The sequence below is a fragment of the Halopseudomonas sp. 4NH20-0008 genome, assembly GCF_057548395.1.
In genome coordinates this window covers 397,388-453,014 of the sequence record NZ_BAAJMD010000001.1, presented here as the reverse complement: position 1 = coordinate 453,014, position 55,627 = coordinate 397,388, and the positions used below count along the sequence as shown (strand labels likewise).

At 58.7% G+C, this 55,627-nt stretch carries 54 protein-coding genes and 1 pseudogene (2 of these 55 cut by a window edge); 14 read left to right on the top strand and 41 right to left on the bottom strand.

Annotated elements, in window-relative coordinates:
• Positions 1-247, top strand: the final stretch of a protein-coding gene (gene folK, locus AC27HQ_RS02055; RefSeq protein WP_487154151.1) for a 2-amino-4-hydroxy-6-hydroxymethyldihydropteridine diphosphokinase. 302 nt of this gene lie to the left of the window's left edge; 247 of the gene's 549 nt are visible here — the last part of the coding sequence; its start codon lies off the left edge, out of view; the stop codon is at positions 245-247.
• 105 nt (positions 248-352) lie between these two features.
• Here the strand turns inward: folK and AC27HQ_RS02050 are convergent, their stop codons facing one another.
• The 11 genes from AC27HQ_RS02050 to AC27HQ_RS02000 form a co-directional block, all read right to left on the bottom strand.
• Entirely contained in the window at positions 353-1,606 is a 1,254-nt protein-coding gene (locus AC27HQ_RS02050) for a multifunctional CCA addition/repair protein (protein ID WP_487154150.1), read from the bottom strand.
• Between the two features lie 120 nt (positions 1,607-1,726).
• Positions 1,727-3,280: a SpoVR family protein gene (locus tag AC27HQ_RS02045; RefSeq protein WP_487154149.1), complete on the bottom strand. Its 1,554-nt coding sequence runs from the start codon at positions 3,278-3,280 to the stop codon at positions 1,727-1,729.
• On the bottom strand, positions 3,277-4,548 hold the full coding sequence (locus tag AC27HQ_RS02040) for a YeaH/YhbH family protein (protein WP_487154148.1): 1,272 nt from the start codon (positions 4,546-4,548) through the stop codon (positions 3,277-3,279). Before AC27HQ_RS02040 ends, AC27HQ_RS02045 begins: the two co-directional genes overlap by 4 nt.
• 138 nt (positions 4,549-4,686) lie before the next feature.
• Positions 4,687-6,609, bottom strand: a complete 1,923-nt coding sequence (locus AC27HQ_RS02035) for a PrkA family serine protein kinase (protein WP_487154147.1) — start codon at positions 6,607-6,609, stop codon at positions 4,687-4,689.
• A gap of 317 nt (positions 6,610-6,926) precedes the next feature.
• Positions 6,927-7,250, bottom strand: a complete 324-nt coding sequence (glpE, locus tag AC27HQ_RS02030) for a thiosulfate sulfurtransferase GlpE (RefSeq protein ID WP_487154146.1) — start codon at positions 7,248-7,250, stop codon at positions 6,927-6,929.
• The gene (locus tag AC27HQ_RS02025) at positions 7,247-8,065 is read right to left on the bottom strand and encodes a symmetrical bis(5'-nucleosyl)-tetraphosphatase (RefSeq protein ID WP_487154145.1); all 819 of its coding nucleotides are present in this window, start codon (positions 8,063-8,065) and stop codon (positions 7,247-7,249) included. The genes glpE and AC27HQ_RS02025 overlap by 4 nt, the downstream gene beginning before the upstream one ends.
• An 11-nt stretch (positions 8,066-8,076) precedes the next feature.
• The gene (gene apaG, locus AC27HQ_RS02020) at positions 8,077-8,460 is read right to left on the bottom strand and encodes a Co2+/Mg2+ efflux protein ApaG (RefSeq protein WP_487154144.1); all 384 of its coding nucleotides are present in this window, start codon (positions 8,458-8,460) and stop codon (positions 8,077-8,079) included.
• A gap of 3 nt (positions 8,461-8,463) precedes the next feature.
• On the bottom strand, positions 8,464-9,279 hold the full coding sequence (rsmA, locus tag AC27HQ_RS02015; protein ID WP_487154143.1) for a 16S rRNA (adenine(1518)-N(6)/adenine(1519)-N(6))-dimethyltransferase RsmA: 816 nt from the start codon (positions 9,277-9,279) through the stop codon (positions 8,464-8,466).
• Entirely contained in the window at positions 9,276-10,268 is a 993-nt protein-coding gene (pdxA, locus tag AC27HQ_RS02010; RefSeq protein ID WP_487154142.1) for a 4-hydroxythreonine-4-phosphate dehydrogenase PdxA, read from the bottom strand. The genes rsmA and pdxA overlap by 4 nt, the downstream gene beginning before the upstream one ends.
• Positions 10,268-11,554 (bottom strand): peptidylprolyl isomerase, encoded by a 1,287-nt coding sequence (locus AC27HQ_RS02005; protein ID WP_487154141.1) that lies wholly within the window; start codon positions 11,552-11,554, stop codon positions 10,268-10,270. The genes pdxA and AC27HQ_RS02005 overlap by 1 nt, the downstream gene beginning before the upstream one ends.
• Positions 11,544-14,177, bottom strand: coding sequence for an LPS-assembly protein LptD (locus tag AC27HQ_RS02000; RefSeq protein ID WP_487154140.1), 2,634 nt, complete (start codon positions 14,175-14,177; stop codon positions 11,544-11,546). Before AC27HQ_RS02000 ends, AC27HQ_RS02005 begins: the two co-directional genes overlap by 11 nt.
• A 138-nt stretch (positions 14,178-14,315) precedes the next feature.
• On the opposite strand from AC27HQ_RS02000, the gene AC27HQ_RS01995 reads away from it, so the two are divergent.
• Genes AC27HQ_RS01995 through djlA form a run of 3 tightly spaced genes read left to right on the top strand, consistent with a single transcriptional unit; the run spans position 14,316 to position 16,807 of the window.
• Positions 14,316-15,341 (top strand): aminoglycoside phosphotransferase family protein, encoded by a 1,026-nt coding sequence (locus tag AC27HQ_RS01995; protein ID WP_487154139.1) that lies wholly within the window; start codon positions 14,316-14,318, stop codon positions 15,339-15,341.
• Complete coding sequence (murU, locus tag AC27HQ_RS01990; RefSeq protein WP_487154138.1) at positions 15,338-16,006, top strand: N-acetylmuramate alpha-1-phosphate uridylyltransferase MurU; 669 nt, start codon at positions 15,338-15,340, stop codon at positions 16,004-16,006. The genes AC27HQ_RS01995 and murU overlap by 4 nt, the downstream gene beginning before the upstream one ends.
• Positions 16,007-16,009: 3 nt before the next feature.
• Positions 16,010-16,807, top strand: a complete 798-nt coding sequence (djlA, locus tag AC27HQ_RS01985; protein ID WP_487154137.1) for a co-chaperone DjlA — start codon at positions 16,010-16,012, stop codon at positions 16,805-16,807.
• On the opposite strand, the gene AC27HQ_RS01980 is transcribed toward djlA, so the two are convergent.
• Positions 16,792-17,658 (bottom strand): DUF3530 family protein, encoded by an 867-nt coding sequence (locus AC27HQ_RS01980; RefSeq protein ID WP_487154136.1) that lies wholly within the window; start codon positions 17,656-17,658, stop codon positions 16,792-16,794. The two genes, djlA and AC27HQ_RS01980, sit on opposite strands and share 16 nt — an antisense overlap.
• A 100-nt stretch (positions 17,659-17,758) precedes the next feature.
• On the opposite strand from AC27HQ_RS01980, the gene rpe reads away from it, so the two are divergent.
• From rpe to trpE, 3 genes are all read left to right on the top strand, one after another.
• The gene (rpe, locus tag AC27HQ_RS01975) at positions 17,759-18,433 is read left to right on the top strand and encodes a ribulose-phosphate 3-epimerase (RefSeq protein WP_487154135.1); all 675 of its coding nucleotides are present in this window, start codon (positions 17,759-17,761) and stop codon (positions 18,431-18,433) included.
• Positions 18,434-18,435: 2 nt separating this feature from the next.
• Positions 18,436-19,116: a phosphoglycolate phosphatase gene (locus tag AC27HQ_RS01970; protein ID WP_487154134.1), complete on the top strand. Its 681-nt coding sequence runs from the start codon at positions 18,436-18,438 to the stop codon at positions 19,114-19,116.
• Positions 19,117-19,293: 177 nt separating this feature from the next.
• Positions 19,294-20,772 carry an anthranilate synthase component I gene (gene trpE, locus AC27HQ_RS01965; RefSeq protein ID WP_487154133.1) on the top strand — a complete coding sequence of 493 codons (1,479 nt, stop codon included), beginning with the start codon at positions 19,294-19,296 and terminating at the stop codon, positions 20,770-20,772.
• Positions 20,773-20,830: 58 nt separating this feature from the next.
• Here the strand turns inward: trpE and AC27HQ_RS01960 are convergent, their stop codons facing one another.
• From AC27HQ_RS01960 to AC27HQ_RS01950, 3 genes are all read right to left on the bottom strand, one after another.
• Complete coding sequence (locus AC27HQ_RS01960; protein ID WP_487154132.1) at positions 20,831-21,061, bottom strand: DUF2789 domain-containing protein; 231 nt, start codon at positions 21,059-21,061, stop codon at positions 20,831-20,833.
• 169 nt (positions 21,062-21,230) lie between these two features.
• Complete coding sequence (arsB, locus tag AC27HQ_RS01955) at positions 21,231-22,319, bottom strand: ACR3 family arsenite efflux transporter (protein ID WP_487154131.1); 1,089 nt, start codon at positions 22,317-22,319, stop codon at positions 21,231-21,233.
• Between the two features lie 168 nt (positions 22,320-22,487).
• Positions 22,488-22,835, bottom strand: coding sequence for an ArsR/SmtB family transcription factor (locus tag AC27HQ_RS01950; RefSeq protein WP_487154130.1), 348 nt, complete (start codon positions 22,833-22,835; stop codon positions 22,488-22,490).
• A gap of 372 nt (positions 22,836-23,207) precedes the next feature.
• On the opposite strand from AC27HQ_RS01950, the gene AC27HQ_RS01945 reads away from it, so the two are divergent.
• The 3 genes from AC27HQ_RS01945 to trpC are packed head-to-tail and all read left to right on the top strand — an operon-like array spanning position 23,208 to position 25,677.
• On the top strand, positions 23,208-23,810 hold the full coding sequence (locus tag AC27HQ_RS01945) for an anthranilate synthase component II (RefSeq protein ID WP_487154129.1): 603 nt from the start codon (positions 23,208-23,210) through the stop codon (positions 23,808-23,810).
• A gap of 29 nt (positions 23,811-23,839) precedes the next feature.
• The gene (trpD, locus tag AC27HQ_RS01940; protein WP_487154128.1) at positions 23,840-24,886 is read left to right on the top strand and encodes an anthranilate phosphoribosyltransferase; all 1,047 of its coding nucleotides are present in this window, start codon (positions 23,840-23,842) and stop codon (positions 24,884-24,886) included.
• Entirely contained in the window at positions 24,883-25,677 is a 795-nt protein-coding gene (gene trpC / locus AC27HQ_RS01935; protein WP_487154127.1) for an indole-3-glycerol phosphate synthase TrpC, read from the top strand. The genes trpD and trpC overlap by 4 nt, the downstream gene beginning before the upstream one ends.
• Positions 25,678-25,711: 34 nt before the next feature.
• Here the strand turns inward: trpC and AC27HQ_RS01930 are convergent, their stop codons facing one another.
• The 10 genes from AC27HQ_RS01930 to AC27HQ_RS01885 all read right to left on the bottom strand — a co-directional run bounded on the left by AC27HQ_RS01930 (position 25,712) and on the right by AC27HQ_RS01885 (position 36,623).
• Positions 25,712-26,164 (bottom strand): RDD family protein, encoded by a 453-nt coding sequence (locus AC27HQ_RS01930; RefSeq protein ID WP_487154126.1) that lies wholly within the window; start codon positions 26,162-26,164, stop codon positions 25,712-25,714.
• 159 nt (positions 26,165-26,323) lie between these two features.
• A complete protein-coding gene (locus AC27HQ_RS01925) occupies positions 26,324-26,599 on the bottom strand; it encodes a hypothetical protein (protein ID WP_487154125.1) in 276 nt (91 codons plus the stop codon).
• A complete protein-coding gene (locus AC27HQ_RS01920; RefSeq protein WP_487154124.1) occupies positions 26,596-26,985 on the bottom strand; it encodes a phosphopantetheine adenylyltransferase in 390 nt (129 codons plus the stop codon). The genes AC27HQ_RS01925 and AC27HQ_RS01920 overlap by 4 nt, the downstream gene beginning before the upstream one ends.
• A gap of 79 nt (positions 26,986-27,064) precedes the next feature.
• On the bottom strand, positions 27,065-27,508 hold the full coding sequence (locus AC27HQ_RS01915) for a hypothetical protein (RefSeq protein WP_487154123.1): 444 nt from the start codon (positions 27,506-27,508) through the stop codon (positions 27,065-27,067).
• A gap of 194 nt (positions 27,509-27,702) precedes the next feature.
• Entirely contained in the window at positions 27,703-28,482 is a 780-nt protein-coding gene (locus AC27HQ_RS01910; protein WP_487154122.1) for a DUF4394 domain-containing protein, read from the bottom strand.
• A gap of 130 nt (positions 28,483-28,612) precedes the next feature.
• Positions 28,613-29,332, bottom strand: coding sequence for an anti-sigma factor (locus AC27HQ_RS01905; protein WP_487154121.1), 720 nt, complete (start codon positions 29,330-29,332; stop codon positions 28,613-28,615).
• Positions 29,329-29,877, bottom strand: coding sequence for a sigma-70 family RNA polymerase sigma factor (locus AC27HQ_RS01900; RefSeq protein WP_487154120.1), 549 nt, complete (start codon positions 29,875-29,877; stop codon positions 29,329-29,331). The genes AC27HQ_RS01905 and AC27HQ_RS01900 overlap by 4 nt, the downstream gene beginning before the upstream one ends.
• 200 nt (positions 29,878-30,077) lie before the next feature.
• A complete protein-coding gene (locus AC27HQ_RS01895; RefSeq protein WP_487154119.1) occupies positions 30,078-31,007 on the bottom strand; it encodes a mechanosensitive ion channel family protein in 930 nt (309 codons plus the stop codon).
• A 115-nt stretch (positions 31,008-31,122) separates the two neighbouring features.
• Entirely contained in the window at positions 31,123-31,596 is a 474-nt protein-coding gene (locus AC27HQ_RS01890) for a DUF3592 domain-containing protein (RefSeq protein ID WP_487154118.1), read from the bottom strand.
• 74 nt (positions 31,597-31,670) lie between these two features.
• Positions 31,671-36,623 (bottom strand): beta strand repeat-containing protein, encoded by a 4,953-nt coding sequence (locus tag AC27HQ_RS01885; protein ID WP_487154117.1) that lies wholly within the window; start codon positions 36,621-36,623, stop codon positions 31,671-31,673.
• A gap of 334 nt (positions 36,624-36,957) precedes the next feature.
• Between AC27HQ_RS01885 and AC27HQ_RS01880 the strand changes: the two genes are divergently transcribed.
• Positions 36,958-38,202, top strand: coding sequence for a ubiquitin-like protein (locus AC27HQ_RS01880; RefSeq protein WP_487154116.1), 1,245 nt, complete (start codon positions 36,958-36,960; stop codon positions 38,200-38,202).
• Between the two features lie 59 nt (positions 38,203-38,261).
• On the opposite strand, the gene AC27HQ_RS01875 is transcribed toward AC27HQ_RS01880, so the two are convergent.
• The 8 genes from AC27HQ_RS01875 to AC27HQ_RS01840 all read right to left on the bottom strand — a co-directional run bounded on the left by AC27HQ_RS01875 (position 38,262) and on the right by AC27HQ_RS01840 (position 44,567).
• Positions 38,262-38,957 carry a hypothetical protein gene (locus AC27HQ_RS01875; RefSeq protein ID WP_487154115.1) on the bottom strand — a complete coding sequence of 232 codons (696 nt, stop codon included), beginning with the start codon at positions 38,955-38,957 and terminating at the stop codon, positions 38,262-38,264.
• 172 nt (positions 38,958-39,129) lie between these two features.
• Positions 39,130-39,534: a GFA family protein gene (locus AC27HQ_RS01870; protein WP_487154114.1), complete on the bottom strand. Its 405-nt coding sequence runs from the start codon at positions 39,532-39,534 to the stop codon at positions 39,130-39,132.
• Between the two features lie 171 nt (positions 39,535-39,705).
• Entirely contained in the window at positions 39,706-40,089 is a 384-nt protein-coding gene (locus AC27HQ_RS01865; RefSeq protein WP_487154113.1) for a DUF4345 family protein, read from the bottom strand.
• Positions 40,090-40,185: 96 nt separating this feature from the next.
• A complete protein-coding gene (locus AC27HQ_RS01860) occupies positions 40,186-40,527 on the bottom strand; it encodes a DUF1493 family protein (protein WP_487154112.1) in 342 nt (113 codons plus the stop codon).
• Entirely contained in the window at positions 40,517-41,044 is a 528-nt protein-coding gene (locus AC27HQ_RS01855) for a DUF6998 domain-containing protein (RefSeq protein WP_487154111.1), read from the bottom strand. Before AC27HQ_RS01855 ends, AC27HQ_RS01860 begins: the two co-directional genes overlap by 11 nt.
• Positions 41,045-41,114: 70 nt before the next feature.
• Positions 41,115-41,867, bottom strand: coding sequence for an endonuclease/exonuclease/phosphatase family protein (locus AC27HQ_RS01850; RefSeq protein ID WP_487154110.1), 753 nt, complete (start codon positions 41,865-41,867; stop codon positions 41,115-41,117).
• A 531-nt stretch (positions 41,868-42,398) separates the two neighbouring features.
• Positions 42,399-43,325: an alpha/beta hydrolase family protein gene (locus AC27HQ_RS01845; RefSeq protein WP_487154109.1), complete on the bottom strand. Its 927-nt coding sequence runs from the start codon at positions 43,323-43,325 to the stop codon at positions 42,399-42,401.
• A 348-nt stretch (positions 43,326-43,673) separates the two neighbouring features.
• On the bottom strand, positions 43,674-44,567 hold the full coding sequence (locus AC27HQ_RS01840; protein WP_487154108.1) for a LysR family transcriptional regulator: 894 nt from the start codon (positions 44,565-44,567) through the stop codon (positions 43,674-43,676).
• 260 nt (positions 44,568-44,827) lie between these two features.
• On the opposite strand from AC27HQ_RS01840, the gene AC27HQ_RS01835 reads away from it, so the two are divergent.
• Positions 44,828-46,012: an acyl-CoA dehydrogenase gene (locus AC27HQ_RS01835; RefSeq protein WP_487154107.1), complete on the top strand. Its 1,185-nt coding sequence runs from the start codon at positions 44,828-44,830 to the stop codon at positions 46,010-46,012.
• A gap of 199 nt (positions 46,013-46,211) precedes the next feature.
• A complete protein-coding gene (locus AC27HQ_RS01830; RefSeq protein WP_487154106.1) occupies positions 46,212-47,390 on the top strand; it encodes a CaiB/BaiF CoA transferase family protein in 1,179 nt (392 codons plus the stop codon).
• A 3-nt stretch (positions 47,391-47,393) separates the two neighbouring features.
• Here AC27HQ_RS01830 and AC27HQ_RS01825 read toward each other — a convergent pair whose 3' ends face one another.
• From AC27HQ_RS01825 to ahcY, 8 genes and pseudogenes are all read right to left on the bottom strand, one after another.
• Positions 47,394-47,993: a DUF3617 domain-containing protein gene (locus AC27HQ_RS01825; RefSeq protein WP_487154105.1), complete on the bottom strand. Its 600-nt coding sequence runs from the start codon at positions 47,991-47,993 to the stop codon at positions 47,394-47,396.
• Between the two features lie 481 nt (positions 47,994-48,474).
• Positions 48,475-49,615 (bottom strand): annotated as a pseudogene (locus tag AC27HQ_RS01820) (DEAD/DEAH box helicase); the annotation flags it as partial.
• Between the two features lie 162 nt (positions 49,616-49,777).
• Positions 49,778-50,443 carry a lysophospholipid acyltransferase family protein gene (locus AC27HQ_RS01815; RefSeq protein WP_487154104.1) on the bottom strand — a complete coding sequence of 222 codons (666 nt, stop codon included), beginning with the start codon at positions 50,441-50,443 and terminating at the stop codon, positions 49,778-49,780.
• Between the two features lie 15 nt (positions 50,444-50,458).
• A complete protein-coding gene (locus AC27HQ_RS01810) occupies positions 50,459-51,421 on the bottom strand; it encodes a phosphatidate cytidylyltransferase (RefSeq protein WP_487154103.1) in 963 nt (320 codons plus the stop codon).
• 2 nt (positions 51,422-51,423) lie between these two features.
• Positions 51,424-52,086 (bottom strand): CDP-alcohol phosphatidyltransferase family protein, encoded by a 663-nt coding sequence (locus AC27HQ_RS01805; RefSeq protein WP_487154102.1) that lies wholly within the window; start codon positions 52,084-52,086, stop codon positions 51,424-51,426.
• A gap of 7 nt (positions 52,087-52,093) precedes the next feature.
• Positions 52,094-52,498 (bottom strand): hypothetical protein, encoded by a 405-nt coding sequence (locus AC27HQ_RS01800; RefSeq protein WP_487154101.1) that lies wholly within the window; start codon positions 52,496-52,498, stop codon positions 52,094-52,096.
• 160 nt (positions 52,499-52,658) lie between these two features.
• Positions 52,659-53,501, bottom strand: a complete 843-nt coding sequence (metF, locus tag AC27HQ_RS01795; RefSeq protein WP_487154100.1) for a methylenetetrahydrofolate reductase [NAD(P)H] — start codon at positions 53,499-53,501, stop codon at positions 52,659-52,661.
• A gap of 262 nt (positions 53,502-53,763) precedes the next feature.
• Positions 53,764-55,173, bottom strand: coding sequence for an adenosylhomocysteinase (gene ahcY, locus AC27HQ_RS01790; protein ID WP_487154099.1), 1,410 nt, complete (start codon positions 55,171-55,173; stop codon positions 53,764-53,766).
• 353 nt (positions 55,174-55,526) lie between these two features.
• Between ahcY and AC27HQ_RS01785 the strand changes: the two genes are divergently transcribed.
• On the top strand, positions 55,527-55,627 hold the beginning of the coding sequence (locus AC27HQ_RS01785) for a c-type cytochrome (RefSeq protein WP_487154098.1). Its footprint extends 364 nt past the window's final position; only the first 101 of its 465 coding nucleotides appear in the window; its start codon is at positions 55,527-55,529; the stop codon falls past the right edge of the window.

Below are 55,627 nucleotides of genomic sequence, written 5' to 3'. Positions count from 1 at the left end.
GGGTGTGCATGGGGGGCAGACGCTGCCGCGACCGGAAGTGCGCCGCAATGCCTTCGTTCTCTGGCCGCTGGCCCTGCTGGCGCCGCATGCCTGGTTACCCGGCAGTGGTCGCACGCATGCCGAGCTGTGGGCTGAATGGCAGGGCGATCAGGCGTTGTGGCCGGTGGCCTTTGATTGGCGTGGCCAGGTATTGACCCCGGCTGAGTTGATTGAGGCGCATGCCTTGCGGTCCAGATCGGGCTGCTAAGCGTTGCTTGTGCCCCCCCTGTTCGCGGTCAGGCGACCGCTCCTACCGAGTCGAGTCAGGGCCGGGGCTATATGTGGGAGCAGTCGCCTGACCGCGAAGGGGGTTCTAGCTCTGGGCCTGGCTAAACCCTGTTTTGAAGTCAGCAAGCGCCTTTTTCCGTTCCTGCTCCAAGGCCTTGCCCAATTCTGCACCTTCCAGCCCCCGCGCCAGTAATGCCTCGACATTCACACTGCGTGCCGCCTGTGCGGCGGCGCGCAGGTAATCGGCCTGCGGATAGGGTTCGTTCTCCAGGCCCGTGCGGCCGCGGGCATCCGCCTCGCAGGCACCGAGAAACTGCTCGAAGCGCTCGGGTCGGCGGTAGATATCAAAGGTTTTGAACAGCTTGAGCAGGGTTTCCGGCTTCAGCTCCCGTGCGCGGTGACAATGGGTATGGTATTCGCAGGTCAGCAGCGCCAGTTCCTGGCAGTCGCGGGGTACCTTGCAGCGTGCATTCACCACTTTTACCGCCCGCAGGCCGCTGTGCTCATGGCCGTGATGCTTGGGCCAGAGAGTTGGATCGGTCAGACCCTTGCCCAGATCATGCAGCAGGCAAGCCCAGCGCGCCGCCAGTGGCAATTGCAGGCGTGCGGCGGCTTCCAGGACCAGCAGCAGGTGTTCGCCGGTATCGACTTCCGGGTGATGGGCGATGGGTTGCGGCACGCCGAAGAGCTTGTCGACTTCGGGCAACAGTGCCTTGAGTGCGCCACAGTCGCGTAGCACACGGATAAAGACGTCGGGATTGGGCTCCATCAGGGCGCGGCTGATTTCCTTCCAGGTGCGTTCCGGGGTCAGCGCCGCCAGTTCGCCTGATTCGGCCAGCTCACTCATCAGTTGCAGGGTTTCAGCGGCCACGCGAAAGCCCATGCGCTTGTAGCGCGCGGCATAACGGGCCACCCGCAATACCCGTAGCGGGTCCTCGACAAAGGCCGGGGAGACATGCCGCAGCAGACGTGCCGCCAGGTCGCGCTGGCCACCGTAGGGGTCAATCAGCGTGCTATTGCTGTCCATGGCCATGGCATTGACGGTCAGGTCGCGGCGGATCAGGTCCTGTTCCAGGGTGACGTCCGGGCTGGTATGGAAGACAAAGCCGCCGTAGCCGCGACCGCTTTTGCGCTCGGTGCGCGCCAGCGCGTATTCCTCGCCGGTCTTCGGATGCAGAAACACCGGGAAGTCTTGGCCGACCGGCTTGAAACCGGCGCTCAGCATGTCTTCGGGGGTTGCGCCCACCACCACCCAGTCATAGTCGCTGAAGGGATGGCCAAGCAGTTGGTCACGAACGGCGCCGCCGACCAGGTAGGTTGCATAAGTGGGTGACGTCAAGCCTGATGCCTCGATCTGCTGTGAGCTTCAAGCTTCAAGCTTCAAGCCCCAAACTTCAAGCCCCAGGTTCACATGTGAGGGGTTAGCTTGCCGCTTGAAGCTTGCTACTTGCCGCTGCTTCTAGATCGGCGGAATGTTCAGATCAAACTTGGGCATCCGGTCCAGGCTGTTGTCGGTCTTGGGCGGCAGGTGCAGGGACTCGATGACCTTGTCCCCGTCCAGGCTGTCCAGATGAATGTCGAAACCCCAGAGACGGTGCAGGTGCTTGAGCATGTCATTGGTCGAGTCACCCAGGGGTTTGCCGTCATGCCGCTGGTGACGCAGGGTCAGGGAGCGGTCACCACGCCGGTCAACCTTCCAGACCTGAATGTTCGGCTCGCGGTTGCCGAGGTTGTATTGGGCGGCCAGATGCTGGCGCACCGCGCGGTAGCCACTGTCATCATGGATAGCGGCTACTTCCAGGTGATCGTCCTGCTCGTCGTCGACAATGGCAAACAGCTTCAAATCACGAATCACCTTGGGCGACAGGTACTGGAGGATGAAGCTTTCATCCTTGAAAGTGCGCATGGCGAACTTGATGGATTCCAGCCAGTCTGTACCGGCAATCTCCGGGAACCAGCGGCGGTCCTCCTCGGTAGGGTGTTCGCACATGCGGCGGATGTCGGTCATCATCGCAAAGCCCAGGGCGTAGGGGTTGATGCCGCTGTACCACTGGCTGTCGAAGGGTGGCTGGTAGATCACACTGGAATGCGATTGCAGAAACTCGAGCATGAAGCCATCGGTTACCTTGCCCTCATCGTACAAATGGTTGAGCAGGGTGTAGTGCCAGAAAGTCGCCCAGCCCTCGTTCATGACCTGGGTCTGGCGTTGCGGGTAAAAGTACTGCGCTACCTTGCGCACGATGCGCACCACTTCGCGTTGCCAGGGCTCCAGCAACGGCGCGTTTTTCTCGATGAAGTACAGCAGGTTTTCCTGTGGTTCGCTGGGGTAGCGCTCCTCCTCGGCCTGTTTGTCCCTTTGGCTGGCCGAAACCGGGATGGTCCGCCACAGATCGTTGACCTGACGCTGCAGGTGCTCCTCGCGTTCTTCCTGACGCAGGCGTTCTTCTTCTGCCGAGATCGGGTAGGGGCGTTTGTATCGGTCAACGCCGTAGTTCATCAGGGCATGGCAGGAGTCGAGAATATCTTCCACGGCATCAATACCGTGACGCTCCTCGCACTGACTGATGTACTGCTTGGCAAACACCAGATAGTCAATGATGGCGCTGGCGTCGGTCCAGCTGCGGAACAGGTAGTTACCCTTGAAGAAGGAGTTGTGACCATAGCAGGCATGGGCGATCACCAGCGCCTGCATGGTCATGGTGTTTTCTTCCATCAGATAGGCAATGCACGGATCGGAGTTGATCACGATCTCGTAGGCCAGGCCCATCTGCCCTCGCTTGTAGTGCTTCTCGGTGTGCAGGAAGTGTTTGCCATAGGACCAGTGGTGATAACCCAGTGGCATGCCCACCGAGGCATAGGCATCCATCATCTGTTCGGCGGTGATTACCTCGATCTGGTTCGGATAGGTATCCAGTCCATAGACCTCATGGGCAATGCGCCCCAGTTCACGGTCGTATTCCTGGATCAACTCGAAAGTCCATTCCGAGCCGGTGGAAATGGGTTGGCGTTTCATGTGGCCATCCTCTTCTGGAACAGCTTGCGAAAGACCGGGTAAATATCACCGGCATCGACGATCTGCTGTTGGGCAAAACTGTCGCTGAATTGCTCGGCTACCTGCTCATATTCGTACCAGAGGGCCTGGTGGTCTCGCGGGGTGATTTCTACGTAGCAGTAATACTGCATGGCCGGCATGATCTGTCTGGCCAGCAGATCGCGGCAGATCGGTGAGTCATCATTCCAGTTGTCGCCGTCCGAGGCCTGGGCGCAGTAGATATTCCACTCATTCGGTGAGTAGCGTTCTTCGACAATCTGCTGCATCAGTCGCAGTGCGCTGGAGACGATGGTGCCGCCAGTCTCCCGGGAGTAGAAGAACTCTTCTTCATCGACTTCCTTGGCGCTGGTGTGGTGACGGATAAACACCACTTCAATGCGCTCGTAATTGCGCTGCAGGAACAGGTACAGCAGGATGTAGAAGCGCTTTGCCAGATCTTTGGTGGCCTGGGTCATGGAGCCGGACACATCCATCAGGCAGAACATCACAGCCTGGGAGCTCGGCGTCGGCTGTTTTGTGATCAGGTTGTAGCGCAGGTCAAAGGTATCGAGAAAAGGAATTCGGTCTATACGTTTGCGCAGTTGGGCAATTTCGTCCTCAAGGGCCTGTTGATCCAGCAGATTATCCGGTTGCTCCCTGAGCAGCAGCGCCAACTCCGCTTCGGCTTCGCGCAAGCGGGCTCGACTGCAACCGCTCAGGGCAATACGCCGGGCATGGGCGGCGCGCATGGAGCGCACAATATTGATCCGCGACGGATTGCCCTGCTGGCTGATACCGGCACGCACTGGTTTGAAGGTGTCAGTCCCGGTCAGGTGGCGCTTGACCAGATTCGGCAGGGCCAGATCCTCGAACATGAAGTCGAGGAATTCATCCTGGGTAATCTGAAACACAAATTCGTCTTCGCCGTCACCGCTATCACCTGCCTGACTGCCGCCCTGGCCACCGCCACCACCGTCGGGCCGGGCTATGCGGTCACCGCTGCTGAAGTCGCGATTGCCAGGGTGTACGCCGGTCCGGCGACCACCCTGGCCATGGTGAAAAATAGGTTCATCAATATCGCGGCCGGGAATACTGATCTGCTCGCCGCCACTGATGTCGGTGATGGAGCGCCGTCCAACGGCGTCCTCGACGGCTTTCTTGATATGCGACTTGTAACGACGGAGAAAGCGTTGACGGTTGACCGTGCTCTTGTTCCTGCCGTTCAAACGACGGTCGATCACATGGCTCATGGCCCCTCCGGGGCCAGCTGTAAGCTGTAAGCTGAAAGCTTTAAGCTGGCTGTGCTGAATTCAAACGCTGATACCGGCGCTACTCGGTGTGTTCTTCTTGCCGCTTGAAGCTTGCGGCTGCTCAATAGCGGCAAGCCGCTATTGAGCCTTGCGCACGCGCAGATACCATTCCGACAAGAGCCTGACCTGTTTCTCGGTATAGCCTCGCTCGATCATGCGACTGACGAAGTCGCCGTGTTTCTTCTGGTCCTCCTTGCTGGCCTTGGCATTGAAGCTGATGACCGGCAGCAGATCTTCGGTGTTGGAGAACATCTTCTTCTCGATCACCATGCGCAGCTTTTCATAGGACAGCCAGCTTGGGTTCTTGCCGTTGTTCTGCGCGCGTGCACGCAGCATGAAGTTGACGATCTCGTTGCGGAAATCCTTGGGATTGCTGATGCCCGCCGGTTTCTCGATTTTTTCCAGTTCCTCGTTCAGGGCCACGCGGTTGAGGATTTCTCCGGTGTCCGGGTCACGGTATTCCTGATCCTGAATCCAGAAATCCGCATACATGACATAGCGATCGAAAATGTTCTGCCCATACTCGCTGTAGGACTCCAGGTACGCGGTCTGGATTTCCTTGCCGATGAAGTCGACATAGCGTGGCGCCAGATATTCCTTGATAAAACGCAGGTAGCGCTCGCTGGTATCGGCCGGGAACTGCTCCTGCTCAATCTGCTGCTCAAGTACATAGAGCAGGTGCACCGGGTTGGCCGCCACCTCAGTGTTGTCGTAGTTGAAGACCTTGGACAGAATCTTGAAGGCAAAGCGCGTCGACAGGCCATTCATGCCTTCATCAACGCCAGCGCTGTCACGGTATTCCTGAATCGACTTGGCCTTGGGGTCGGTATCCTTGAGGTTCTCGCCGTCATAGATACGCATTTTCGAGTAGAGATTCGAGTTGTCCGGCTCCTTCAGGCGTGACAATGTGGTGAACTGGGCCAGCATCTTCAGCGTATCCGGAGCGCAGTGGGCGTTGGCCAGGGAACTGCTGGTCAGGAGTTTCTGATAGATCTGGATTTCATCACTGACGCGCAGGCAATAGGGCACCTTGACGATGTAGATGCGGTCAATGAAGGCTTCGTTGTTCTTGTTGTTGCGGAAGGTGTGCCACTCGGACTCGTTGGAGTGTGCCAGGATCACGCCGTTGAACGGTATGGCCCCCAGCCCCTCGGTGCTGTTGTAGTTGCCCTCCTGGGTGGCGGTCAGCAGCGGGTGCAGTACCTTGATCGGTGCCTTGAACATCTCGACAAATTCCATCAGCCCCTGGTTGGCGCGGCACAGGGCACCGGAATAGCTGTAGGCGTCCGGATCGTTCTGCGGAAACTCCTCGAGCTTGCGAATATCGACCTTGCCGACCAGCGCAGAAATATCCTGGTTGTTCTCGTCACCCGGCTCAGTCTTGGCGATTGCTGTCTGCTGCAGGATCGAGGGGTAGAGCTTGACCACCCTGAACTGGCTGATGTCGCCGTTGAACTCATGCAGGCGTTTGACCGCCCAGGGCGACATGATGCTGTTGATATAGCGCCGGGGGATACCGTAGTCCTCTTCGAGAATCGCACCGTCTTCTTCCGGGCTGAACAACCCCAGTGGTGACTCGAACACCGGTGAATCCTTGATCGCGTAGAAAGGCACCTGCTGCATCAGTGACTTGAGTTTTTCTGCCAGTGAGGACTTGCCGCCGCCGACCGGGCCGAGCAGATAGAGAATCTGTTTGCGTTCCTCCAACCCCTGGGCGGCATGCCGGAAGAAGGAGACGATATGCTCGATGGCATCCTCCATGCCGTGAAAGTCGGCAAAGGCCGGGTAGCGTTTGATCATCTTGTTGGAGAAGATCCGCGACAGGCGCGGGTTCATCGAGGTATCGATCAATTCGGGTTCGCCAATGGCCTTGAGCAGGCGTTCGGCGGCAGTGGCATAGGTCAGCGGATCGGCTTTGCAGAGGTCAAGGTATTCCTGCAGGCTGTACTCCTCCTGCCGGGTGGTTTCGAAACGGTTCTGAAAATGACTGAATATGCTCATGACTCGACCTCGCTTGCAGGGGTGAGGTCTGGCGCTTCCACATGCTCCAGGCTGGCAAAGGGTGATGGCATTTCCTGATGCAGAATCCCCCAAGACCACAAACAGCGGGCATGGTCGGGGAGTCTGTCGAATCGTCCGGACGGGCGCTCTGTTCCCCGTTCGGGATTCGGCAGGCTCCCCTGTTATAGGAAGACGGCAGACCGGCATTCACATTTATGATTGCCTCATCAACAGAATAGTTCTTTTGCGCGCGGACGAAAGCGGGATTTACATAAAAATTACATTGCCGGATGTGAGCTTGTCCGCTTTGCTGCGCCTCAGCCCAACACGTTCAGGCGTTGCGGATGATACTGCCGCCAGAGTTCAAATCCGCCGTCCAGGCTGTAGACCTCGGCAAAGCCGAGGCTGGCGAGGTAGGCCGCCGCAGGCTGACTGGAGTTGCCGTGGTAGCAACAGACGATCAGTGGCGTTTGCTTGTCGGCCTGGGCAACAAAGTCCGCCAGGCTGGCATTGTCGAGGTGAACGGCGCGGGTGATATGCCCCCTGGCAAAGCTGTCTGGATCGCGGATATCGACCAGTGCCGCACCGTTGTCGAGCAGCCCTGCGGCGGACTGCGGGTCAATATGTCGGAATTCGCTCATGCCATGTCTCCACAGTTGCACTGGATGCGCTCGCCGCTGTCCAGATCCATCAAGGTCATGCTGGCGCCCCAGACACAACCGCTGTCCAGCGCATGTACGCCGGGTATGTTGGTCGTGCCGCCCAGCGCCGCCCAATGACCAAACAGGATCTGTGTCTGCGGGTCGCGGCGCGGGAAGCTGAACCAGGGCGCATAGCCCTTGGGCGCGCTGCCTAGCCCTTCCTTGGATTTTAGATCAAGACTGCCGTCGGCTTTACAGAAGCGCATGCGGGTCAGGTAATTGGTGATCACACGCAGGCGGTCTGTGCCTTCCAATGACGGTTTCCAGCGAACCGGATCGTTGCCATACATCTCATCCAGAAACCACGGCAAGCGCTCGTCACAGCGCAGCACGCTTTCGACTTCCGCTGCGCGCTTGAGGGTCTGTGTCACCGTCCAGATCGGCGGTACCCCGGCGTGGGTCATGAGCATGCCGCGGCTTGCGTCCCAGTGTGCCAATGGGCGCTGACGCAGGTTGCCCAGCAAGCGTTGGCAATCGCTGGCCTTGAGAATCGGCAGCAGGGTATCGGATTTACGCAGGCGGGTCGCGTCCCGTGCGGCGGCAAGCAGGTGCAGATCATGGTTGCCGAGCACGGCAATACAGGCATTACCCAGGCTATCTAAAAAACGCAGGGTTTCCAGCGAGTCGGGACCGCGGTTGACCATGTCGCCGACTGACCAGAGCTGGTCGCGGGACGGGTTGAAGTCGACCTCTGCGAGCAGGCACTTGAGCGGTGCCAGGCAGCCTTGAATATCACCAACGGCATAGGTGGTCATCGGCTCATCGCTTAGTTCAGGGCGTTGGGCATGGCCAGTCGAAAACGCTGGATCTGCGCGTTGAAGCGGCTGCTGTCAGCCGCCAGCATGCCGTAATGCCCCTCCATGCTGCCGACCGGGGTATCGAGCAGACAGCCACTGCTGTAGGTATATTCAGCGCCCGGCTGAATCAGCGGTTGTTCACCGACCACACCGTCGCCGACCACTTCGCGAACCTTACCGTTACCGTCGGTGATCAGCCAGCGCCGGTCGATCAACTGAACAGCCTGGTTGCCATGGTTACGGATATGCACCGTGTAGGCAAAGGCAAAGCGTTGTGCGTCCGGGTCAGACTGTTCGCGCAGATAGCGCGTGATGACACCGACTTCGACAACATTGATGCTCTGGTTTCCCATGTGCTATTCCTGTTCTGAAGCGGCTTTTTGCCGTTTAAGGCAGTTGGCCAGGCGGACAAAGCCGGCCAGATCAACTTGCTCGGGCCGCAGCGTCGGATCCAGCCCTTCGGCTTCGATGCTCTCGGCACTCAGCAGTGGCTTGAGGGTGTTGCGCAGGGTCTTGCGGCGCTGGTTGAAGGCTTCACGCACGACCACTTCAAGTAAGGCCGGATCATCTGCCGGATGAGGCAGGGTGGCATGCGGGGTCAGTCGTACAATCGCCGAGTCAACCTTGGGCGCGGGGCTGAAGGACCCTGGGGCCACATCAAACAGGTGCTCTACCTGGCAGTGGTACTGCACCATGATGCCCAGACGGCCGTAATGGTTCATGCCGGCACCCGCCGCCAGGCGCTGCACGACTTCCTTCTGCAGCATGAAGTGCATATCGGCGACGCAGTCTGCCTGGCTGATCAGGTGAAACATCAAGGGCGTGGAAATGTTGTAGGGCAGGTTGCCGACAATGCGCAGCTTCTCGCCGTTCACCGCCAACTGGCGGAAATCAAACTTCAGGGCGTCGCCCTTGTGCAGGGTGAACAGCGGGCTGTGCCCGAAGCGCGACAGCAGCAGGGGATGCAAGTCATGGTCGAGCTCAACCACATCGAGTTGTGCGCCACTGCTCAGCAGGCCCTCGGTGATGGCGCCTTGTCCGGGGCCAATTTCAACTAGATGCTGGCCTTCGCGCGGGCTGACCGCACGCAGGATGCGATTGATCACGCCTGCGTCATGCAGGAAGTTCTGACCAAAGCGCTTGCGCGCCCGGTGGGGGGCAAAGTCACTCATGTCCGCGCTCCGGCGTTTATCATGCTGATGGCAGTGTCCAGCGCAACCCGCAGGCTGCCGGGGTCGGCACGACCCGTGCCGGCCAGATCCAAGGCGGTACCGTGATCGACCGAGGTACGAATGATCGGCAGACCCAGGGTGATGTTCACGGCGTTGCCAAAGCCCTTGTGCTTGAGCACGGGCAGGCCCTGGTCGTGATACATGGCCAGCACCGCGTCGGCCTGGTCAAGGTGTTTGGGGGTGAACAGCGTGTCGGCGGGCAGTGGCCCTTCCAGGTGCATACCTTGGGCGCGCAGTTGCTGCAGTACCGGAATAATCACGTCAATTTCTTCGTGGCCCATATGACCGCCTTCACCGGCATGCGGGTTCAGGCCGCAGACCAGAATGCGTGGTGCAGGAATGCCGAACTTGTTCTGCAGGTCGGCATGCAGAATAGTCAGCACCTGCTCCAGAAGCGGCGCGCTGATGGCATCAGCCACCGCACGCAACGGCAGATGGGTGGTGGCTAGCGCCACGCGCAGCCCCGGGCAGGCCAGCATCATCACCACCAGCGGGGTCTGGGTCAGTTCGGCAAAGTACTCGGTATGTCCCGAGAAAGGCACGCCGGCGTCATTGATCACGCCCTTGTGCACGGGCGCGGTGACTACTGCGGCAAACTGTCCTTGCAGGCAACCGCTCCCGGCCAGACGCAAGCTTTCCAGGACATAGCCGGCATTGGCTGGGTTCAGCTCGCCGGTAATGCAGGGGGTAGCGAGGGGCAGGGACAGATAGCTCAGCTCGCCGGCAGCCTGTGGCTGGGGCGTGGACTGGGGGTCAAAGGGGGTAAGAGAAACCGTCAGCCCCAGCTGGCTGGCCCGGCTGCGTAGCAGCTCAGGATCGGCGATCACCACGCGCTGATGGGCGCAGGGCTGACTGGCCAGCATCAGACACAGGTCCGGGCCAATGCCCGCCGGCTCGCCGGCGGTCAAGGCGATAGCACGACAGGTCACTAGATCTTGATCTCGACATAGGCGTCGCCACGGATTTCCAGCAGCCAGGTCTGCAGTTCTTCGTCGAACTTGCGATTCTGCAGCAGGTTTCGCGCCTGTTGCTCACGCATTTCGGAGGTCATATCGACGGTGCGCTTATCCTGAACCTCAAGCACATGCCAGCCGAACTGGGACTGGAAGGGGCGGGAAACCTGGTTCATCGGTGAGCTCAGCATGACCTCACGGAACTCGGGCACCATGGCGTCGGGTGTGACCCAGTTCAGCGAGCCGCCATTCAGTGCAGAGCCCGGATCTTCCGACACGGCGCGGGCCAGGGTGGCGAAGGACTCGCCGTTGCCGATGCGCTCATAGATGCGTTGCATCAATTCTGCCGCTTCACCTTCGCTGCGGATTTCGCTGGGTTTGATCAGGATGTGACGGACCTGATACTCGTCGACCATCAGGCCATCACCGCCACGTTTGTCCTGCAGCTTGAGGATGTGGTATCCGGCAGGTGAGCGAATGGGGGCAGTCACCTCGCCTATCTCCAGCGCGGCAATGGCGTTGGCAAAAGGCCCCGGTAGTTGGGCACCTTTGCGCCAGCCGAGCTCGCCTCCCTCCAGCGCAGTATCGCCACCGGAGCGACTGACGGCCAGGGAAGTAAAGTCAGCGCCGTCACGTAGCTCGGTATAGATCTCCTGCGCCGTTCCAGCGATACGCGCAACCTGTTCCTGGGTGGCGGTGTCGGGCACCGGCAGGACAATCATCGCCAATTGGTAGTCGGCGGCTGTTTCTATGCGGCCGGCTTCGGAGTTAAGGAAGTTGCGCACCTCCTGTTCGCTGACCTGGATGCGTTCAGCTACCCGGCGCTGGCGCACCCGGTTGATGATCATCTCCTGGCGAATCTGCTCGCGGGCCTGGTTGTAACTGATACCGTCACGCTCAAGCGCGGCACGGAACTGCTCCAGGCTGACACCGTTACGCTCGGCCAGTTGCGCCATGGTCTGGTTCAGACTGGCATCATCAATGCGGATGCCGGCGCGATCACCCATCTGCAGCTGAATGCTTTCCACCACCAGACGATCCAGCACCTGCTCACGAAGTATGTTATCGGGCGGCAACTGGGTGCCACGCTCAACCAGCTGTTGACGCACGGCGGCCATGCGCTGCTCGACCTGACTGAGCATGACGACGTCGTTGTCGACGATGGCTGCAACGCGATCAAGCGGAACGACCTGGGCTTGCGCCATGCTGAAGAACAGGCCTGCACACAGGCCGAGTACTGCCGGGTATAACTTAGAAACCATTATTCTCTCGCTCTCTGTAACCAGGGATGCCTTCATCTAGAAGGCTTTCGACGCGGTTGCCGGTGACGTTACCCAGGCCTTTCAGGACAACCTGCAGGAATATGCCGGTGTTGCCGGTGTCGCGGGCAACGGATTCACGTTCGTTGTAATCCACCCAGTAGCGGTGGATAAAGCGCAGCTTCCAACAGCAGCTGTCATATTCCAGACCGCCAAAGGCCTCAAGGGTTCGATCCCCTTCAAAGTCGTGCTGCCAGCGACCGATCATGCTCCACTGCGGATTCAGCGGCCAGATCACCGACAGATCGGACTGGTCGATACGCTGGCTGTCACTCAGTGGGCTGCCACTCAGCGAGTCGAAGGTATTGATGTTGTTGCGGTAGCGGTAACCGGCATTGATGATCTTGCCAGGGGATGGCTGGTAATTGGCCATCAGGCTGCCCGCACCGTTGCTGTTGTCCTTGGGATCCCACAGCACATCACCACGCAAGCGCCAGGCATTGCTGACCCGGTACATGAACTCGGCGGCGTAGGCGGATGAGGAGTTGGTATTGTCTTCACGGTTCACGCCATTATCGTCGAGGAGTTGTACGCGGCGATCAGCAAAGTAGAACACCTGGCCCAGACTGGCCCGTGCGCGCTCGGTGCCGTTATTTTCAAAGGCCCGGGTGGTTACGCCCAGCGCCAACTGATTGGCATCACCGGTGCGGTCGTTGCCGCTGAAGCGGTCGTCGCGGAACAGCGCGTTATAGCTGAAGGTGTTCTCGTTGGTATCGAACAGCGGCTGATTGCTTTGATCCTCGTACGGCGCATTCAAGTAGAAAGCCCGTGGTTCAAGGGTCTGGCGCAGGCTGTTACCAAACCAGCTGGTTTCGCGGTCAAAGTACAGGCCAGCATCCAGGCTGGCGACCGGAATAGTGCTCGATGGGTTGGTGTCGGCGTTGTCGTAATCAAAGCCGTCACCGTTACGGGCATCAAAGTCCAGGTCATAGAACACGGACTGTACGCGCGCCGAGGGGGTAACAAAGGCCCAGCTGTTGCGCCAGGGATAGCTGATGGCCGGGCTCAGGCTGACGCGGTGGCCGGTGGCCCGCTGAAGTCCTCTCAGGCTTTCATCGCGCTTGGGCTCGATGACGCCGTCCTCAGTCTCGATGAAGCCGCTTTCCAGGTTGCGGTCGAAGTAGCTGTACTCGCCACGGTAGTCGATCTTGAAGCCGGAGTCGGCCAACCAGTGGCCGCCATCCAGACGCAGTTGCGGCAGGCGTTGATAGGGCGTCAGGGCGGTGACGGTAGCCAGCTCATAGGCATGCAGTGCTGCCTGCAGGCGCCAGCCATCGCCGCGGTAGGTCATGGCGGCACGCTGGTTGACGAAGGTATCGCCACGCGAGTCGAGCGAGCTGTTCAGGTCCTGAAAGAAAAACGGATCACTGATGTCGGTGTAGTCAACTTCACTCAACAGCCGGCCTGACAGGCCGCCGGTGTGCTCAAGGCCGTACAGCCAGCGATTGTCACCAGACTCGCTGTCATCCAGGAAACTGGCACGGGCGGTGCCCTCGTGGTCTGGTAGCAGGTAACGGAATTCGCCTTCCATCTGCAGACCGCGCTTGCTCATCAGACGCGGGTACAGTGTGGCGTCATAGTTCGGGGCCAGGTTGATGTAATAAGGCGTCACCAGCTCGGTGCCGTTGTCGGTCGAGTTGCTCAGCGTGGGGGGCAGCAGGCCGGTCTGGCGGCGATCATCCAGCGGAAAATACAGGTAGGGCGTGTAGAAGACCGGCACATCCTTGACCCGCAGAGTCACATGCTTGGCCTCACCCCAGCCGCGCTCGCGGTCCAGCTCGATATCATCGCTGTGCAGGGCCCAGGTATTCTGGCCTGGTTCGCAGGTGGTATAGGTGCCGTCAGTCATGACGATCACCGCATCATCGCGGCGCATCAATTTGGTTGCAGTGCCGCGTGCGCGGGCATCATGCACCACATAACTGACCTGGTCGATACGGGTTTCACCACTGTCTATCTGCATGCTGGCACGGTCGCCCGTCACCAGCACGCCCTGGTCACGCAGGCGGACGTTGCCCTCAAGTACGATCTGGTTGTTGTTCTGATCAAAGCTGGCACGGCTGGACTGAGCTTGCAGACGACCCTGGCGCAGCAGTACATCGCCCTCCAGGGTGCCGGTCTGGGTATCCTGCTCGAAACGACTGGCATCTGCCGAGGCATAGACAGGCAGATCGGCAAAGGGTGTTTCGTCGTCCCGGCCTTCACGCGGGGGCTCAATATAAGCGCCTGAGCAGTAGGGCGCGATGGCGGCCTGCTGCTCTGCGCTGAGCTGTTCGCGCGGTACCCAGTCCATTTCATGCAGGGCCGGCGCTACGCTGGTGCGTGGCGCGGCTGTGTTGGCCACCGGCTCAGCCGGCAGCGGCGGCACAACAGCAGCGGGGCGTGCTGGCCGCGGTGGCGTCATGGCTGGCGCGCCAATCGGCGCACAGCTCCAGCCTTGGCCGTCGCCGCTGGCGCGGCATTCAACCTGATTATTGGCATTACTGCTCATGGGCTGCGCAAGCAGCAGGCCACTAACCAGCAACATGGGAAATAGGGGGCGGAACGGAGGAGTGCGGTTGGCCATTATGTAATTATCCGGGCTTCCAGTCTGTGCGCGCGATGCTTGTATGAGGAGAATGCAATATGCATGCTGCCTGTGATCAGCAAGATAATGGATAATAAAGCATTGTAGGACGCCAGAGCCAGCGTCGACCGGAACAGGATGCGAATGATGGATGCAAGATTGACCTTGTTACAGGACTGGTTACCCGCCCATGTGCAGCAGGCGTATGCCCTGCAGGGCTGGGGAGAGGTGGGTCAGGGCAGTCTGGCAGCAGCCAGTGCCGATGCCAGTTTTCGTCGTTATTTCCGTTGGCAGGACGGTTCGCACAGCCTGATTGTCATGGATGCGCCCCCCGAACAGGAAGATTGTGGTCCCTTTGTGCGCATTGCCGGACTGTTAGCCGAGGCCGGTGTGCGTACGCCGCAAATTTTTGCGGCGGATCTGCAGCAGGGTTTTCTGTTGCTCGAAGACATGGGTGCCAGTACTTATCTGCAGAGTATCCGTGAGGGTGTCTCCACGACCCAGCTGGATGCCATGTTTGACGGTGCGATACGCAGCCTGATTCGCTGGCAGTTGAGTTCTCGACCGGATGTGCTGCCTGAATACGATCAGGCCATTCTGCTGCGCGAACTGCAGTTGTTTCCCGACTGGTACGTGGCCCGCCAACTGGGTCGCGATCTCAGCGCAGCTGAGCAGGCCGACTGGAGCGAACTGACTGATCTGCTGCTGACGCAGATTCAGGCCGAGCCAAAGGTCTTCGTACACCGGGACTATATGCCGCGCAACCTGATGACCGCTGAAGGTGAGCCGGGTGTGCTGGATTTTCAGGACGCCCTGTACGGCCCGCTGAGCTATGACGCCACCAGCCTGTTTGCTGATGCCTTCTATAGCTGGCCGGTTGATCAGCATCAGGCCTGGCTTGAGCGATATTGGACAGCAGCGCGGGAGGCGGGCTTGCCTGTACCGGATAGGCTGGCGGCGTTCCTCGGGCAGTCGCGATTGATGGGCGTGCAGCGTCATCTAAAGGTGCTGGGTATCTTTGCGCGCATTTGTCACCGTGATGGCAAGCCGCATTATCTGCAGGATGCACCGCGTTTTATCGGCTACCTGTGTCAGGCCTGCGCCGTGGATACCCGTCTGGCACCCCTTGAGCGACTGCTCGACAGTCTCGGGTTGCAGCAGTGAAGGCGATGATTCTGGCGGCCGGCAAGGGGGAGCGCATGCGCCCCCTGACCCTGCACTGCCCCAAGCCGTTGTTGCCGGTGGCAGACAAGCCGCTGATCCAATGGCATATCGAAGCATTGGCCGGCGCGGGCATCCACGACCTGGTAATCAACCACGCCTGGCTGGGTCATCAGTTGGAGGCGCACTTTACCTCTGGTGCTGAGCTGGGGGTGGCGATCAGCTGGTCGCCCGAGGGTGAACCCTTGGAGACCGGCGGGGGTATCTTTAACGCCTTGCCGCTTCTGGGTGATCAACCCTTTATTCTGGTGAATGGCGATATTTGGACTCGGTTTGATTTTGCCCGTCTCAGCTTGCCAACTGACATGCTGGCGCATCTGGTGCTGATCGATAACCCGCCGTTCAAGCAGCTGGGTGATTTCAGTCTGCATCAGGGGCGCATCGGCAATCCTCTGGAGGGGCAAGCGGCGCTGACGTACAGCGGTATCGCTGTACTCAGTCCTGCGTTGTTTGCCTACTGTCAGCCCGGTCGTTTTGCCCTGGCACCTTTGCTGCGTGATGCAGCAGAGCAAGGCAGGGTCAGCGGTGAGTACTTCAGTGGCAGCTGGATTGATGTCGGGACGCCTGAGCGTCTGGCACAGGCAGACCGCTTGGCACGGGAGCACTGATCCATGCTCTGGCCGGTGACCCTGGTGGGCATTCTGTTGGGCGGCGCCTTGGCGGCGGTGCCTGGTGCCATTCTCGGTGCCGTTCTCGGTCAGGCGCTGGATCGGCATTGGCGTCTGCAGCGCTGGTCTGATCTGCCCAAGCGGCTGGGGCAGATGGGTGGCCAGGTACAGAGCTTCGAGCAATTGCTGTTCCAGTGCATGGGGCGGTTGGCCAAGTCCGGCGGACGGGTGTTGCCGGCACACCTGCAATTGGCCCGCGACCTGATGCAGCAGTATCGGCTCGACGAACCTGCACGCCTGCAAGCCATGCACTGGTTCAATCAGGGCAAGACCTCGGATGTGCAGTTGAATCGAGCAGTGAAAGGCTATTTGCGCCGGGAGCCGGCACGGGCCGCGGAATTCATGGATTGTTGCTGGCGCATGGCGTTGGCCGATGGTGTGCTGTCAGCCCAGGAGCGCCATTTGCTGGATGAATGGTCGGGCTTTGCCGGTCTCGGGCGGGCCGAACAACAACGCATGCACCAGCGTCACCAGCGTGGTCATCAATCTGCCGGGCAGGGTACCAAGGCGCCGGTGCAGGCCCGTGACAGTCTCAAGGAGGCCGCGGCACTGCTCGGCGTGGAGCCGAACGACAGCCCGGAACAGATCAAACGTGCCTACCGTCGACAGTTGAGCCTGCATCATCCGGACAAGCTGATCGCACGGGGAGCGACTGCCCAGGCGCAGGATAACGCCGGGGAAAAAATACAGGCGATTCAGAATGCCTACGAACGCCTGCGCCGTCATCACGGGTTTCGCTGATCCCGAGGCAGGCGTTGCAGCCAACCTTCCAACCGTTTAATCAGCATCTGTTGGCCCAGCTCGGAGAAATCTGCCTGCGGCAAAATCAGCTGTTGATAGTCTGCCTGTCCAAGTCGTTGGGCCTGCAGTCGGTGATTCAGCGCCCGCTGGGTAGCCACATCAGATTGTTCGGAAAAGACTTCGTATACCGGCTCTGTCCATTGCGATAGCAAGCTTTGCAGGGATTGCTCAGCATTGGCCGGGCTGCGGGCATCGAACAGAATCAGTGCTACCGGTTTGTCCGTCGCCTGAATGGCCGCCTCCAGTGCCCAGTAGGCCCCTTCGCCACGGCCAACCAGGACCAGTCCCTCAGCCCCTTCGGCATCCAGAATCAGCCCGGCCGCATTGATGCGTTGCCGCGCGGCGGGCACACCGGTCTCGGTTGCCTGACTGACTGTGTCCTCTTCGGTATTCCCATCGATGACCGGGTCCGCCGCCGAGCTGTCCTCTGTCACCGCAGCGGATGGCAATGATTCTGGCAGGGCGATCGCCAGGGTATGCCAACCGGCTTCCGATAGTTGTCGCCGAGCCGGACCAATGAGTTGCGGCCAATCGGCATGCTCATTGCGGTCGGCAATCAGGACCACACCACCGAAGGGCTCGGGTCTGGCGCCGGGCATGAACAAGCCAAGGTAGCTCTGACCGTCGATATCCAGTTTGCGCAGCTGCTGGCCCGGTAACTGACGTTCCAGCCCTTGTTCCTGCATCTGGCTGCGCGACGGGTTGCCTGTGCTGCCGGTTTCTGCGGGCGTCTCGGCCAGCGCGGCAGCACTGCCAAGGCACAGGATACTGAGTAAAAGACGTGCTCGCATGGTCGCCTATCCTTGAATTGTCGTCAGAGTATAACAGGGCGGAATCGGCCTGCTTGAGGTAGACTAGGCGCCTCCCGTTTTCAGCCCATAGAGGTCCGCCATGTCCGATTACGCTATTGCCCCGTCGATTCTGTCCGCTGACTTTGCCCGTCTGGGTGAGGATGTCGATCGGGTGCTGGCCGCCGGTGCCGATATTGTGCACTTCGATGTCATGGACAACCATTATGTGCCCAACCTGACCATCGGGCCGATGGTCTGCAGTGCGCTGCGCAAGTATGGTGTAACCGCACCGATCGACGTACACCTGATGGTCAAGCCGGTTGATCGCCTGATTGGTGACTTCCTTGAGGCCGGGGCCAGCTACATCACTTTTCACCCTGAGGCCAGCGAGCATATTGACCGCTCCCTGCAACTGATTCGGGATGGCGGCGCCAAGGCCGGGCTGGTATTCAACCCGGCGACCTCGCTGGATGCCCTCAAGTATGTGATGGACAAGGTCGACATGATCCTGCTGATGAGCGTCAACCCCGGCTTCGGTGGTCAGGCCTTCATTCCCGGCACCCTCGACAAACTGCGTGAGGCACGTGCGCTGATCGACGCCAGCGGTCGCACTATCCGTCTGGAAGTGGATGGCGGCGTCAGCGAAAAGAACATCCGCTCCATTGCCGAAGCGGGCGCCGACACCTTCGTTGCCGGTTCGGCGATCTTTAATAAACCGGACTACAAGGCGGTGATCGATACCATGCGCAGCGAGTTGGCCCAGGTCGGCCGCTGAGCGTGGACCTGCTCAGCAGGCTGTTCGACGGAGACTGGCCACGGCTGGTGATCTTTGATCTGGACGGCACCCTGCTGGATTCGGTTCCGGATCTGGCGGCCGCCGTGGACAGCACCTTGCTGGCCATGGGGCGCCCCGCAGCGGGTGTTGAGCGGGTACGTGACTGGGTCGGTAATGGCGCGGCGGTGTTGCTGCGCCGGGCGCTGGCCGGGTCAACCGAGCATGCGGCGGTGGACGATGCGCTGGCCGCCGAAGCGCTGCAGCATTTCCTGGTAGCCTATGCCGGAGAACACCGCCTGAGCCGTGTTTATCCCGGTGTCATTGATCTCTTGCAAGCGTTGCGAGCGCGCGGTGTGCTGCTGGCGCTGGCAACCAACAAGCCCATGCGTTTCGTTGATGCCCTGCTGGCGGAAAAGCAGCTTGATGGCTATTTCAACTGGTGTCTGGGTGGCGACAGCCTGCCGCAACAGAAACCTGATCCGGCGCCGCTGAACTGGATCATGTCGGCTGCCACCGTTCCACCGCGCGCCACCCTGTTTATCGGCGATTCACGCAATGATATCCAGGCCGCGCGTGCGGCTGGGGTAAAAGTGGTCGCGGTCAGCTATGGCTACAACCACGGCCGCCCGGTAGCGCTGGAAAACCCGGATTTGCTGGTTGATTCACTGGACGCGCTCATATAGTCTTTCAGCCTTGTTCAAGCCGTTAAGACGGATCAGCCGTGTTTGTCAGCAACCGCAAACTCATGAGAGTAATCAAGGCGCTAGCCCGCTGGCGTTGGCGCACCTGATATTCCCTGCCTGCACTCTGTGCGGGCCTTCTGAGTTTGTCTGACAATTACCTGCCCCATGAGGCTGATCATGACCCTAGATGACTTTTCCAGCCTAGCCGCCCAAGGCTACAACCGCGTTCCTTTGGTGCGCGAGGTGCTGGCTGACCTTGATACCCCCCTGTCGACCTATCTGAAGCTGGCTGATGCGCCCTATTCATACCTGCTTGAGTCGGTGCAGGGCGGCGAGAAGTGGGGCCGCTACTCGATCATCGGTCTGCCGGCCAGCACCGTGCTACGGGTCTATGGCCATACCGCACTGGTACTGGTCAATGGTGTGGAAACCGAGCGACATGAGTGCGCCGATCCGCTGGCTTTTGTAGAAGCGTTCAAGGCGCGTTACCGCGTACCGGCGATTCCCGGCCTGCCGCGCTTCAATGGCGGGCTGGTCGGTTACTTTGGCTACGACAGCGTACGCTATGTCGAAGAGCGCCTGGCCAACAGTCCGCACCCCGACCCCCTGGGTAGTCCGGATATCCTGCTGATGGTCTCTGACGAAGTTGTGGTCTTCGACAATCTGGCCGGCAAACTGCACGCCATCGTACTGGCCGATCCGGCCAATCCGGATGCCTACCAGGCCGGTCATGCCCGTCTGAATGCCTTGCTGGCGCGCTTGCGTCAGCCGCTGGCACAAAGCAAGGTACTGTCGCTGGACAACCCGCCAGACCGCGACATGGATTACCGCGCCAGCTTTACCCGGCAGGATTTCGAACAGGCCGTCAGTCGCGTAAAAGAGTACATTTTTGCCGGTGACTGCATGCAGGTGGTGCTGTCACAGCGCATGAGTATCGACTTCAAGGCGGCGCCCATCGACCTGTACCGTGCCCTGCGCAGCCAGAACCCGACGCCCTATATGTACTTCTTCAACTTTGGCGACTTCCACGTGGTCGGTAGTTCACCCGAGGTACTGGTGCGCGTGGAAGATGGCGAAGTGACGGTTAGACCGATTGCCGGTACTCGCCCGCGTGGTGCCACGCACGAGGCCGATCTGGCGCTGGAAAAGGACCTGCTGTCCGATGCCAAGGAGCTGGCCGAGCACCTGATGCTGATTGATCTGGGGCGCAACGATGTGGGCCGCGTGGCCGAAATCGGCCAGGTGCAGGTGACCGAGAAGATGGTGATCGAGCGCTACTCCAATGTCATGCACATCGTATCCAACGTGCTAGGCGAACTGCGTAGCGACCTGAACGCCATGGATGCCCTGCGCGCCATTCTGCCGGCCGGCACCTTGTCCGGTGCGCCAAAGATTCGCGCCATGGAAATCATCGACGAACTCGAGCCGGTCAAACGCGGTGTTTATGGCGGCGCCGTGGGCTACTGGGCATGGAACGGCAACATGGATACGGCGATTGCCATCCGCACGGCGGTTATCAAGGATGGCGAGCTGCACGTACAGGCTGGCGCCGGCATCGTGGCTGACTCGCAACCTGAGCTCGAGTGGGAAGAAACCATCAACAAGCGCCGCGCCATGTTCCGCGCCGTGGCGCTGGCGGAGCAGTCTGCCGATTAGTCAGCCTGCCTGTCTGGCTGTGGAAACGCAGCCGGTTCTTTCAATGCACTGGATGCCCCTAGCGCAAGCGCACACTCAACTGATCAACCAGTTCAGCCCAGTCGGCGTCAGCAAGCAATTGTTCGCGCAGGAACGTCTGCTGTGCCTGGGACCAGAAAGGCGCTTCACTGATCTTGATATCGTCTGGTAGAGGGCGGTGTTGCTGTATGAAAGCGTCGATCTCCTGGCTGCTGCAGGGCAGCCCTAATTGCTCAAACAGCTGGCTCAGGTCGTGCGTAGACATGTCCATTGCGGTGTCTCCGTAGGGCAGGTGAGTAAATGAAAGCCCTGAAACAGACTTTATGCGGGCAGCCGTCAGCGGCTCGGCGATTACCGGCGCGCGTCTGCGGTCACTATTTCATTAAAGCAGAGATGCGCGTCGGGCTGCCTACTTATGGATAGGGTGATGCAGCTTTGGTTCATTTCTTATCAATGTTGCCGGGAAACCAGTGGCTGGTGCGATTGGCAAAGGCGACCAGCGAAAGCATCACTGGCACCTCTACCAGCACCCCCACAACCGTGACCAGTGCCGCGCCGGAGTTAAGCCCGAACAGGCCAATGGCCACGGCCACTGCCAATTCAAAAAAGTTCGAGGTGCCGATCAACGCGCAGGGCGCGGCTACGTTGTAAGGTACGCGCCAGAAGTAGGCCGCCGCATAGGCAATAATGAAAATCCCGTAGGACTGGATCAGCAGCGGCACGGCGATCAGCGCAATCAGCAGCGGTTGATCAAGAATGACCTGCCCCTGAAAGCCGAACAGCAGAATCACCGTGGCCAGCAAACCGAGCACAGACAGCGGCTTGATCCGCGATGTAAAGCGCGCTACCTCGGCCTCACCCTGCGCGTCGGCCCCAGCCTTGCCAACCAGATACAGGCGTGTCAAAGCACCAGCCACCAAGGGGATGACCACGTACAGTAGAACTGACAACAGCAGGGTATCCCAGGGTACGCTGATGTCAGTCACGCCCAGTAGCAGGGCGACAATGGGCGCAAAGGCAAAGATCATGATGACGTCGTTCAGCGATACCTGAACCAGGGTGTAGGCGGCATCGCCTCGGGTCAGCTGGGACCAGACAAAGACCATGGCGGTGCAGGGCGCAGCACCCAACAGAATCATCCCGGCAATGTACTGGCTGGCATTGGCCGGATCGATCAGGTCGGCAAACAGCATTTCAAAAAACAGCACGCCCAAGGCTGCCATGGAAAACGGTTTGATCAGCCAGTTGACCACCAGTGTAATGATCAGGCCCTTGGGCCGCTCGTGGATGCGCGTGAGACTGGTGAAATCGACCGAAACCATCATCGGGTAAACCATGAACCAGATCAGTACGGCGACGACAAAATTGACTGATCCGTACTCCAGTCCAGCCAGCAACTGCATGGTATCTGGCAGCAGGCTGCCCACGGCCAAACCGGAAAGAATGCAGAGAAAAACCCAAAGGGACAGGTAGCGCTCGAACAAACTGAGGGGTGATGGAGTGGTCTGACAGGAAGGAGAGTCGGTCATTATCGGCACTCGGTTAACGCTAAGGTATTGGCTGGGCTTATGCGGGAGTTGCCTGACAGGGCCGCGTGCATCGCGCGTCGGCCCATACGGCCAAATCTGTTGATACCTATCTTTATGCTCATATCCAACTCCAGAATAGATAAGGCTGAAACCTGATTGCGGTAACGGCTAGCAGCAGTTGCTGCCGGTTTTCTGCTGTTCAATCTCCGCCAGCCGCAGCAGGTCGGCGGCAAAGGGTTGCTCGGTCGCCACGCCGGCTTGCGTGGCTTTCAGTACGTTGAATTGCCAGGCCTTGAGCGCGTGGTGCAGCCGGTAATAGACCCATTGGCCGTCACGCTGATCACTCAGCAGATTGCAGGTACGCAGCTGCGCAAGATGCCGGGAAATCATTGGCTGGGATAGCTCCAGCGCATCGGCGATATCGCAGACACATATCTGCGGCCGTGCCAGCAGCAGCATCACGCAGCGCAAGCGGGTTGCATTGGCCAGGCACTTGTAAAAGTGTTCGCCATTCATGCGATAGTCCCTCCTTGCTCTGATTCTGACTTTGAATCTTCGTATATGCGGATAACCATATATATCGGCACTGCCACGGTCAAGCTCCCGGCAATAGGGGCTGGCGGGTACAAGGCGCTGGACGCTAAAGCCTGCCTGCGTGCTACAATCGCGGGCGTGAACAAGGTTGGCTCAAGGCTCGGCTATCTGGCTGATTCAACACAGATTTGCCCCGTTGCACCGCCTTACGATCAGCCTGTATGCAGATGGTGCTTTCCCAGGAAAGCCAGCGGATTAGCGGCCTGACTCGCAACCTGCAGTCCATCTCCCAATATATGTCTGCGGCTCATTTCCCGGCCAACAACTGTTCTGCTTCTGTTCCGAGAGAGTGTTATGTCCAAGATACTGATGATCGACAACTACGACTCCTTCACCTACAACGTGGTGCAGTACCTGGGTGAGCTGGGTGCCGAGGTCAAGGTCATCCGCAATGACGAGTTGACTGTTGCCGAGATTGAAGCGCTGCAACCCGAGCGTATCGTGATTTCCCCTGGCCCCTGTACGCCCAATGAAGCAGGCGTGTCGGTACCGGTGCTCAAGCACTTTGCTGGCAAGTTGCCCATCCTCGGTATCTGTCTGGGGCACCAGAGTCTGGGGCAGGCCTTTGGCGGCGAGGTGGTGCGCGCGCGGCAGGTCATGCATGGCAAGACCAGTCCGGTGTTTCATGCCGGGCAGGGCGTGTTTGCCGGTCTCAGCAACCCGCTGACCGTGACCCGTTATCACTCCCTGGTGGTGCGCCGTGAAAGTCTGCCCGATTGCCTGGAGATCACCGCCTGGACCCAACATGACGACGGCTCGGTGGACGAGATCATGGGCCTGCGCCATCGCCAATTCATGATTGAAGGGGTGCAGTTTCACCCCGAATCAATACTCACCGAACAGGGGCATGACCTGTTGGCCAACTTCCTGACCCAACAGGGCGGCCTGCGCGGCTGAACCCTTCGTTGCTGACCAAGGAGCACAGCATGGATATCAAGACAGCACTGTCGCGGGTGGTGGACAGCATCGACCTGAGTACCGAAGAGATGCGCGATGTGATGCGCGCCATCATGACCGGGCAATGCACCGACGCGCAGGTTGGCGGCTTTCTGGTTGCTCTGCGCATGAAGGGCGAAAGCCTGGATGAAATTACCGGCGCGGCCATGGTCATGCGTGAGCTGGCCTCGGGTGTGCAGATTGCCGGTGAGGGCATCGTCGATACCTGTGGTACCGGTGGCGATGGCGCCAACATTTTCAACGTCTCCACGGCCGCGGCGCTGGTGGTTGCGGCGGCGGGCGGCAAGGTCGCCAAACACGGCAACCGGGCGGTATCCGGCAAGAGTGGCAGTGCCGATCTGCTGGAGGCCGCTGGCGTCAATCTGGCGCTATCACCGGAGCAGGTCGGACGTTGTGTTGATGCAGTCGGTGTCGGCTTCATGTTCGCACCCGCCCATCACAGCGCCATGAAGCATGCCGTTGGGCCGCGCAAGGAGCTGGGCCTGCGCACTCTGTTCAATATGCTCGGGCCCATGACCAACCCGGCGGGCGTCAAACATCAGGTCATTGGCGTATTTACCGAGCGCCTGTGCCGACCCATGGCCGAAGTGCTGCGCCGCCTCGGCAGCGAGCATGTGCTGGTGGTCAGTGCCCGTGATGGTCTGGATGAAATCAGCCTGGCCGCGCCGACCCATGTGGCCGAGCTGAAGGACGGCGAAGTACGTGAGTACGACATCAGCCCTGAAGAGCTGGGTATTCCCAGCCGCAGTCTGATTGGTCTGAGTGTCAATAATGCAGCCGAATCCCTGGCGCTGATCAATGATGCCCTGGGCAAGCGCAAGACCGAGGCCGCCGAAAAGGCCGCCGACATGATCATCCTGAATGCCGGTGCAGCGCTGTATGCCAGTGACCGCGCCGCGACCCTGCTCGAAGGTGTCAAGCTGGCTTCCGACGCGCTGTTTTCCGGACTGGCCCGGGAAAAGCTCAGCGAACTGATTGCCTTTACCGAAGTGTTTCGTGAGGAGGCCGGTCAATGAGCGTTCCAACCATTTTGCAGAACATCATCGCGCGCAAGCATGAAGAAGTGGCCGAACGTTCACAGCGTGTCACTCTGGCTGAACTGGAGATGCAGGCCAAGGGGGCAGACCCTGTACGCGGCTTTGCCGCCGCCCTGCAGCGTCGCGCCGCCACCCGGCAGCCTGCAGTGATTGCTGAAGTAAAAAAAGCCTCACCAAGCAAGGGCGTATTGCGTGAGCACTTTGTGCCGGCCGAGATTGCTGCCAGTTACCAGCAGGGCGGCGCTGCCTGCTTGTCGGTGCTGACCGATATCGACTTCTTTCAGGGGCATGATGACTTTCTGGTTCAGGCGCGTGCCGCCTGCAACCTGCCGGTGATCCGCAAGGATTTTCTGGTTGACCCCTATCAGGTAATCGAGGCCCGTGCCATGGGCGCTGATTGCGTACTGTTGATTGTCTCGGCACTGGATGATGGCCAGTTGCATGAGCTGGATGCCACTGCCCATGAGCAGGGGCTGGATGTGCTGGTTGAGGTGCATGATGCCGCCGAGCTGGATCGTGCGCTGGCGCTCAGCACACCGCTGATCGGTATCAACAACCGCAACCTGCATACTTTTGAGGTGACCCTGGATACCACGCTGGAGCTGATATCCCGCGTGCCCGCCGGGCGCATGCTGATCACCGAAAGCGGCATCCTCAACCGTGCCGATGTAGAGCTGATGCTGGCCCATCAGGTCTATGGTTTTCTGGTTGGTGAAGCCTTTATGCGCGCCGCAGATCCAGGCAAGGAGCTCAAGCGGTTGTTTTTCTAACCGCTCAAGACGCCAAGGAGCCTGGTCGTGATGATCAGGCTTCGATAGTCGGCTGAGAGGGAGTGGCCGACCCCTTCACCACCACGGTGCCCGCCAACTTGTCGTGCCAGCCCTGCTTTTTCTTGTCAAAGCCCACCCAGATGATACCGATGAACAGCGGGATGGACGCGACAAAATAGCCAAAATACCGGCCAATCAGTCGTCCAGTCGGCACAGCCTCTCCGGTTTCTGCATCAACAATCTTCAGACCCAGCATCATTTTGCCGGGCGTGGCCGACTTGTAGATCCAGAACAGAATGACAACGACGGCGGGGAAAACATAGCTGAGCAGCAGATCCCAAACGCCGTGGTACATCGGCTCAGTTTCCAGATAGGCCTTGCCGTAAATCATCAGCAGCACGGGCATGATCACCACCATCAGCATCAGCGAATCAATAATGCTGGCACCCACCCTGATCCAGAATCCTGCATAGTCGGCGTCGTTCATTGCATAGTCCTTAAAGTAAGTTCATCGCTGCAGGTCGTAGGTGGAAAACCGTCAACGTGCTATTGCCCCAGCGTCTATTCTGCCAGCCTCATCAGAACAGACGTAATTACTGAAATCACCAATCTTGTATGGGCCTTAGCTATGGTCATGGATGGACGGTCAGCCTTTCGCCGAATGGACGAGGGAAGAATAAGCGGCATACGACCAGCCGCCCAGAACCAGAGCAAACCAGACAAAACTCAGGTGCAAGCACTGGGTGGCAAAATGCAGATAGGGAAAGCTGTTAGGTTGGGGCTGTGAGAGCAGCTGCGGTAAGGCTTCGCCGCGCCAGTATTGCAGGTAAGCATCAACGCCCAATCCCAGAGGCAAAAGCCAGCCGGCCGAGATGACGGCCACCAGCACACCGAGCAGGCGATGAAACAGTATAGGTTTCACAGGCCCGCATCCTTGTTCAAAAAGAGCAACTTAAGTAGCCCCGCCGCTAGCAGCGCAACAATGGCCACAATATCGGCAATCACCACCTTGCGCAGTGACAGATTGTAGTCGCCCACCGCCAAGGCAATAACGATGAAAGACACGACGCTGATCATGCCTGCGGCAATGGCCAGCCACTGCAACGTGGGCTGGAAGGCAGCGTATATCAGCAATACGCCCAGCAGCCCGAAGAGCAAGGCGCGATGACGCATCAGAATCTCAAGATTGGGGTCGCCCAGCGTAATGCCGTACAGCGCCGCCAGACGGTCAGCCCCCATCACCCCGGTTACGGGCAGCAGGTGAATGATGCCGACCAGAATCAGCAGACTACCGATGACTTTGTCCATCTTCATGTACTCCCTGAACTGAGGTGAAAACCAGCCTGTGAAGATGGCTTGCAAAGCGGACTGATGTCTTGCTTGGGCGTCACAGGGCACTGATAAAGTGAAACGCGGCCTGAGCCTCATGTATTTCAGTTTCAACGGCGTTTCTGCGCGCAGCATTGCCCGCGTAGTAAATGGTCATGCCGCTCAAATCCTGCTCATCACAGGCGCCCTTGATCACCGCAAGATCGAGATCCGTGCCTGATCCAATAATGAGAAAACTGGTCACCCCGGCTGCCTTGGCCTGCAGTAGTGCTTCTTGCAGTTTCTCTGCATTGGCACCGCCGCCTGCGGCAATGGCCAGTCGGTCGGGCAGCATGCCATGGCTGATAATTTTTACGCTAATGAACTCGGCACTGTTCTCGCCCGCTGGAAGTCGTGAGGCATGGGCATTGAGGGCTTCGGTGTAAATGTCATGGTCGCTTTTGCCCGGCGTGGCGCAACCGGTCAAAAGGGCAAGCAGGGATACGGCTAACAGGTTTTTCACGTCTTCAAATCCTTTTGAAAAGTACAGACCAGCTACTGCTCCATTGTTGTAGTTTGTCCCTAACGCCGCAAAGCGGCAAGTAAAAAGCGTGGAAGGAAGGGGCAGGCCTCGCTGATGCGCTATTCAAGCTGTTAGCCTGAATTTCTGCAAGCGCAAGGCAGGCCTGTCCCTGTTATGCCCGGCTGGGTGGGCAATTACTTCTGTGGTAACACGGCAATATCAATGATGCCGTCGGGCAGATCAGCAATCTCGCCGAGAGGCGTTGGTGCGCCCGTATCCAGGTTGAGGGTATGCAGGGTGGTTGCCGTCAGTACAAACGCAGTATTGCCACCCATGCCGTCACTGAGGATATCCATTGATGCGGCAGTCAGCCCCTGTGCCAGCTCGCCAACCGGCTGCTGCACACCATCGTTTGGTGGGTTCTGCAGCATCAGCATGCCTGAGCTCAGGTCAATGGTGTACAGCGCGGTCTTGTCGGTACCGGCAAAGGAATTGGTGTAGGCGCCGGCAATGACCTTTTCTGTCATCTCTCCGTGGGCAAAGTCTGGGGCATAAGCCACTTTGCCATCGGTTGCCACCTCACCGGTTTCGACATTGACACGCAGGTTGGTGCCGTCGGCAGCGAGAAGACGCAGGCGGTCCGCAACCGGGTTGAAGTCGACCAGTGCCTGACCGCTGCCGGGCAGGGCTACTTGCATCTCGGTGGCCGCTGTAGCTGTGCCGGTCGAGGCATCGATTGTGAATAACTGATTGGCCGCGCTCAAGGCATACAAGACCCCGGTAGCTGGACGCACATCGATGCCCCGCAGATTGCTGGCGCCCATTACCTGCATGGATCCTGTCACACTGAGGGTCTCGGAGTCGATCATGTACAGCGTGTCGTTGGCATCCAGTGCAACCAGTTGCGCGGCGCTAGCGGTACCTGCGGCCAATGCCAGTGACGTGGTCAGGAGCAGCTTGTTCAACAGTGTCATAAAAAATCCTCGCGTCTGTGGGTAGACGGGTTTGATCCCGCCCTGTTCAGGGGCTGTTCAAGCCACCTGACAGCTAATACCCGCGAATCCATTGCTTGGATGTCTGCCACCGCAAATAAATTTTCAAGATCTAGTTACTGGCAATCAGTACCGCCCGGCCAATGTACAGCACCGGTCCTGTTGGACGGTTGAGCGGTGATCCCCCTTCGGGCTCAAGCGTCAGCTCAAACAGCTGGCCGGCTTGCACTGCGCCGATCTGTTCGGCGCTGAGGGTGGTTGTACTTCCCGGCTCGATCAACCCCAGTGAACGCGGACCTTCCTTGGGGTCAATCAGGGTCCAGAATTGCACGCTGCGACCTGATGGTATCTGGTCAGCCACCAGGGATTCCAGTTTGAGCGTGCCGCCGCCGTCAATGGTGACGACCCAGCCGGGCCGGGCGCTTTCACCGGGCGTTTGCAATACGGCGGTATAGCTGGCCATAGAGGGGCTCTCACGCAACAGTGCCGGCATCAGGCTGAGTAACAGCAGAAAGGCCAGGGCTCCGCTGGTCAAGCGCCACAGACCTAGACTGTTCCACCATTGGCTCAGGCCTGAGGGCGCGTTGGTCGGTGTGCTGGTAGACCAGCCCAGGCTCTGCTGCAGGCGCTGCCATAATAGAAGTGATGGGGCTTGTGCGGGAAGCTGGTCGGCCAGCTCAAGTAAGTGTTGCTCCCACTCCAGCGCCATGCGCGCAGCGGCCTGGTCGGACTCGATAAGCTCGCTGACCTCAGTGGCCTCGGGCTCCTCAAGCAGGCCCAGAACATATTCGCCGATTAAAGCCCGGCGCGACTCAGGTGCCTGTGGAATCATGCCTGCAAACACTCCTGTAATGCGCGAAGCCCTGCGCGGATACGTCCCTTGATGGTGCCCAGCGGCGCCGCCAGGCGGGTGGCAATTTGCTCGTGGGTCATGCCGCGGTAAAACGCCAGCAGAATCGGATGGCGGCGGGGGCGTTCCAATTGGCCAAGGCAGCGCCGCAACTGGCGCCCCTCCGACCTGCTACTGGCGTGCTGTTCGGCCTGGGCACTGTCATCGGCCATTTGCTCGATAAAGCTGTCATCGGTCTGCACCAGTCGGCCGCGATTGCGCAGTTGGTTCAGTGCACGGTAGCGCAGAATGCTGTAGATCCAGGCCCTGCCCTGCCCCAGAGACGGGTCGAATCGATGGGCGTTGTGCCAAACCTTGACCAAGGCATCATGCAGACAGTCTTCGGCCTGATCACGCCTGCCGAGCAGGGTAATGGCCAAACCGAGCAACTGCCCGGCTTCCTGCTGGTAAAGCCGGTTGAATGCAGCCTTATCCCCGCGGGCGCAGGCCGCTAACGTACCGTCATAATCGAAATTGCTGTCTGCCATGCTGCGTTCTCATACCCTTGGCCTTTGCGTCCATGCAGGGTATACCCGCGAGCACAGACTGCAGATGTCTGAAGTGCAATTAAAAGATCGGGATCGTGTGCAATTGTTTCTGAATCGAGCCAGCTAAAGTCTCTTTTTAAAAGCTTCAAGGACGTCTTGGATTGAAGATCTTGGCCATAAACCGAAGTGCCGGCCACTCCCTAGCCTTGCACGTGTGCGCCATCCGTTGGCGCGTGCTTGTCGGATGGCTGGTTTTGATCCGCACTGTCAGATTGTGCGCTGCGCGACAGGGCCGCCTGATTGGCCAGCTCTTCCAGTGCCAGATAGCGCCTGAATAATGCCTGCTCGGTCCGGCCCTTCTTGCGTGCGGGCACTGGAAAGCGCACCAGTAGATTGATTTCCTCTGGCTTGGGGAATAGCAGGGTTACTCGTGGTTCTACCGAGGGTACATCGAGCCCCTGTCGTCGGCCCAGATGAATCAGGTGCTTGCGGGCTGCTTCAATGAACTCCTCGCAGACTTCGGTAGCCGCTTGCAACAGATGACGCTCGGCGCGCGCCCAGTTGTCCTTTCGAGTCAGCGGCAGGACTGTGGTATGCAATACATAGTCTTCGGTAAAGCTCTCGTTGATCACGGCTTCGCTGAGAAAGATCGAGTTCGGCAACACGACCGCCCGGCCGGTCTGCTGGTGTGACAGCTGTTCCGGGCCAATCTCAAGAATGGTGGTGGTGAGCATGGTCAGATCGATCACGTCGCCGCGCAGCTTTTTTACCTCAATGCGGTCGCCAAGATGGAACATCCCGGCGCTGGACCGCAGCAGACCGCCGGTAAAGCACATCAACAGTTCCTTGGTCGACAGGATGAACGCCGCGGCAAAGGCCACCATGGATAATGCCAGGGTCCGCAGTTGGTCAGCCCACACCACGACCAGCAGAAACATCCCGCTGATAACCGCCACATTGCGCGCCATCACCAGCCAGCGGCGCTGCGACTCATAGTTGGGCCAACTGATTCGGCGAATGCTGGCCGCGGCTAGTCGCCAGACAATCAGCAATGCAACGACGAGCAGAAGACTGCTGATCATCTTGCCGAGCAGGGCGCTTTGGATCAGGGTGTCGAGCAAATTGTCCATGAGTCTGGGTCATCAATATCTAGCGGGAATGACTACGATAGTGCCCGAAACGGCTAGGTATTCAAAGTGCGTGAGCCGGGTGTGGGCAGAACGGTGAGAGGGCCGTTCGGCTGGATCAGCCCAGTATGCCGAACAAGCTCAAGGCCACAATGACAAGGCCAATGGCTGCGCCCAGGAAGCCAAGAATCAGGTCACTGTAGGGTTTATCCTGTCTCAGTCCAGTAATGAGCACGGCGTCAGCGGGGTCTTTGGGATTTACATAGACTTTGATGTTCTTATCCGCGCTGAGTTGCTGCGCCAACGTCAGTGTCTCGGGGTAGACCAGGGTAAAAAAGGCGATGGCGCGACCCGTATGTGCTGAGCCGTTAATCGAGTAATGGTACTCAACGGCAAGCCGCTCGGCGTCCATCAGCACGCCATCAACTCTGCGCTTGCCCCACAGGCGCACATCGGTAACCTGGCCCGCCACCCAGGGCCAGGCCAGACTTGCGCGCGCTTTCCTGTAGCTGACTAGCGCATGCCGGAGCATGTAGACCCCGAAGAGGGCAAAAGCCAGTCCTGCGATGGTCGCTAAGTTGATCTTGTCCATGCGCTGATGCCTTGTATTCCAGCCATCAGTCGGTCACCTCCTTGATCGACTGATGGCCCGGGGTTTGCTACGTATCAGAAATGCAGGCCAACCTGCAGTGCGACAGTGTAGCCGTCGACACCGTCGCCCTGGCGACTGTCGGCACGCAGCCCCACGTTGAACAGACGGTTGGCGTCCAGCTGGCTGGTGTAATCCATCCCAGCACTGATCTGGGCAAAGTCGTCAACGCCGCTGGTGGTAAAGTCGACCTGGCTGCCACTGGCATCGGTCAGGGTGACCTTTTGCCCCTCGCTCAGGCTGTTGTGCAGGTTGCCTCCAAGATAGGCGCTGAAGGCGCCTTGTCCACTTGCTGAGGTGGCGTTGTACTGCAGGGTTGCGCCAACAAAACTGCTGGTCGCGGTGTAATCGTCAGCTTCCATGGTTTCGCCATTGGCAAAATTCAGGCTGTCTATTCGTGTGCGGCTGATTGACACGCCGCCCTGCGGGACCACGGCAAAACCACCCTGGCCGAGCGGGAGGTGATAACTCACCGCGCTATCCAGGCTGACGCTTTGGGCTTTGAAGGTATCATCCGACAAGCCCATCATGGCGGCCTGGCTGCCGGCGCTGACGTCAGGCTTGTATTGTGTGTGGCCGTAGCGCAGTTGTAGCTCTGCCGTCAGTGCACCACGCTGTGCTGAGCTGGCCAGCGCAGCGTAATGTTGATCGAAATCCAGACGGGTAGCGCTGGGTAGGCTGCCGCCCATCTTTTGTGTGGTGGTTCCGTCGTTGATGCCCGCCAGCAGGTTGTAACTCAGATCCCATCCGGCCATCTGGCTGGGGCAGCCCAGTCGGGCTTCAATCTCGAGGCCCTGATAGTCGCTGACGACTTCCATGTCAGCGGACTGCTGCGCAGTAACGGTGCGGGCATCCGTGGTTGTTTCGCCGCTGGACACGCGTGCCGATACCCCGGTATTGGCACAGATGTCGGTTTCGTACAGGCCCAGGCGGCCTGTTGAAAGCCGGGTCAGGGATTCTACCTGAGCAACCCCTTCCATCAGTGCGCCCAAGGTTGGACTGGCGCCACCACTGATCACAATGTCACCGTTTGGCGTTGCCTGACTGGCGAAGAGTGCAACCGCGCCAGAGGCTTGTGGCAGTCCCGATGTTGAATAGGTGAAGTCGTTATTAGCCGACTCATCGACATCAACGATCACCAGCGAAGAGTTGAGCAAGGCGGGTGTTCCGGGAAGCAGATTGAACGCCAGCGCCAGGTCGCCGGTGGTATCACCGGTAATCACCAGTCTATCCACGCCCGGTGTCGCCGAGGTCAGATCCAAATCCAGGTTATAGGTGCCAGCACCCGATAGCCCGCCGTTGATGCGCAGTTCATCGCCGGTGACCCCGTTGACCAGATCGACGGTCCCATTGTTGTTCAGTTGTCGGGTAATCACGCCGGCTCCGAAGAGCGTGCCGGTATTGATCACGTTACCCGCCAATGTCGCGCCGTTCAGGGTGACGCTCGACAGGGCATCGTTATCCAGCCAGTCAAAGGTAAATGAAGATCCGTTATTGAGTACCAGTGAGCCAGCATTGCGGTTGGTCACAGTGCCAGTATCTGCACCACCTGTACCAGCCAGCGCGCCAGTGATGGTGGTCAGACCACCATCGTTGATCAGGTCACCGTCCAGCAGCCCTTGCAGACTCAGGATCGAATTGTTGCTCAGGTCACCCTCAAGCGCCCCGATCGAAGCCAGTTGAGCACCGGCGCTGTTGAGGATCGCATTGCCTGAAACCAGTGTGCCAGCGACATACAGGGTGGCGTTATCGGTATTCAGCACATCCGCTGCACTGACGGTCGCGCCCGCATCAATCTCGAATCCGGCGGTGCCAGCACCGTTACCACTGCCTGTCCCCCGGTTTGTCAGCGCGGTGATACCGCTCAAGGTCCCCGTGTCGACGTCAATCAGCGCGCCGGCGGCGTTAGTCAGGCTGTTGTCCATGCTCAGGTCGCCAGCAACACTCAACTGCCCGCCGGTGTTGTTCTGCACAGCGCCCAGCACCTGATTACTCAGCGTGGCGGTGCCGCTATTGATCAGGCCTTCGTTTAACTCTCCAGTGGATGTCAGCGTGCCGCTGTTATCCAGCCCGCCCAGTGCAACCCCTGTTGCCCCGATGTTCATGGTGCCCAGATTATTAATGGCGTTGCTTGCAGCGGACGCGGTGTCCAACGTGCCGCTGGACACCAGCGTTGAGCCAACGGCGTTGGTAATGCTGTCGGCATTGATGCTGCCGGCATTGTTCAGCGTGCCGGCGCTGTTATTGCTGAGCGCGCCGGCCACCACCAGCCCGCCATCGGACTCGACCTGTACACCTGCAGTCGCCAGCGAGGTGCCTGTACCGCCGGATGTATTGGTCAGCGCATCGACCCAGAATGTCCCGCTGCTGACGTTCAGTACGGCACTGTTCTGGTTGGTGAAGGCATTCAGTGGATTGGTATTGATGGCGTTCAGATTGCCTACAACATTGAACGTCGCCGCAGCGCCGCTGTTGATGACGGACCGGCCGCCAATCCGGCCTTGCATGTTCACCGTGCCGTTATTGGTCAGGCTGTTCTCATAGGTGACCAGGCTGTTGGCGGTGTTCGAGTTCAGTGTCGCCCCTGCGTGGTTGGTGATCGAAGTGTCGCTGAACAATCCGCCGTTATTGGTGATCAGCGACGCGGCAGAGCCATTGGCCAGACCATTCTGAATAACCGCCGCATTCAGTCCCGCTCCGGTCGCGACAGTCACACCCGTGCCGCTGGTCGTGGTGTTGGTCAGGTTGCGCATGATGGTTATAGTGCCGGCGCCTGCATCAAGCGTTGCAGTGTCCGTATTGGTGATATCCAGGCTCAAGGAAATCATATTGCCCGTGATGTTGAAGTCGCCACTGCCCTGGTTTACGACTGTTCCTGTGAGCGTGCCTTGAGCATTGACCGTGCCACCGGTGTTATTGGTCAGTGTGCCGAAGGTCAGTGCAGACCCCGTGCCGGCCATGTCGATGCTGCCGGCATTCGTGATCGTGTCACCCGAGGCGTTCAGTGTCGTGCCATCGGCGATATTGATGTCGCCTGTTGCGTTGTTCTGGATTGCGCCACCACCGGAGTTGACCGTGGTGGTGCCGGCATTGAAATTCAGTGTGCCATCGTTGTTGATCACACCAGCCTGCACGTCAAAATCCTTGGCGGCGGCATCGTTGAAATTCACCACCCCGGTGGCAAGATTGTTGTAATCACCCGTCAGCTCGACCAGCGATCCGCCACCGGCGACATTGACCGTTCCGGCATTGTTTGTGGTGTTGCCGGTACCCACCAGGCTGGCATTGGTTTGCAGGTTGATCACCGAGCCGGTCGTGTTGGTCAATGAACTGACCGTCATGGTGTCACCACTGCTGACGGTCAGCGCGGCGCTGCTGTCATGGGTAAAGCCGCCGGTGGTGGTGAAATCGCCCCCGGTGGTGAAAACCCCATCTTCAGCCGTCGCAAAATTCGAGGTGAAACCGGTGCCCTGCCAGGTCGGACCGGTTGTGCGTTCCTCGGTGAGGGTATCGGAAACATTGAAGATGACGTTGCCGGTTTCATTGTGACCGTTGCGATAGGTCAGATTATCGGTATTGACGGTAATGGAGCCAGCTGCACTGCCAATAGCGCCGTTGGCAATGAAGTTGGACAGGCCAGTCAGGGTCACGTTACTGCCACCGTTATTGGTGATGGACCCGGTGCTGTTGTTATGGACGGTCCCGTTTACCGTGGATGTGCCGATGAGATTGAAATTGGCATTGTTCTGCACATCGCCGGCCCAGCTGCCCGACAGCACTGTGGTTCCGGCGCTGGTGGTCAAGGTTCCGGTTGCCGTGTTGGCGCCGGAGAGCGTCAGGGTACCGCTCCCGCGTTTGATCAGATTACCGCTGCCGGAGATCACGCCTGAGATCTCGGCGTTGGCCGCATCGCCGGTTGTCAGGGTGTTGTTGTTCAGGTTGATGTTGCCACTGCCAAAGATCGAGCCCAGCGTTTCATTGCTGCCGGTCAGGATCAGATTGCCACTGTTGTTGATCGTGCCGGTATCGCTGATGGCATTGCCGCCGGCACCGTTGATACTCAGCGTACCCGCAGCGTCAATGGTGATGCCCGAGGTGTTCAGCAGGCTGCCCGTGGCCCCGATAGCCAACTGGCCTTCGTTGACGTTGACCGGGCCAGTCAGGGTGTTCACACCGTTCAGGGTCGTAAGGTAAGGCAGTACCTTGCGCAGCTCGCCTGATCCGGCCAATACCGCATTGATGGTCGAATACCCTAGCTGACCTAGGCCGGAAATCGAGACTGTGCCGTTATTCAGGCTGCTGCTGCCCGGCGAATTGACGGTGAAGAAACCGACCGACAGTGTCGCGCCACCCAGATCGACATTCAGTGCACTGTTGGTGCTTTGCATGACAAAGTTCGATACGCCGGACAGCGCATTGGCGTTCGTCGCGGTCAGGTTGCCACGTGATACGTCCAAGGTGCCGGCCAGCGAATTCGTGCCCGACAACACCAGGGTGCCATCACCGGCCTTGTTGAACCCGTTGGTGGATGTCAGGTCGGTCGAGATCGTCGTTGTACCGGTTTCTACTGTTACGCCCGAGGCATTGGTCGTGCTGAAGGTCAACGCACCGCCTTGCAGCGCATAACCCCCTGTTTGCACCGTGATGTAATCGACGGCCTGCGTGCCACTCACGGTCACCGTCCCCGCCGTTCCGCCGAAGACCGCATTATCCCCCGCGCCCCATGCCTGATTGGTTACCCCGGCGTCACTTGTCCAGTTCGCGGTTGCGGCATCCCAGGTGCCCGTGCCACCGTCCACAGCGGTATTGCCTGCGTTGGTATCCCATGACAAATCCGCGGCTTTGCTGGTATTGGGTAAGGCAACGGTGGCCCCGGTAGCGATAAACAGGGCCAGAAGGGTGCGGCTGAAACGCGGCTGTACGCTGGCTTGCACAGTGCAGGCCGGACGGGCTGGGGAGGGGCGGCGCATGATATTTATCCTTAAAAGGGCCTGAGTGGCAGCTCGCTTCTGTCAAACCCGATGCAGGGCGACAAAAAAACGGGGCTTCAGGCACTGCTTCCTTTTTGAGCGAATGTTTTATTCGTCTGTGATTGTCTTCTTTAGGGCAAGATTGGCGGTAAAAAGACCAGAATACCTTACACGGCTAAATACTATTCTGCCAGTATTCGGTGCTGGCGGGCTGCCAGAAGGAGCAAGGGCGTTGTTCAGGGGTAATTAAGGCATTGCTAATTATGTTGAATCCTTGGATAGAGCGCCGTTATTGTGGCTGACCTTTATTGCAGTTCACTCCCGAGGATCAGTCATGCTGTCGATCTTGTCACGGGCGCCGCTCGCGCGCCTATCAGTGTTTGTCTTGGCGTGCGTGTTGTCCTCCCAGGCGCTGGCTATGCAGATTTTTGTCAGAATTGACGGGGGTAAGCTTATCGGGTTTGAAGTGGAGGCAAACGACACCATCGAGAACGTCAGATCCATCATTCAGGAAAAAGAGGGCATTGCCCCTGAGAATCAGCGCCTGTTCTTTGCTGGCCAGCAACTGGAGGATGGCTTCACACTGTCTGATTACGACATCCAGAAGGAATCTACCTTGCAGCTGGTGAGTGCACCGGTCTTCAATCTGGCGACCTACTCCCAGAGCCTGGCAGGCCAGGCACAGATTTCCGTAGCCGCCACCAACACGGCTGCACTGGTGCTGCATGGCAACCATGGTCACCCGCTGGATATGCGCGCTGCGCCGGGCACGGATCATTGCATCTGGGCGGCTGGCGACTGGGGTGGCAGCAACCTGGGTGGTAACAATGACGCCCAGGCGCTGGCCGAGATTGGCGGATGCAAGGTATTGAACGCAACCCGCACACAAATTGGCCTTGCGGTTGGCAAGTCCTGGAACAAACAGCAGACGCCGTTCAACGGCCGGCAGGAGCTCGACGGCCAATACCTGTTGCTTGAACTCATAACCCCGTTGCACAGCCTCCACCCTGACCTGTGGGCCACGGCCACGCTGTACTACAACCACGCCAACGCCGATGCACTGCGTGGCTATAGCAACGGCCTGACGCTGGATGCCTCCAAGGGTGACACCCGGACCGACACCTGGGCCCTGCGCGCCAGGCTCGACTGGGAAAATGCCCTGCATGCCTATGGCACCGACTTTTCGCCCTTTGTGGATATGTCCTGGATCGAGACCCAGGTTGACAGTTACACCGAGGAGTCCGGCAGCCTGCCCGCCTATTTTGCCAGCAGCAGGCAGGCCGTCAGCGAGTCCCGCCTGGGCGTCAACGCCCGCTATCCTCTGACCCCTCGGCTGGCCTTGATCGCCGGAGCAGAAGGTGTCCACCGCTTCAACAACAGCGCCCCGAGCGTCTCGGGTATCAATGGTGGGCAGCCCTTCAGGGTAGACGGCGGCCGCGATGACCGCACCTGGATGCACTGGTCAACCGGTGCCGTATTCAACTACGCGAGCAGCAGCCTGAGATTCAGTGCCAACACCACCACTGGGGGTCAGGACCCGGATATCTGGTTGGGGCTGTCGTGGAATATGTCGCTGTAGTAGCAAGCCGATAACGGGAGCCAGGTCATACTGGCCCCGTTAATCTGGGAGTTGATCGCTTACTTGAACTGGCTAAACAAGCCGTCTATGTAGGCTGTAGCATCTTGTGCACTATAGAACTGTGTGGCGTTCTCTCCTTCGATATGCAGCGTATACAAATAGTCCTCTGATAGTGCCCGCGCCTTCCAGCCACCGGCATCTATCATCTGAGCGTCGGTGCCAATACAGACTTCATGTGCATCAACGCTAATGATGCTGGTGCTATTCCAACCGGGCGATCCCGCCAGCGGAGTGTTGTTGATGCAGTTATCGTAGAGTTGCGCCTGCATATCCAGCGCCGCCTTGATCCCCGCTTTCAAGTAATCCCTTTGTGATTCGTCTGCGTCAGCGAGGTCCCAGCGGGGTTGAGCCGCAGGCGATTCAAGATCGCGCGCAGTGATGGAGAAGGTCCAGTATGAAAACTGATCCTGGCTGGTAAAGTGGGAGGAGGCCGTCGGCGTAACGGCATCACATGAAAAGTACTGTTCGCTGATGGCTTCGCCCTCAAGCTGATCAGGTAGCAGGGCAAACAGGGTTTCAAAGCCCGGGCAATCCAACTCAAGCTCAGCCCCTGGGCTCGCCTGATCGGGGTTGTCCAGTGGCACGGACGTATGGCCTGCCTCGCCGGTCTGGTCAGGCAGCGATGATGTGTTGTCATCCGAGCACGCTGTCAGGGCTGCGGCAAAGACAAGTCCCACCCATAGTTTAAACTGCATAACCTGTACTCCGTCGTCTGAGCAAACCGGCCTGCCGGTTTATACGCTCCTTGAGCCAATGGAAAGACTGCTGTCACGCCCAAACTTAGAAAAGACTGCCCGCTGGCAAAGTGAACAGGCAAATTGTCCTGTGCTTGGCTGGTCATGCGCGGGTTGCAGCAAGTGACATAGCCTAATCAGGAAACCCTTCAAACTTCCTGGATTGCACCCCTTCGTCGTACCATTTTGCGCGCTCACTCCAAAATATATTGTCTTGTGGAGCAAGGGTAGGTGCTCCATCCAAACTACCTGCAGGAACCAGCAGTTCGTTACCCGATGTAGACAGATACGGAACGGGTGAGCCGCATTGTCCACAGAAAGCATTCGTTATAGCGCGACCTGGCAGATCATAGCGCTGAATCCTTTCTTCACCAGATACCCAGGTGATATTGTCACCGTCAGTAAAGAGATTGGATACATGTGCAGATCCAGTGGTTTTTTGACATTGAGTACAGTGGCATAGATGAAATGCACTAAACCTGTCTTTGCATTCAAACCTTACCTCGCCACACAGGCAGCTACCCCCTATCAACTTCATGCATTACCCTCGGTATGACTGGTCGTATGACCTTTGATTAAGGGGTAGACCTTGGTCCTTCCCAATGAGCGCAAAGAGCGGTTTAGGCCAGTTTTTACAGATATTTGCCGTCAGAGATGTTCATCTGACCCCGGTTTCTGCTGGGGTGTCTGGCCTCTTCAAAACGCACCATTAGCCAGCCGGTCTGACTGCCAGAAGCAGGATGCCGCCGACTAGCTCCGCGATGAAAAGCAATAGCATGAAGCCTGTTGGCAAGCCCTTTTTAATAGCGGCCAGTAAGCGACCAACGGGTTGGCTCAACAGAAAAATCGCCACCAGATCGCCGATGGCTGCGTCCTGGATGCGGGTAATGGCGAACACGCACAACAAGAATTGCGCGGTAAAAATACCTACATAGATCGCGTGAAACTCGCTGTATGCGTTGTTGCCTTCCAGCTTGTACCCCATCAATGCAGCCAAGGCGTTTGGCCTGAAAGCCGCCCACAGGGCAAAAATAAGGAATATGCCAGCCGTTGCACCAAGCAGGGCTTGTCGAATGAAGTCATCGTAAATCATGGAAGACGTCCTGTTGTTGATCTATGTGGCGAGGGCTTACATAAACGGCGGCCTGGCAAGCCCCTTTGGTGGAGGCCCTTCCGGGCCGGAACGAATTTAATGTACTTGTTCCATATTGGCCCATTTCCCGGATTCTGCTGACTTTATGAGCTGCCCTACCGATAACGGAGCGAGACCTTTAGGTTTGTAGCCTTTGATTCGTCGGTATAAATAGTATGGCCAGAGAAGTAGAAACCCTGCCGGAAACCCTTCGGGGCCAAAATAAGTTTCAGATATTGAGCTAAGGTCCACGCCAAACCGAGCTGAGAACGCCTCTAGCAGCTCAGCCCCATCATCGCCGTCGACACCTAGATCAAAGTTGATCAACGTGTCGGCAGTTATTTTCTCCGGATTTACGCCAGTAAATTCGGATACAAACGTAATAATCTCAGATTCCATAAAGCATTTGACGCGAAGCACAACGGCGGCCACCGGCCGCGTACTGATGTGCCTTGTTAAATGGCCCTCGCACACGGTCCGACTGAGCCACTGTTTGATTGATTTGCCGGAGCTTGTTGAGAGAGATTTGAAACTGGCCATTACTCGGTAGCCGTTTACCTGTGAACTGATCCCAAACAAGGGATCCTGGACCGTTATAAATTTCTTCGAATGTTCCGTCACGCAGTATTTTGATGATGATCGTATGCTGCGGCTGACTCCGGAACGCAACAGAATTGGATTGCGTAGCCTTGATCTCAACTTCCAAGCCGGTTTCGGTGGCAGCGTCATAGCCTTTGTTGGAAGCTGTCTTCAGCTCCAAATTATAGGCGTCGGCCACGAGGCATTCACCCAAACTGCCAACCATGTGACCATCCGGGGTGAAGTGCCTGCCCGGGAACATGGCCTCCAACTCATTGACCGTGGCATAGAGCTGCTTGATCAAGTTCCGGAATTTATCGTGATCGATCATGAGCATTTAACGGCCGGCTCACGCGCCGGTTTGGAGCCGCGAAGCGGCGGAAAATCGGTCGCTGTGCAGCCGATTGTTAATTGTTGATGCTCAATGTCAACGGCACGTGGTCACTAATGGAAATCCACTCGTCGTGCTGACCGACCTGCAAATTACATTCTTCTGAAAAGTCTGCCGAGGTAAAAACGTAATCAATGTGGTAAGCCTTCTCGCGGTTCCGCTGCAAGAAAAATGTTGGGCTGGTCTCATTGCCCTGCTCTTCCTCAAAGACTCGATGATACTGGCTCTTGAAACCCATCTCACTGAGCTCAGCAACGACATCTGAGTGATTCCACCAGCGGTCCGGCTTATCCCAGCGCACGTTGCTATTAAAATCCCCGAGAATGAGTGTCTTTGCCCGGCCAAGATCTTCACGGTGGATCTGAAGGTACTTCCAGAATTGCCCCATGTAGCCAAATGCTTCTTCATTACGCCCCTTCGTCCAGACGGCCAGCACAGTGAAATCTCCGTTAATTGTGAAAGGGTGAAAAAGCCTGAGATCTTCCGTGCTCCAATTCAGTGTTTCACTTTTGCTGAACAGTCCAGGCACGGAAAAGCTGCCACTCCAATTTAACTTTTCAACTCGATGACCGTTTCGGGGAAAAATTCCGATGCCACGATTTTTTGACTCGCCCTCCCACAGGTAAGAACCAGCCCACTCTCTATATGCCGGCGTCGATAACGCAGGGTCTTCACATTCCTGAATCACCAAGATATCAGCTTGCAAGCTATCTGCTTCTGCAAGCTTCCGTCTGAGTGCTCCATTACAGTTCCAGGTAACAACTTTCATAGATAGAGACAGTTAACAGTGTATTGGACCGACGGCTTTATGATCACATATCAGAGACTTCTTTATAATCACGCTTTTGCCGGTCATGGTTAAAGATGCTTTCTCTTTAAAAATCAATCGGTTGCTCTGTCTGCTAGCGACCTGCCCTGTAATCGCTTGACTTCTTTATTTTGTGCGCTCAATAACACTGTATATCCAGTTAGTGCGCAAGAATTACAGTGTTTTCCAATCACGTTCAGGTGGTCTGGCTTGCAGATGCTCTAAACGGTGATCAATCGCCAGGCACGCTACCGCCCGATCCTGAGCTTGGACACATCGCGGTTAACGGTTCTGGTTGTATTACGGGGAGGGCAGACTGTCCATGTCGTGCGTGGGCTGACTGCATTCCCTTGCCGTATTCGAGAGTAAGTCAGGGTTGCGGGGGCTGTCCAAGGTTTTATTCGGTCGGTTTGTCCGGCGTGGTGGGCTGTGGGGTCGGCAATAAAAAACGCCGGACCCTGGAGCCCGGCGTTTCAATACTGACTTTGCTGCTTAGTAAGGGCAGTTACCGCGGTACTCGGAGATTTCGCGGTCTGACTCGTGGTTGGGGCCACAGAGAAACTGCGAGTAGCGGGTGTCGTTATCCAGATGGCGCTTCATCCAGGATACGCCCAGGCGACTCAGTACGGTGTCATATTGACCGAAGGAGGCGCCGCCGTTGCCGCAGTAATGGTTGCCACCATCCAGTTCAACAAAGGCTTTGTTGATATCGCCTGGCAGGCGGTTATAGAAGGGCGAAGCGTGGCTGCCGACCGGGGCGACAATGTCTGACTCGCAGGCAATGATCATGGTGGGTGCCTGAACATTGCGGAACTGCCAGCTTGAGGTGTCCCAGGGCGCCAATGGGATAGCGGCCTTGATACGACCTTCAGTGGCAACGCGCAGGGTGCCGCCACCGCCCATTGACCAGCCAATAACGCCGAGACGATCTGTGTCGATCATGCCTTCGACGTCGCCATTGCGCTCGGTGTTCTGATCAACCAGATAGTCCAGTGCGCTGTTGATCTGACGCGCACGGCTTGGCGGTTGATCAAAGCCGGTGTTGGTATCGATGGTCATGACCACAAAGCCGTGGGAGGCAAGCTTTGGACCCCACCATTCAATCGAGGACTCGGCAGAGATATAGCCGGGAATCACGACCACCGCCGCCATGGTGCCGGTGGTGTTGGTCGGGTAGTGAATGGTGCCACCACCAAAGCCACTGACCAGGCCGGAGACGCGGTTGCTTCTGACCGAGAACGGGCCGCGATCGGCTTCAACCAGTGACAGTGTCGGGTTGGGTCCGCGCTCGAACCCGCTGGGCTGACTAGGGTCGACCGGATCGGGTGGTGGATTGGAGGCCATTGCGGTAGCAGAGAGGGCAAGGGCGCCTGCTGCAAACAGCGAGCAGAGAGAGCGGGATATAAATGTTGTTGTCATTGTAACTCCATGGTTTATATGGTTTTTGTTATGGCTTGTATTGATGGACCACGGAAGGAATACACCATCAATCCGACGCAAGTGTTAATGCTGGATCGGGACGGGTCAACGTGCTGCGAGGGGTTATGCTGCGTTGATGGCTATAGGGTCACAAAGTGAACTATCAGTTTGCTGGCAATGTGAATTAGGCCTCAATTAGCCAATATATGTCTTGCAGTGAGTCATAATGCATGTTTGATGCATTATGCTTTATTCGTATCTTATGTTTCATTTTGCCCTGCGGCAAGGCGCCTTGCGGGGCCGGCGTCACCCGTCGGCACACTGGGACGGGTTCAAGGGCGTAGCTTGTTAAGGCTTGTATTCGCGCGCCTCCAGCAGCAACCAGTCACGAAAGCCGGTTAACGCGGCAGATTCCGCTTTGCGCTCCGGAATCACCAGATGATAGGCATGATCACTCTCGAAACTGTGTGGGCAGGGGCTGATCAGTTGCCCGCTGTTGAGTTCATCGCGAATCAGAAAGGGCGGGATCAGGGCGACGCCCAATCCGTGTTTGGCCGCCTTGGCCAGCATCGAGAAGAGTTCCAGCCGCGTGCCGTTCAGGTCGTGCGCAACACGCATATCAAGTGAGGCGAACCACTGGCGCCAGGCATAGGGGCGGGTACTCTGTTGCAGCAACGGCATCTGACTGATCTGTTCCGGTGTCAGCGTGGTGTGCGGCGCGATCAACTCCGGGCTGCACACCGGTACGGGCGACTCCTTCATCAGAAAATGCGCTTCGGTACCTGACCAGTCGCCGTCGCCAAAGTAGATGGCGGCATCAAACTCGGTATCGGCAAACAGAAAAGGCCGAGTGCGGTTGGTCAGATTGATGGATACCTGCGGGTTGGCCTTGAGGTAGCGGCCCAGGCGCGGCAGTAACCACTGGGTGCTGAAGGTGGGTACGGCGGCCAGTTCCAGTGTGGCGGTGCCCTGGTTGCCCATGACCGACAGGGTATCGCGCTCCACGGCATCCAGGCGGCTGCTGATACGTCGGCTGTAGGTCTCGCCGGCTTCGGTCAGCTTGACGCCGCGACGGGTGCGGCGAAACAGCTGCACATCAAGAAATTCCTCAAGGTTGGCGATCTGTCGGCATACTGCACTTTGCGTCAGCGACAGCTCCTCGGCGGCTTTGGTAAAGCTTTCATGCCGGGCCGAGGATTCAAAGCAGATCAAGGCCTGGGTCGGGGGGATCTTGCGGCGCATGGGGGGCTCCTTTGGAGCAGCGGCAAGCTTCAAGCTGCAAGCGATAAGCTGGCCGTGCGTTGGCAGTGCTGGTGTGTTCGGCACCGGACAGGTTTGCTTGTAGCTTGAGGCTTGGCGCTTGCGGCTGGGTTTCGGAGTTCCAAAATAGCACAAGTGGCTGAAAAAAACGCGTTTGCCGGGAGAGTGGATCGGGTCTAGTCTTGTTGCCACTGCAAGCACCTTCAAGTGCTTACCCATACCGACAAGATAACGGAGTTCCCATGGCTGATTCCAAAGTGAGTTTCAACTGGATTGATCCGCTGCTGCTTGATGCGCAGCTGACCGAAGAAGAGCGCATGGTGCGTGACTCTGCGGCCCAGTACTGCAATGACAAGTTGATGCCACGGGTGCTCGAGTCTTTCCGTAACGAAAACACCGATGCCTCGATCTTTCGCGAGATGGGCGAGCTGGGTCTGCTGGGCGCGACTATCCCTGAGCAGTACGGCGGAAGCGGTCTGAACTATGTGTGCTACGGCCTGATTGCCCGTGAAGTCGAGCGCGTCGATTCCGGCTACCGTTCGATGATGAGCGTGCAGTCCTCGCTGGTCATGGTGCCGATCAATGAATTTGGCAGCGAAGAGCAGAAGCAGAAGTACCTGCCCAAGCTGGCCAGCGGCGAATATATCGGTTGCTTTGGTCTGACTGAGCCGGATCACGGTTCCGATCCGGGCTCAATGATTACCCGCGCGCGTTCGGTTGACGGTGGTTACCTGCTCAAGGGCGCGAAGATGTGGATCACCAACAGCCCCATCGCCGACGTCTTCGTGGTCTGGGCCAAGACCGATGACGACGTGATCCGTGGCTTTATTCTGGAAAAAGGCTGGAAAGGCCTGAGCGCGCCGGCGATCAAGGGCAAGGTCGGTCTGCGCACCTCGATTACCGGTCAGATCGTGATGGAAGATGTGTTTGTGCCGGCGGAAAACATGCTGCCGGGCGTGACCGGCCTGAAAGGCCCGTTCACCTGCCTGAACTCCGCTCGTTACGGTATTTCCTGGGGCGCTCTGGGTGCCGCTGAATTCTGCTGGCACACCGCGCGTCAGTACACCCTGGACCGCAAGCAGTTCGGTCGCCCGCTGGCGCAGACGCAGTTGATCCAGAAGAAACTGGCCGACATGCAGACCGAAATCACCATGGCCCTGCAAGGTTGCTTGCGCCTGGGTCGGATGAAGGACGAAGGCACTGCTGCCGTGGAAATCACCTCGATGATGAAGCGCAACTCCTGCGGCAAGTCACTGGATATCGCCCGCGTGGCCCGCGACATGCTCGGTGGTAACGGCATCTCCGACGAATACGGCGTGATCCGCCATGTGGTCAACCTGGAAGTGGTCAACACCTATGAAGGTACGCACGACGTGCATGCCTTGATTCTGGGTCGGGCGCAGACCGGGCTTCAGGCGTTTTTTTAAGGCCTGAAGGCAGCGGCAAGCTACAAGCTACAAGCGGCAAGTCAAACCGCAAGGGATGGCTTGCCGTTTGTCTTTAGGATTACTAGATGATGTGTTCAGATAACGCGCTAGCAGGCCGCACACTCGGCTTGAGGGTTGGCTTGGGCAGCTTGTCGCTTGCCGCTTGTAGCTTGCAGCAGGGCACTCATGGGCTGCGTCCATGAGTGCCCTCAATGGTCTTAAAGTCCTCGATCTATCCCGCGTACTGGCCGGTCCCTGGGCTGGGCAGTTGTTGGCGGATCTGGGGGCGGATGTGGTCAAGGTCGAGCGGCCGCTGCTGGGCGATGACACCCGGGCCTGGGGGCCGCCCTATCTGCAGGATGAGCGCGGACAGGACACCTCCGAGGCAGCCTACTTTCTCTGTGCCAACCGCAACAAGCGCTCGATAGCCATCGACTTTACCCAGCCCGACGGGCAGCAGCAGGTGCGTGAGCTGGTGGCCAGGGCCGATGTGCTGATCGAGAACTTCAAGGTCGGCGGTCTGGCGGCCTATGGGTTGGACTATGCCAGTCTGCAGGTGATCAATCCGCGGCTGATCTACTGCTCAGTCACCGGCTTTGGTCAGGATGGGCCCTATGCCCAGCGTGCCGGCTACGATTTCATGATTCAGGGCCTGGGTGGACTGATGAGTGTCACCGGGCGTGCGGCGGATGAGCCCGGTGCCGGGCCGGTCAAGGTCGGCGTCGCAGTCACGGATATTCTCACCGGTCTGTATGCCAGCAATGCCATTCTGGCGGCCTTGGCCGAGCGCGAGCGCAGCGGTCGGGGTCAGCATATTGATCTGGCCTTGCTGGATGTGCAGGTGGCTTGTCTGGCCAATCAGGCGCTCAATTACCTGACCACCGCTGAGGCGCCGCAACGACTGGGCAATGCTCACCCGAATATTGTGCCCTATCAGGATTTCCCCACGGCTGACGGTGACCTGATTCTTACCATTGGTAACGACAGTCAGTTCCGCAAGTTCTGCGATCTTGCCGGAAAAGCGGAATGGGCCAGCGACCCGCGTTTTGCCAGCAATGCCGCGCGGGTAGCCAATCGCACAGTGTTGATTCCCTTGATTCGCCAGGTCACGGTATTCCGCACCACCGCACAGTGGATCACCGATCTGGAGCAGGCGGGCGTGCCCTGCGGGCCGATCAATAATCTGGCTCAGGTATTTGATGATCCGCAGGTCCGTGCCCGTGGTTTGCAGATCAGCATGGAGCACGCCCTGTCCGGGTCGGTAAAGCTGGTGGCCAATCCGATTCGTCTGTCGCGTACGCCGGTGAATTATCGACTTGCGCCGCCGCTGCTCAACCAGCACGCAGCCGAGGTGCTGCGAGACTGGTTGGCAGAATAGGTCTTATTCGCTATAGGGTTTGACATCACCACAGTCAGCCGCGACCCAGCGTGACACGCTGCTGCTTTCTATGTTGACGGTACCGTCGCCGTCCACCGGCAGATCACCTACATCCATTCGGCCTTGGCCGACAAAGCGGGTGTGCATTTCACGACTACCCTGCATGGTCAACTCGCCGCGCATGTCGCCGTCGTAGCCTTCATCACCACTGCAGGTGCCGGTAAAAACCAGTTTGTCACTGCTGCTGCTTTCCAGCGTGAGCTGGCAATCGGGCATGTCTTCGCGGGCTTTGGCCAAGACAGCCTCAGGGTTAGCCATGGCATTGGCTTCTGTTGCGCTGATGCATTCCATGTCAGCGGCGTTGGCTTCTTCCTGGCTGGCCATGATTTGCCGCATCATCTCGCGCTGATCGGCGGGCATGCTTTCCAGAAAGCTTTCCTGGGCGGCCTTGATGGTGGCTTGAAGATCTTCGCCGTTAATCAGGGTGGTTGATTCGGTGCGCCACAGTCCTGGCTCGGGTGTCGGTGACAGGCCTTCTGCCTGGGCGGCAAGGCTGGCGACAAGCAGGCTCAAACCCAGGCTGGTGTTGAATATCCGTTTCACTTGTACGCTCTCTGTGCGGTTGAACATGCCAGCACTATACCCGCGCTGTTGTCGGTCGAGCAAAGACGTGCATCACATTTTCCGTTGGGGCACAAAAAAGGGGCCGTGAGGCCCCTTCTGCTATGTGCCGCTTAGCGGCCGAACAGCGCTGGCTTTTCCCGCTGCGGACGGTTACCGGCCGGGCGGCGCGGTGCGTCAGTCCTGGGCGTGCTGGGTGCAGCACGGTTGCCATGGGCCTGATGACGGCGCTCTTCAGTCACGCTGTCCTGCGGCTCACTGTTGACCCGGGCTGCACGAGGCGGCTGGGAGCTGCGCGGCTTGTCGGAACGGGGTTTTTCGCTGCGCGGCTTGTCACTGCGACCCTGACTGCGGCCAGTGCCACTGCCATTGGCCGGGCGTTGACCGCGACCGTTGGCATTGGCTGGCGCGCCGCGCTGGCGCTCGGGACGATCGCTGTTCATTTCGGACTGTGCCGGTGGCTCAAAGCCAACCAGGCTGCCTTCTTCGATTTTCTGCCGGGTCATGCGCTCAATCGCCTTGAGCAGCTTTTCTTCATCCGGGCAGACCAGCGATACCGCTTCACCGCTGCGACCGGCACGGCCGGTACGGCCAATGCGGTGTACATAGTCTTCCGAGACATTCGGCAGTTCGAAGTTGATTACGTGGGGCAGTTGGTCGATATCCAGACCCCGTGCAGCAATATCGGTCGCAACCAGAATGCGCAGTTTGTTGGCTTTGAAATCAGCCAGTGCCTTGGTGCGCGCGCTCTGGCTCTTGTTGCCATGGATCGCTGCAGCCGGCAGGCCGTTCTTGTCCAGGTATTCCGCCAGGCGGTTGGCGCCGTGCTTGGTGCGGGTAAAGACCAGCACCTGCTCCCAGGCACCCATGGTAATCAGGTGGGCGGTGAGGGCGCGCTTGTGACCTGCAGCGACGCGATAGACTTTCTGTTCAATACGCTCAACGGTGGTGTTGGGCGGGGTGACTTCAATACGTGCCGGGTTGTTCAGCAGCTTGTTCGCCAGCTCGGTGATGTCCTTCGAGAAGGTCGCCGAGAACAGCAGTGTTTGACGCTTGCCGGGCAGTTTGGCAATGACCTTTTTCACGTCATGGATAAAACCCATATCGAGCATGCGGTCGGCTTCGTCGAGAACCAGAATTTCTACCTTGGACAGGTCAACCATGCGCTGGTTGGTCAGGTCCAGCAGGCGACCGGGGCAGGCCACCAGTACGTCCAGACCGGGGGCAATGGCCTTGATCTGTGGCGTAGCACCTACGCCGCCGAAGATGCAGGCGCTTTTCATCGGCAGCTCGCCGCCGTAACTGGTAAAGCTGTCGTGCACCTGGGCCGCGAGTTCACGGGTCGGAGTCAGTACCAGAACGCGTATCTGCTTGGCGGTACGGCGGTATGTTGGATCCGGATGGCCGAGCGGAAAGAGTTTTTCCAGAATCGGCAGAGCAAAGCCGGCGGTCTTGCCGGTACCGGTCTGGGCGGCAACCATGAGGTCGCGGCCTTCGAGTACGGCGGGGATTGCCTGGGCTTGTACGGGGGTTGGAGAGGTGTAACCGGTGGCTGCAACGGCGCGCATCAGCACGTCGGAGAGGCCGAGAGTAGCAAAGGACATTCAGATAAACCCTGTGATGGCCGTTTGCGGAACAGGTCTGTCCGTACGGCCGATGATGAAGGATCGCGAGTTTAGCAGAAACTGCGCTGGCAGGCAGCTAAAACCTGTATGGGGCAGCGCGGGCCGACCGACGGATGCGCCCGCGGCCCGACTGCAAGGCGGTCAGTTCAGGTCTTCGTTGACTTCGCGACGGGTGATGCAACTGGCCAACTGGCTTTCCAGCGCCTGTTGCAGTTCGCCCATAAAGGTCTCGCAATCCTCGCCCGGTGTCAGCGGCGAGCCAATCACTACATCGCAGTTGAACGGCACAATCATCGAGCCGCCCTTGGGCAGGGCGCGGCCCAGGCCATGCAGGGCAATCGGCGTCACGGTGGTGCCGGCATGACAGCGTGCCAGATGATAGATGCCCTTGCGCAGCGGTTGCAGCTGCTCCGGGTCACCACGACTGCCTTCGGGGAACAGCAGCAGTATCTGGTCGTCGCCCAGGGCTTGCTGGCACTGCTCGAAGACCTTGTCCTTGTCGACCTGGCCCTGACGATCCAGCGGGATAATGCCGATCAGGTTGAGCGACAGCCAACTGGTAAAGCGGTTGCGCAGGAAGTAGTCGGCGGCGGCCACCGGACGCAGGCGGTGCAGGGCTGACAGCGGATACAGTGCCATCAGCGCCAGGGTATCCAGGTGGCTGTTGTGGTTCGCGGCGAGAATTGCCGGCCCTTTGGTCGGCAGCAGTTCACGCTGCTGCACGTTCAAGCCGAGCATCAGGTAAACCACGGGACGCACGATAAACAGGAAGAACAGTATCTTCGGCAGACGTTTGATCAGAGGCATGGGATGTCCTTTGGCTCAGTATTTCATGTAGACCAGGTAATGGAAGAACAACGGCGCGGTGTACATCAGGCTGTCGATGCGGTCGAGAATGCCACCGTGGCCTGGTATCAGCCGTCCGGTATCCTTGATGCACAGGTCGCGCTTGACCGCCGAGACGGTCAGGTCGCCAACAAAACCGGCAACCCCGATCAATGCGCCGGCGAACAGGCCCTGCCAGAAATTCAGCGGCGTCAGCCATAGCGCCAGTACGGCGCCCAGCAGGGTAGTGGTGGCAACGCCGCCGAGGAATCCGGCCCAGGTCTTGTTCGGGCTGATGGCCGGAACGATTTTGCGCTGGCCCAGGGTCTTGCCCCAGATGTACTGCGCGACGTCATTGAACTGGGTGAGGAACACCAGGTAGATCACCAGACCCACGCTGCCACCAGCCGGGTTGACCTCCGGCGGCAGCATCAGCAGATAGGCGACGTGGCTGATGGCAAAGACCGTGGTCATCACGGCCCACTGGTAGGAGGCTACCGCGCGGATAAAACCCTTGGTTTCGCCCAGCATGAGCAGGCCGAAGGGAATCAGCAGGAACAGGTAGACCGGGATAAAGATGATGAACATGCCGTACCAGTCGCTGGCGATCCAGTAGTAGTGCAGCGGGATCATCAGGTACAGGGCCAGGATCAACCGGCGGTCGGTCACTCGGATCGGCAGAATCGAGAAGAACTCGCGCAGGGCAATAAAACTGAGAATAGTGAAGAAGATCAATGAGGCGGTGCGACCGATCATCAGCGCGGTAAACACCACGGCGACCATGATCCACCAGGAGTTGATGCGTTGGCGCAGTTCGAGATGGGCCGATTCCGCCATGCTCAGTTTCAACACCCACTGTGTCAGGGTCGCAGCGACCAGCATCAACAGTACGCAAACCATGGCGGTCAGCGTGTTGGGCGTGAGTTCCAGCATGAAGGGCAAGCCGATATCGCTATCCATGTTCAGTCACCTGTACTGTGTTGCAGAAGGAAGTAGGCCGTGGCCAGGCGGCGCAGGCAGGTCAGGGCCGTACCTATGGCCAGCACAATCAAACTGATCCAGAGCACCAGCCCGTCGCCATTCCAGAGGAGCTCGATGGCGGAGAGCAGGCAGGCCAGGGTCAGCAAGGCCATGCGCTGTTGCTTGGCCATGGGCCCGCGAAAGTCGGCGGGCAGTCCCAGTGAGACGCCCAGCACGCGGATATAGGCACTGAGTACCGCCAGTAGCGCACCGAGCCAGGCCAGCCAGACTGCCGAGGGGTAGTCCGGCAGGGCCAGGGCGCAGGCGACGATCAGCAGCGGATCGGCAATGCGGTCCGGTACATCATTGAACAGCTCGCCGGCCGGGGTCTGCTTGCCGCCTTCCATGGCGACCATGCCATCAAACAGGTTGCACAGCAGGCGCAGCTGGATCATCAGCGCGGCCAGCACAAAGCACGCAGACATCAGCCCGCCGCTGCTGTTGCCGGCCAGAAACAGGGCCAGTGCGCCACCCAGGGCAAACACCACACTCAGCACGGAGATCTGGTTGGGTGTGACCTGTCGCTGCGACAGCCAGGCGGCAAAGCGGGTCATGATGCGCTGGTCACGCACCTTCAGGGGTCGACGATTAGGCGTTTGGCTCATGCGCGGCTCAGGACTCCGGAGTAGTGGGGTGGTTCTGCAGGGCAAGCCGTACAGTCAGAAACAGACAAAAGGCAAAGGCCACGGCGCTGGGCGGCAGTATGGTCAACCACAGACGGGGGGTCTGACCGAGGCTATGCAGGACAAACAGCAGGCTGCTGGTGATGCTGACAACCAGCAAGGGCGGCAGCAGCACGGCCAGCAGGGGCTGGCGAAACAGCGGGAACAGGCGATTGATGGCCAGAGTCATGCACAGGGTAATCACGGCACTGGCGGTGCCTTGCAGAACACCGGCAATAATGGCCTGGCTGGTGGATTCGGTGAGGTTGGCATACAGCGCCCAGCCGCCCCAGAGCACAAAGGCCAACAGGGCGGGCAACCAGCGCATGGCAGTGTCAGCATCCTTGCTGGGCATGGCGTTGTCGTCCTGTGACTGGAGAATGGCAGGGAGAGTCCCGATTGCAGGCGAGTATAAAGCGCCCAGCGTGCTTGTAAAGCGGCTGCCTGCTTAATTGCCGGTCAGGTCACAGCCCGACCGGACGCCGCTATCAACGGGCGTCCGGATGGGCGACGGATTACAGGTTGCGCCAGACCGCCAGGGAGGGCTCGGCCTGGTTCAGGGTATAGAAGTGCAGGCTGGGCGCGCCGCCTTCGATCAGACGCTGGCACAGCTCGGTGATGACCTGGGTGCCAAAAGCGCCAATGCTTTCGCTGTCGTCACCGTAGGACTCCAGTTGCTTGCGAATCCAGCGTGGTATTTCGGCCCCGCAGGCGTCCGAGAAGCGCGCCAGCTTGCTGTAATTGGTGATCGGCATGATGCCGGGCACAATCGGAATATCCACACCGGCCTTGCGCACCCGGTCGACAAAGTAGAAATAGCAGTCGGCGGTGAAAAAGTACTGGGTGATGGCGCTGTCGGCGCCGGATTTGGCCTTGCGAATGAAGTTCTCAAGGTCGGCTTCAAAATGCCGGGCCTGGGGATGGGCTTCGGGGTAGGCAGCGACTTCGATGCTGAAGTGGTCGCCTGTCTCGTTGCGGATAAACTCCACCAGTTCGTTGGCATAGCGCAGCTCGCCGGACGCCTGACCCATGCCCGAGGGCAGGTCACCACGCAGCGCGACAATGCGCTTGATACCGGCATCTTTATAAAGATTCAGCAGGCTGCGCAGATCGTCCTTGCTGTCGCCGACACAGGACAGATGCGGTGCGGTCGGCACCTGCACTTCCTGGTCCAGTTGCAGCACGGTCTTTAGCGTGCCGTCGCGGGTCGAGCCACCGGCACCATAGGTCACCGAGAAAAACTCGGGGTTCTCGGCAGCCAGTATCTTGCCCGTGGCAATCAGCTTCTCGTGCCCGGCCTCGGTCTTGGTCGGAAAGAATTCAAAGCTGACCGGGGCCTTGCTTGTAGTATGTGTCATGTCGTTCCTGCCCTTATTCTTGTGGGCTTTTTTGAATGGTTGTTGGCTTGAAGCTGGAAGTTTTAAGCTGGAAGCTTGAAGTGGTCCGAGTTGAGGCACAGTTTGCCGCCAGACGCTAACAAGCGCTTGACGGCTAGGCCACAAAATCCACACTTTCCAGCTTCCAGCTTCCAGCTTCCAGCTTCCAGCTTCCAGCTAAAAAACCGAGGGGGCCAGCTGCACCCTCGGCTTGTAGCTTGCAGCTTACCGCTTGCCGCTTCGTTTAATAACGATAATCTTCCGGCTTGAACGGCCCTTCCACCTCGACGCCAATATAGTCAGCCTGTTTTGGGGTGAGTTTGGTGATCACGCCGCCAAAGCCCTTGACCATTTCCAGTGCGACTTCTTCGTCGAGCTTCTTGGGCAGTACTTCAACGCGCAGCAGCTCGGCTTTCTTGTCTGCAGACAGCTTGGCATAACCTTGGCCGAACAGGTGAATCTGCGCCAGGACCTGGTTGGCAAAGGAGCCGTCCATGATGCGGCTGGGGTGGCCAGTGGCGTTGCCCAGGTTGACCAGACGGCCTTCGGCCAGCAGGATCAGATAGTCGTCATTGGCCGGATCGAAGTTGTCCTTGCCGGTACGGTGCAGCTTGTGTACCTGCGGCTTGACCTCTTCCCAGTGCCAGTTGGCGCGGGTGTAGGCAGTGTCGATCTCGTTGTCGAAGTGGCCGATATTGCAGACGATGGCGCGCTTCTTCAGGGCATTCAGCATGTTGGCATCGCAGACGTTGACGTTACCGGTGGTGGTCACCAGCAGGTCGGTGCGGCCCAGTACATCAGTATTGATGCAGGCGGGCGTGCCATCGTTGATGCCGTCCTTGAACGGCGATACCAGCTCGAAGCCGTCCATGCAGGCCTGCATGGCACAGATCGGGTCGATTTCAGTGACCTTGACGATCATGCCTTCCTGACGCAGCGACTGGGCCGAACCCTTGCCTACGTCACCGTAGCCGATAACCAACGCCTGCTTGCCTGACAACAGGTGATCGGTAGCGCGCTTGATGGCGTCGTTGAGGCTGTGACGGCAACCGTACTTGTTGTCGTTCTTGCTCTTGGTCACCGAGTCGTTGACGTTGATCGCCGGGATTTTCAGCGTGCCTTTCTTGAGCATTTCCAGCAGGCGGTGAACGCCCGTGGTGGTTTCTTCGGTGACGCCGTGGATCTTGTCGAGCATCTGCGGATACTTGTCATGCAGGATACCGGTCAGATCGCCACCGTCATCCAGGATCATATTGGCATCCCAGGGTTTGCCGCCGTGCAGGATGGTCTGCTCGATGCACCATTCGTACTCGTCTTCGGTTTCGCCTTTCCAGGCAAACACCGGGATACCGGCGGCGGCGATGGCAGCCGCAGCGTGATCCTGGGTGGAGAAGATGTTGCAGGATGACCAGCGCACTTCTGCGCCCAGCTCGATCAGGGTTTCGATCAGCACGGCGGTCTGGATGGTCATGTGGATGCAACCAATGATCCTGGCACCCTTGAGCGGCTGCTCGGCCTTGTATTTGCGACGCATGGCCATCAGCGCGGGCATTTCTGATTCGGCGATGATGATTTCCCGGCGACCGAAGTCGGCCAGGCTGATGTCGGCGACTTTATAGTCGTTGAAACCGGCAGGTTTGATTACAGCACTCATGCGATTACTCCATTCGTAGTTAGCGAATGGGCGCGGTTGGTTGTTTAACGACAACGTTCGAGCCTGACGACCTTTGGGTTTTTGCTGTTACCGCGCCTGCGTTGAAGCTCGGTGCCGGACTCGCCGTGGATACGTCCCTTAGGCTCATCAATGGCATCTCTGCCGTTGACGGTCCGACACCGAGCTTCATCGCCAGCACTGGGTGCAAGCTGAAAAACCCTGGTCGCTGCAGCGCCCCTCGAACGGGGTCAAGTTCAATGGCCTATACATGCTGAAACAGCCTGTACTTGGCCTGTTTTGCAGGGGGCGTGATATTGTCCCCCGCTTTGTTAAATCGTCAGTGGGAAGAAACCATGCCAGCCGTTCCAACCCTGAAAACTCTGTTCCTGCCAGTGTTGCTGGCGATGTCGGCCTGTAGTCCGCAGCAGGCTGATCCGGCTTCGCCTGAGGGCCA

Excerpts from the sequence above, each read along its gene's own strand:
- AC27HQ_RS02045 (WP_487154149.1), bottom strand. The coding sequence starts at position 3,280 with ATGAAACGCCAACCCATTTCCACCGGCTCGGAATGGACTTTCGAGTTG.
- AC27HQ_RS02040 (WP_487154148.1), bottom strand. The coding sequence starts at position 4,548 with ATGAGCCATGTGATCGACCGTCGTTTGAACGGCAGGAACAAGAGCACG.
- AC27HQ_RS02035 (WP_487154147.1), bottom strand. The coding sequence starts at position 6,609 with ATGAGCATATTCAGTCATTTTCAGAACCGTTTCGAAACCACCCGGCAG.
- glpE (WP_487154146.1), bottom strand. The coding sequence starts at position 7,250 with ATGAGCGAATTCCGACATATTGACCCGCAGTCCGCCGCAGGGCTGCTC.
- AC27HQ_RS02025 (WP_487154145.1), bottom strand. The coding sequence starts at position 8,065 with ATGACCACCTATGCCGTTGGTGATATTCAAGGCTGCCTGGCACCGCTC.
- apaG (WP_487154144.1), bottom strand. The coding sequence starts at position 8,460 with ATGGGAAACCAGAGCATCAATGTTGTCGAAGTCGGTGTCATCACGCGC.
- rsmA (WP_487154143.1), bottom strand. The coding sequence starts at position 9,279 with ATGAGTGACTTTGCCCCCCACCGGGCGCGCAAGCGCTTTGGTCAGAAC.
- AC27HQ_RS02005 (WP_487154141.1), bottom strand. The coding sequence starts at position 11,554 with ATGGTTTCTAAGTTATACCCGGCAGTACTCGGCCTGTGTGCAGGCCTG.
- AC27HQ_RS02000 (WP_487154140.1), bottom strand. The coding sequence starts at position 14,177 with ATGGCCAACCGCACTCCTCCGTTCCGCCCCCTATTTCCCATGTTGCTG.
- AC27HQ_RS01995 (WP_487154139.1), top strand. The coding sequence starts at position 14,316 with ATGCGAATGATGGATGCAAGATTGACCTTGTTACAGGACTGGTTACCC.
- djlA (WP_487154137.1), top strand. The coding sequence starts at position 16,010 with ATGCTCTGGCCGGTGACCCTGGTGGGCATTCTGTTGGGCGGCGCCTTG.
- AC27HQ_RS01980 (WP_487154136.1), bottom strand. The coding sequence starts at position 17,658 with ATGCGAGCACGTCTTTTACTCAGTATCCTGTGCCTTGGCAGTGCTGCC.
- rpe (WP_487154135.1), top strand. The coding sequence starts at position 17,759 with ATGTCCGATTACGCTATTGCCCCGTCGATTCTGTCCGCTGACTTTGCC.
- trpE (WP_487154133.1), top strand. The coding sequence starts at position 19,294 with ATGACCCTAGATGACTTTTCCAGCCTAGCCGCCCAAGGCTACAACCGC.
- AC27HQ_RS01960 (WP_487154132.1), bottom strand. The coding sequence starts at position 21,061 with ATGGACATGTCTACGCACGACCTGAGCCAGCTGTTTGAGCAATTAGGG.
- arsB (WP_487154131.1), bottom strand. The coding sequence starts at position 22,319 with ATGACCGACTCTCCTTCCTGTCAGACCACTCCATCACCCCTCAGTTTG.
- AC27HQ_RS01950 (WP_487154130.1), bottom strand. The coding sequence starts at position 22,835 with ATGAATGGCGAACACTTTTACAAGTGCCTGGCCAATGCAACCCGCTTG.
- AC27HQ_RS01945 (WP_487154129.1), top strand. The coding sequence starts at position 23,208 with ATGTCCAAGATACTGATGATCGACAACTACGACTCCTTCACCTACAAC.
- trpD (WP_487154128.1), top strand. The coding sequence starts at position 23,840 with ATGGATATCAAGACAGCACTGTCGCGGGTGGTGGACAGCATCGACCTG.
- trpC (WP_487154127.1), top strand. The coding sequence starts at position 24,883 with ATGAGCGTTCCAACCATTTTGCAGAACATCATCGCGCGCAAGCATGAA.
- AC27HQ_RS01930 (WP_487154126.1), bottom strand. The coding sequence starts at position 26,164 with ATGAACGACGCCGACTATGCAGGATTCTGGATCAGGGTGGGTGCCAGC.
- AC27HQ_RS01920 (WP_487154124.1), bottom strand. The coding sequence starts at position 26,985 with ATGGACAAAGTCATCGGTAGTCTGCTGATTCTGGTCGGCATCATTCAC.
- AC27HQ_RS01910 (WP_487154122.1), bottom strand. The coding sequence starts at position 28,482 with ATGACACTGTTGAACAAGCTGCTCCTGACCACGTCACTGGCATTGGCC.
- AC27HQ_RS01905 (WP_487154121.1), bottom strand. The coding sequence starts at position 29,332 with ATGATTCCACAGGCACCTGAGTCGCGCCGGGCTTTAATCGGCGAATAT.
- AC27HQ_RS01900 (WP_487154120.1), bottom strand. The coding sequence starts at position 29,877 with ATGGCAGACAGCAATTTCGATTATGACGGTACGTTAGCGGCCTGCGCC.
- AC27HQ_RS01895 (WP_487154119.1), bottom strand. The coding sequence starts at position 31,007 with ATGGACAATTTGCTCGACACCCTGATCCAAAGCGCCCTGCTCGGCAAG.
- AC27HQ_RS01890 (WP_487154118.1), bottom strand. The coding sequence starts at position 31,596 with ATGGACAAGATCAACTTAGCGACCATCGCAGGACTGGCTTTTGCCCTC.
- AC27HQ_RS01885 (WP_487154117.1), bottom strand. The coding sequence starts at position 36,623 with ATGCGCCGCCCCTCCCCAGCCCGTCCGGCCTGCACTGTGCAAGCCAGC.
- AC27HQ_RS01880 (WP_487154116.1), top strand. The coding sequence starts at position 36,958 with ATGCTGTCGATCTTGTCACGGGCGCCGCTCGCGCGCCTATCAGTGTTT.
- AC27HQ_RS01875 (WP_487154115.1), bottom strand. The coding sequence starts at position 38,957 with ATGCAGTTTAAACTATGGGTGGGACTTGTCTTTGCCGCAGCCCTGACA.
- AC27HQ_RS01870 (WP_487154114.1), bottom strand. The coding sequence starts at position 39,534 with ATGAAGTTGATAGGGGGTAGCTGCCTGTGTGGCGAGGTAAGGTTTGAA.
- AC27HQ_RS01865 (WP_487154113.1), bottom strand. The coding sequence starts at position 40,089 with ATGATTTACGATGACTTCATTCGACAAGCCCTGCTTGGTGCAACGGCT.
- AC27HQ_RS01860 (WP_487154112.1), bottom strand. The coding sequence starts at position 40,527 with ATGGAATCTGAGATTATTACGTTTGTATCCGAATTTACTGGCGTAAAT.
- AC27HQ_RS01855 (WP_487154111.1), bottom strand. The coding sequence starts at position 41,044 with ATGCTCATGATCGATCACGATAAATTCCGGAACTTGATCAAGCAGCTC.
- AC27HQ_RS01850 (WP_487154110.1), bottom strand. The coding sequence starts at position 41,867 with ATGAAAGTTGTTACCTGGAACTGTAATGGAGCACTCAGACGGAAGCTT.
- AC27HQ_RS01845 (WP_487154109.1), bottom strand. The coding sequence starts at position 43,325 with ATGACAACAACATTTATATCCCGCTCTCTCTGCTCGCTGTTTGCAGCA.
- AC27HQ_RS01840 (WP_487154108.1), bottom strand. The coding sequence starts at position 44,567 with ATGCGCCGCAAGATCCCCCCGACCCAGGCCTTGATCTGCTTTGAATCC.
- AC27HQ_RS01835 (WP_487154107.1), top strand. The coding sequence starts at position 44,828 with ATGGCTGATTCCAAAGTGAGTTTCAACTGGATTGATCCGCTGCTGCTT.
- AC27HQ_RS01830 (WP_487154106.1), top strand. The coding sequence starts at position 46,212 with ATGAGTGCCCTCAATGGTCTTAAAGTCCTCGATCTATCCCGCGTACTG.
- AC27HQ_RS01815 (WP_487154104.1), bottom strand. The coding sequence starts at position 50,443 with ATGCCTCTGATCAAACGTCTGCCGAAGATACTGTTCTTCCTGTTTATC.
- AC27HQ_RS01810 (WP_487154103.1), bottom strand. The coding sequence starts at position 51,421 with ATGGATAGCGATATCGGCTTGCCCTTCATGCTGGAACTCACGCCCAAC.
- AC27HQ_RS01805 (WP_487154102.1), bottom strand. The coding sequence starts at position 52,086 with ATGAGCCAAACGCCTAATCGTCGACCCCTGAAGGTGCGTGACCAGCGC.
- AC27HQ_RS01800 (WP_487154101.1), bottom strand. The coding sequence starts at position 52,498 with ATGCCCAGCAAGGATGCTGACACTGCCATGCGCTGGTTGCCCGCCCTG.
- metF (WP_487154100.1), bottom strand. The coding sequence starts at position 53,501 with ATGACACATACTACAAGCAAGGCCCCGGTCAGCTTTGAATTCTTTCCG.
- ahcY (WP_487154099.1), bottom strand. The coding sequence starts at position 55,173 with ATGAGTGCTGTAATCAAACCTGCCGGTTTCAACGACTATAAAGTCGCC.